Source organism: Leptolyngbya sp. BC1307 (assembly GCF_002286735.1).
Lineage (GTDB): Bacteria > Cyanobacteriota > Cyanobacteriia > Phormidesmidales > Phormidesmidaceae > Phormidesmis.
Map to the genome: position 1 here is coordinate 1 of NZ_NRTA01000029.1, position 54930 is coordinate 54930.

The following is a 54930-nucleotide window of genomic DNA, read 5'->3' on the forward strand; positions in this document are numbered from 1 at the left end:
TGATTGCGGCCCTCTACAATCATGAACGCACGATAGCCGCTTGGTAGTCTCAGCGAGGCGCGTTAGTCTATCACATAATCATTTCTGCAAGAGGTCTATTGAACCGTAAAACAAGAATAATTGATAATAGGGAGATCTATCTTGCGGGAGAGCGATCGCCTTTTTCCTGTGGTTAGTATCGTCGGCAAGTGGGCAAGTTAATACAAGGTCTGCAAGAAGGTCTGCAAGGCAAAGCGCGGTGGACTGTTTCTCTAGCTGAGACCCGCCGAAGAATCTGCGTACTTAAGCCGATTTCCCCTAATGCTCAGGTCTACCTGTGTAGAAACTCATAGCAGGGTTCCATCAAACTTAAAAGTTAAAACATTGTTTTGGAGACAGAACTAGCATGGCTATCAATAACCACCCGTCTGATGAAGATTTGAGCGGCGTGCGCGGCAGAGAAGCTACGCCAGAAGAAATTGCTCAGCGTGACGGCTACGTCAAAGGTCGGACTGATGAGAACTATGTGCAGCAAAACTTGAGAGGGCAGGAAGGGGCGATCGCTCAGTCCCGAGCCGATGACAATGCTGCTAGCGGTCTGTTGATAGGACTCTTCATTGCTTTACTAGCCGCTGGCGTGGGCGCTGCCCTGTACTTTTTGAGTGGCGATCGCACCGCCCCTGTGGCAGTGCCTCAAATTCAAAAGGAAACCACAACTGAAAGAGAAACCACCGTCATCGAGAGAGACAATCCTCAGCCAGCTCTACAGCTGCCCGATGTTCAAGTTGACGTGCCTGCTGTTAGCGTACCCGATGTCAACATTACCAACGAAGCTCCTGCTCAACCTCAGGCCGCACCGGCTGAGCCCGCAGCCGAAGCCCCACCGGTTGAACAGCCAGCTGAACCTGTTAACTAAGCTTTAGACTAAGCTTTTCAGAACGCGGTTTCTACAGTCTGCGTGATCGTAAATCGCTGCGTATTATAGCTAGCGAATGTACGCAGCTAAGTGGCCAAAGCTACAGCTCCCCCCCTCCGACTAAAGCTGCTTGGGCTTGGTTGGGGGGTTTTTACTAGGGCAGGCGAGGCAAGTAACCAAATCACTAGCGACTCAGCCAGGCGATCGCCTCTCGAATCCAGGCTTCAGTATCGTCGTTTTTACTTAAAGCAGTACTGCTGCCGACCGCAGCCAGTGCCTTGCCAATCTCACTGTTGGTATAGCCCAGGGCCATCAGCATCATCTCCACGTCTTCCTGCACAGCCGAAACTGGGCCGCCAGTAGGGGCGACAATACCCGAGTGCTGCCGCCACTCACTGAGCTTGGTTTTGAGTTCTAAAATAATTCTCTCGGCGGTTTTATTGCCGACGCCTGGCGTCCGAGAGAGCACCCGCGTATTGCCACTCACTACCGACTGGATCAGCTCATTCAGCCCTAGAGTATCGAGCAGTGCCATCCCCATTTGCGGGCCGATTCCACTAACAGAAGTCAGCAGCCGAAACACGTCGCGCTCCGCTCTGCTGCTAAAGCCAAACAGCACCTGCAAATCTTCGCGGCTCTGCAAATGGGTAAAAACTTGCACTCGCTCGCCAGTCGCCGGTAGCTCGCTCAGCGCGCGCGGGTTGATCTGCATGTCGTAGCCAACGCCGCTGGCCTCTACCGTCACGATTACTCGGCCATTAGGCAGCTTTTGGCTCTCGGCCAAGGTACCTCTGACATAGCCAATCACGAACGAGAACGAGGATTACGCAAAGGTAGGCGCTGCTCAGCGATAGGCGGACGGGGCGGAGCCTCCCGACGGCTGGGCCGAATGTTGCCCGTGGTCGGGTTGATTTGTGGGGTTTGGGCGGCGCTCTCAATATCTAGAGACTGACCGCCCTGAATCTTTTGGCGACCGTTACGCAAGACATGAAGCATTTCCATAAACTGTCGCTCCATATTTTCTAGTACCTGGTCGGCATAGGTATCGGCGTCTTCTTGAATGGTTTTGGCTTCGGTAACGGTGCGCGTGCGGGTTTCTTCCCACTCTTGACGCGCCTGATTTTGGAGCTGCTCAATTTCGCTGATGGTCTGCGATCGCAGCGCTTCGCAGTCTTGTTCGGTCTGCGATCGCAGCTGCGCCGCATTCGCCTCCGCCTGCCGAATAATTGACATCTCACTGAGAATAGCCGCTGCCTGCTTTTCTGCTGAGGTGATAATTTCCTGAGCGTACTGCTCAGCTTCCATCAAAATTTCTTCTCGCTGCTGAACGATCTGTACCGACTCTTGGACCGCCGCTGGCAGATTGACCCGCACCACGTCTAACTGGTCGAGCAACTCGTCTTCTGAAACCATGGTCTTGCCCGAAAGCGGTACCCTGGGGCTTTCTAGCACGATTTCTTCAATCCGATCCAGCTCTTGCTGAAGACTGAAGCGCTCGGGGGCCGAATCTTTGTAATAATCGCCGTTTGCAGGAGTATTCACAAATTTTTTTGATGAGAGATTTCCAGAAGGCTGACTGTTTAGCTAAGCGTTCAACAGAGGCGTTCAACAGAGGCGTTAAGTGCACCGTTAAAGCAGCCATTGATAGTTGGCTTGGCTACTGACTGACCTCAGGCAGCTATATCATATATTATTCAACGAAGAGTATTGCCATAACATTTCTCGACGTCAAGCGCAATATGCTCAGGCACCAGATGATTGATCGGGCCCCCAAATCTAGCAATTTCTTTAACGAGGCTGCTGCTCAAAAAGCCATACTCGGTAGAAGTTGCTAAAAAGACAGTCTCAATGTCACTGGCTAAAGTTTTATTAGTATGCGCCATCTGCAGCTCTTTCTCAAAGTCTGAGAGGACTCGCAAACCCCGCAGTAAAACCTTGGCCTGACGGTCTCGGGCATAAGTAATCGTCAGCCCCTCAAAACTATCTACCTCAACATTATCTAAATGTTGAGTCGTTTTCCGAATTTGCGCAATCCTTTCTTCGACAGTAAACAGCGGATTTTTATTGGGGTTGCGAGAAATTACCACAATCACCCGCCGATAAAGCTGACTGCTGCGGGTAATGATGTCGAGATGCCCCAGGGTAATGGGATCAAAGCTGCCAGGATAGATTGCAATCATCTCAGGTCAGGAAACGGGCATAAGGGGGCGCTATTGATAGCCACACTATACAGGCCATTTGCAACTCTGCAGATTCAGCATCGGGTTGCACTGGTTTTCAAGGCGATTGAGGGCAGGCCGCTTTAGCATCCCTGACTCCTTTATGATGGAAAAGTTCTCCAGACAACGATGGTCTATGCCCCGAGCTGTTCTCAAGTTCTCATCTGAAGATTGCGGTATTTGTCACAAAATGGCTTTTTATGACGAAAAGGTAGCCAAAGAGCTAAATTTAGACTTCGTCAATATAAAAATGCAGGACACAGCTACCTACCGTAAGTACCGGCAGATATTGCTGAGCCGGTATCCTGACAAGGCTGAGATGGGCTGGCCTACCTACTTGATCTGCGATGAGCCCGAGGGCGATTTTGCGGTTATTGGCGAAGTTAGAGGGGGGCATCCCAAGGGAGAATTCCGCCGCCGGTTGCAGGCAGTGATCGATAGCTAGGCTGGGAAAACCAAGCCGAAAAGCCTGAAGCTGCCTGCAAAGTCTGTAGATCTTCAGCGATCGCCAAAGATCTACAGACTCAGCTCTAACAGATTCAGGCAGATTCAGGCAGTTTCAGGCTAGGAGCACAGCTAAAATTGAATGTGCTGAAAACCCAGAAGGACTTACAAAACGCCCAGGTTAGCCAGGCCCAAAATTGCGCCAGCACCGAGCAAATGTCCCAGGCTGGTCGTCGCTATCAGTGCAGGCAACCCCAGACCGAGAAAGACACCTGAGGCCGGGCCAGCATCTGGGACTTGAATGACCTGCTTGCCAATGAAAAATGCCAGCACGTTACAGACGATCATGACAATGGCAACACTAGGGCCCCAACTGGCAGTGTGGGGAACCGGTCCAAAAGCAGCTAGTACAGGCAACATATATGCTCTCTCCAAGAAAAATATGATCGGTAGGTTCCCTCAGGCAGGGCTCCTTCAGGGAAGGCTCCTTCAGGGAAGGCTCCTTCGGACAAAGCCAAGGCACTGCAAAGGCAACTACTGGCCTTTATCTTTCATGAATATGGAGAAGCCTATCGCGAAAGGCTGAGAATTCGTTGTAAGAGTTAACATTGAACAGGGTTTGATCGGTGAAGCTTATGGTCCGTGGTTTGCTGTGGTTACCGCTACTGTTTTTGTTTATTGGGTTGACCTGGGCTGGCTGGAACGAGTACCGCAAAGTCGAGTTTTACAAAGGGTGGGCACAGCAGTTTGAGCGAGCAAAATACGATATTTACGCGGCCCTTGGTCAGCAAGGCGATGTGCTGACTTGGGGAGTGCCGACTCGCAAGGGCGTGATCGACGCGGCTACGCTAGATCTCACTGAGGTAAAGCGGGTTGACATCGAGGTTAACGACAGGCCGGTTGACCCCGATCAGCTACCGAATAAGGGGCGATTTGCGTTGGGCTTCACGCTTAGAAACGGACAGCATCTGAGCGTTCCCTTTACAGAAGGGGCGATCGCCCGGCAGTGGTTTGACTTTTTACGCCAGAAATGGAGCCTGCCGCTGTAGCGACACAGAGTATGCAACCCCCTAAAAGGGTGCCGTCAGTCAGTAAAAATACATAGTTGCAATCAAATGCGTAAGTGGTTAAATACGTAAACGACGAATCTATCGTGCTGGCTAACGACATGGCTTCTCCTCCCAAATCGCCTTCGACGCAGGATCTGGCCCGACGCAGACAGCATCTGCGGGCACAGCGGCGATTTAAGTTTTATAAGACGGTCTGGCGATCGCTGGCGATGGTTGCCCTAGCGACTGGCACCGTCTGGCTAGCAACGTCCCCCGTGTGGCTCATTCGCAGTAGCGAGCAGCTAGAGATCAGCGGCAACCAGCTGCTGTCTGACAAAAACATTCAAGACCTGCTGCCGCTGCCCTACCCTCAGTCGCTGCTGAAGGTAAAGCCTGAATTTTTAGCAGAAAGCGTGACAGCTCACGAACCGATTGAAAAAGCCGCCGTCAGCCGTCGCCTGATTCCGCCGGGTCTGCATATCCGCATCCAAGAGCGGGTGCCCGTAGCGGTGGCCATTCCAGATACGGCTCGTCCGGTTAAGGCCATTCCTACTCAGCCGGTGCCCTTTCGGGAGCCCGGCCTGATCGATGCCGCTGGGGGCTGGATGCCTTACAACAGCTTTCGTAAGCTAGGCGCAACGGCTAGCCCACCCGCGCTGATTGTCAAAGGGATGCGCGCTGAGTACAGATTAGACTGGCAGCAGATCTATCAGAGCGTTAGCCGCAGCCCGGTCACCATCACCGCTATCGATTGGACTCGCCCTAGCAATCTGATCTTGCAGACGGAGCTGGGCGCGGTGTATTTAGGCCCTTACGGCCAAAACTTTGAGGCTCAGCTCGCAGCGCTCGATCAAATGCGATCGCTGGGCAGCGCCATCAACCCCGAAAAGGTCGCCTTTATCGATCTGCACGACCCTGATCATCCCGTTGTCGAAATTTTGCAGGCCAACAACAACCCGGCAGGTTCACCCTAACGGACAGCCCTCACCAGAGCGGTACGGAATACTGGTCAAAATACTGAGCAAAAAGGGTAACCCTCTACGACCGCAGAGTTTGGCTTTTTTAGCAAGTTCCCCTATAGTTGACTCAATCCGCATCAGGCGCAGTTGAAGTAGGCTACAGCGCTATTTAAACTGCACCAGTTTCAAGATTTTTTATATTGTCTATTGTCAAGTTAAGTATATTTCTGCTTTAGACTCTATAATTCTTTACTGAATGAAGACCCGGGTGTTTTCAACCAGGGCTTGGTAGGCTGAAGCTTTCCCTACCCTGGGCTCTTTGCAAATATTTCATCCCTATTGCCCGCATTCATACCTCCCCTATTCATATAGTCAGCTCGCACTATGAACAAAGCATTCCCTCACAAAAATTCTTATGCGAACGATGGGTCAGGTGTAAAATCATCTACTTCAGGTAATAATGGCAATGCACTGTCAGCAGAAGGGCCGATGAGCGCAGAGATTATACCGAGCAGCGTCGCCAGGATTAAGGTTATTGGGGTTGGAGGTGGCGGCTGCAACGCGGTCAACCGCATGATCGACAGTGGGCTGGCTGGCATTGAGTTTTGGACGGTGAATACCGACGCTCAGGCGTTAACCTATTCGGCCACCACCAACGCTATGCAGCTCGGTCAAAAGCTGACCCGGGGCTTAGGCGCAGGGGGTAACCCGTCAATTGGGCAAAAAGCTGCCGAAGAATCACGAGACGAAATTTTTCAGGCATTAGAAGGAGCCGATCTGGTCTTTATCACTGCCGGTATGGGCGGTGGTACGGGTACTGGCGCAGCGCCAGTGGTGGCTGAAGCAGCGAAAGAAGCAGGCGCGCTTACCGTCGGAGTGGTCACCCGGCCCTTTACCTTTGAAGGTCGCCGCCGGACAGCTCAAGCAGAAAGCGGTATCGCGGCTTTGCAGGCCAGTGTAGACACGCTAATTATCATTCCCAACGACAAGCTGCTCTCAGTGATCTCTGAGCAAACCCCTGTGCAAGAAGCCTTCCGCGTGGCTGACGATATTCTCCGTCAGGGTGTGCAGGGTATCTCGGACATCATCACAATTTCGGGCCTGGTCAACGTAGACTTTGCCGATGTTAGGGCGGTGATGGCTGACGCGGGCTCAGCGCTGATGGGTATTGGTGTGGGCTCTGGTAAATCGCGAGCAAGAGAAGCGGCGATCGCGGCTACCTCTTCCCCCCTACTCGAAACCTCTATCGATGGAGCCGGTGGGGTCGTCTTTAATATCACAGGCGGCAGCGATCTGACGCTGCATGAAGTCAACCAGGCCGCTGAAATCATCTACGAAGCGGTTGATCCCAATGCCAACATTATCTTTGGCGCAGTCATTGACGATCGCTTGCAGGGCGAGATTCGCATTACTGTTATTGCCACCGGCTTTAGCGCTGACACCCGCAGCATTCCTTCAATGAACAGCAGCCGCGTGACCCCGATGACGCGCACGCCTAGCAGCCTGTTTGATTCACCCGGCGCAGCTCCCAGCGAAGGGGGAAGCGACCCTTCCAATCAGCCAGTGATTTCACCTAACCTGGATATCCCTGAATTTCTACAGCGTCGGCGTAACCGTTAGGATTCACTATGCCTGAGGTTAGATCGGCGGCTGTGCCAGTGGCGCTCACCATTGCTGGCTCTGACAGCGGGGGGGGAGCGGGTATTCAGGCAGATCTGCGCACCTTTGCCTTTCATCAGGTGCACGGTACCTGCGCACTCACCTGCGTCACCGCTCAAAATACACTGGGCGTCACTCGGGTAGATCCGCTGCCCCCGGCGGCAGTGATCGCTCAAATTGAGGCGGTTACTAGCGATATCGGCGTGCAGGCGGCGAAGACGGGGATGCTGCTCAACCAACCGATTATTGAAGCCGTTGCCAGTTATCTAAAGGCGCAGCCGATTACCGGGCTAGTGGTAGATCCGGTGATGGTGTCTCGCACGGGCGACAAGCTAATTGATGATGGCGCGATTTTGGCGCTGCGTGATCGCCTGCTGCCCCTAGCCACCATACTCACGCCTAACCGCCACGAGGCTGAGATCTTGGCCGAGATGAAAATTACTTCGCTAGCCGATATGCAGACAGCGGCCAAAGCAATCTGGGCGCTCGGCCCGGCGGCAGTAGTGGTTAAAGGCGGTGGATTTCGCGGCGAACTGCGCGGCGTCGATGTTTGGTTTGATGGCGAACAGATCGCGGTGCTGACCACTGAGCAGGTAGATACGCCCAATACGCATGGGACGGGCTGCACGCTGTCGAGTGCGATCGCCGCAAACCTAGCCAAAGAGATCAGCCCCCTAGCCGCCGTGAAAGCAGCTAAAAACTACGTGACGCAGGCACTCCACCACTCTCTCTCTATTGGCCAAGGACAAGGACCGGTAGGCCATTTTTACTCATTGCTTAAAAGCTAAGCTTGAAAGCTAACTGTTAGCCAGCTAAGAGACAGCCCAGCTAGTCAAGCCTCGTCTGAGTCAGTCGGCCATACCGACTCCCAGTCGGGGCAGGTCTCATCGTCAGGGCCGTAGGGGTGCATACCACATACCAGCATCTCCTCCCCATACTCAGCGCCGTGGTAGTTACGGCAGCCTACGCAGGTCGGGTGGTTTTGCAACCAGGGGGTAACGGTTTGCGTCAGCGGCGCTGCGGTCTCTTCTACCCAGGATGCGACATGCTCATCAAAGAAGAGTAAGCCGCTGTCTAGCGCGCTGTCTATTTGATCGCCGAGTCTGGCCAGGTTAGGGGCGATCGCCTGATCAATTTCTTGGGCTACTTCTAAAGAGCTATCTACCCATTCCTCAATTGCCTGGTCGGCCTTTTGAGAAACTTCGACTAACCACTCGCTAGAGTTTTGAGCGGCTAAATCGAGCGTTGTTTGCAGCTGCTTCAACCATTCATCCATGGCTGTCATTCCTATGAACTGTACGTATGTGAAAAGGGCTGTCAGAGAAACCCTGAGCGGTTATTGAAGCTTCTTCAGTTCCCCGCGCAGCGCCTCTACTTCCTGTCGCATGGCTTCGGCCTGGCGTTCCTCTGCAGTTAGCGGCTCACTGTCATCTAAAATCTGAATTTGACGCGGGCCTTCCGGCTGAGGAGACGATGAAGCGGTCGTCTGAGAGGCTGTATTCATTTCGGCTTCAGCAGTTGCCTGGGCCCGCTCTACCATGTCATTCATCATCTTTTGGGCTTCTTCGGCGGTAATTTCGCCCCGCTCTACCAGTTCGTCAACTAGCTTTTGAGCCTGACCGCGCAGGTCACCTAGCACGCCGCCTGCTTTCTCACCCGCGTAAGAAGCAATACCCACTCCCAAATAGAACGCCTTTTGGACTAAGTTACCGAAGCCTGCCATGGGTACCTTCCCTCTGCATAATCAATGTCTATAGGATAGGTAGAACCCAGCTAAAACGACCACTCACAATAACCGCCCTAAAAAGTGGACAAACCCCTAAAGGTCCTCCCCTAAAGGTTCTTAGAAGACAAGATCCTTAAAAGACCCGACAAAACTGCGAAAGATCTTAAAAAGGCCCGGATTTCACGCCTATTACAAGCATCCCGTATTGCTGCTACCTTCCGGTCCTGACAAGATTTGGGCGTTGTAACTGCATGAGTCCGAGCCATTTATACCATAGCACTACTGCGAGCCAGAATGGTACAGATCAGCACCGAGCCTGCGCAGTTTCTTTCTCGCGGATGATGCTCTCATGCCCTCTACTGGCCACAGTAAATATGGACAGTAGTGTTTGGAATACTCTCGCTTATGACTATTACCGATGTCATCGATGCGTCACAGCTCAATGTGATTGCCAACAAGCTAGCTGACATGTACAAGCTGCAAACCTTGATGATCTCAAACGAAGAGAAGCTCATGCAGGCATCTGTCGGCGACACGGAGGTGACCAGTCGCCTGAACACTATGCTCAGCGACGACCGAGCTAATTTGCAGACTTTGCAATCAGCAATGAACAAGCTAGGCGTGCCTGGTGAAGCCAGTGACAAAGTGCAAGCAGTCAGCAGCACAATAGAAGAAATAATGGCTGGCAGCGACCTGTTGCTATATGAGAAGTTCATGCAGCAAGAGGCGCTGAAGCATCAGCTGGTGATGCTGGGAATTTTGATTCACAAGTCTGCGCAGGCGGCAGGCGACGACCTGGAAAAGGTGATCGATCCGATCAATAAGGCTAACTTTTTGAATCGGAAGCACCAGGAGATGCTCAAGAGTATCTTAATCAAGACAGGCACCCGCGAGCTGGTTGGCAAAGAGCCTAAAGAAGATATCTGGGCCCAGGCCGAAGATGGGATGGCCGCGCTCAAGGGTGTGTTTAGTGGCCTGATGGAATAACACCTGAAGCCAGCTAGCTATGGAGCGATCGCCTCTAACCCCGTAGCGGCAAAGACCTGCCTGGAGAGAAAAGGAATCAGATCTTCGTTTTGCTGCTGCGCTGCGCCTTCGGTGAAGACTACCAGCAGATACGGCAGGTGTCCTGCTGCTTCTACATAGGCAGCGTCATGGCTAACCTGGCTGGATACGCCCGCCTTTGACCAGAGTCTGACCGTCTGCGGTAGCCCTGCGCCAATAAAACCCGCTATCTGATCGGCTCGGGTAGGGACTGCTGTCGGATCGAGCGATCGCCGCATCAAATCCATCATGCCAACCGATCTAACGCTGCTGACCGAGACCCCGCCCACAATGCTATGAAGCAGTCTGGCAGTAGCTTCAGTCGTGAGCTGATTGCGGTTTTCAAAAGCGTCACCTAAAAAATCTCGTTCCCGTCCATAGGGGCCATTGTGCCAGGTCTTTTGGTTCAGGTTTACTGACCTTAGCTCTGGCCAGCCTAGCTGCTGAAAATAGCGATTGACGATATTGCGCTGCGATCGCCAGGTTTCCAACGGGCCTGGCGGTAGCGATGGGCCGCTAGTCGTGCCGCTGAGCACATCTACAAGGTAGCTCGCCGCATCATCGCTGCTATCCTTCACCATGTCTGTCAGCGCCCGCGATATTTCTGGAGACGGCTGTACCATCCCCTGCTCTAGCCAAACCTGTATAGCCACCAAGTAAAACAGCTGCACTAAAGCCGCTGGCTCTATGGGCTCTATGCCCCTGTAGCTGGCCCCTTGCGGTCGGTACTGCCAAAAGGCTTCAGCGCTGAGTGCGCCGCCGGTATTCACCTGATAGGGCGGCTCATAGACTATCCAGGTGAGGGCTATCTGATTTTGGGCGAGCTGCGGAAAAGTAGCCCAGGTGGCTTCCAAAATCCGCTCCAGGCTAGCGCGCAGGTCAGCGTTCGTTAGAAAGAATTTGGCAGTCATAGACGCAGCGACTTTCTACAATGGCTTTCTACAATGGCTTTTTGCAATGGCTTTTTTTGCAATGGCTTTTTAAGATAGCTTTTGAATAGGGCGTTCAAAGTAAGACTAAACAAACCCCAGATTTTTGCCTTTCCCCGCGTGAACCAGCGCGAGCTGCTCATATTTTTTGGCATGTTCAATCAGGTCTTCGGCCTCTTGCTCTGATAGGGGGCGAAAGATTTTGCCCGGTACGCCAACGACTAGCGATCGCGGCGGCACATCTTTATTCACGACAGCGCCAGCGCCGACCATGCTGCCGGCCCCCACGCGCACACCGTTGAGAATAATCGCCCCAATTCCAATCAGACAGCCCGACTCAATATGGGCGCTGTGGATCACAGCCCGATGGCCGATAGTCACATAGTCTTCTAAAACAGTAGGCAAATGCGGATCGCCATGCAGCACCGCGCCATCTTGCACATTGCTACCGGTGCCAATGCGAACCACATCAACATCGCCCCGCACTACCGCCCCGTACCAAATGCTGGCCCCTGGCCCTACCTCCACCTGGCCGATAACGGTCGCATTCGGCGCAATGAAAGCGGCCTGTGAAAGATCGGGGGCGGGCCAAAACTGACCGGGCGCGACGACTAACGGACCGGGCATAGAAGCTGAGGCAGGGTTAGCTAAACTCATCGGGACACCTCGCAAGCGCTAATAACGTAAACCTGAGCGACTATTAAATCTAACCGATGAGGCGTAGAGGCTCGAAAGTTATAATAGTTTTGTTAAAAAGCAATCGTTGGTTCAGCGGGCGTGTTCGTGGGTTGCTTTCAGCAGGTGACTGGTGAGAACACTGCGGAAACATTGTGAAAACATTGTGAAAACACTAGGTAATAGATACTCTTAATGCTTGGCTCTGCCTCTCAATATCCCATATACGGCCCCGAAGTACAGTGCCCGCACTGTCGGCAAACGATCCCGGCGCTTTTGCTAACCGATAGCTATTTGTGCTCGCGTCACGGTGCCTTTGAAGCCAACCCCGAGACTCAGGAACTGGTGCATGTGCAGTCGGGCCGCCACTGGCGACGGTGGCAAGACCAATGGTACCGTCAGCATACTCACCCAGACGGCATTCGGTTTGAAATTCATGAAGAACTTGACCGGCTCTACACAAAAGGCTTTCGGGCGACTCGGGTAATTATTGCGAGCCGCTACGAGCCGTTGATGACGCCTTATCTAGAGCATGGTGCCCCCTGGCAAAGTCGAGGCGACGAAAAGGTGCCGAAGCTCTATGGTCTACCGGTGGCGTTTAGCGAGAGCGCAGCGGTTGATCCCCGCTGGGAAATTATCAACTTTGATCTTGAAAAAGAACCGGGTGTGCCGACCCAATACCGGTATCTCAAAATTTTTGAGTGAAGTACGATCACAGACTTGTGCAAGCTGGTGAGAACATCAGACGGTTGCCAAAATTCGGTATAAAGTTTTACACGAGCTTGAAGTTTTTGCTTAGGGTGAGTCAGTCAGACCTGAGTGATCGCTCAGTCGTCTTTAAATTGATTATCGTCACGATTTGCTATGCACCACGCCTCGATTAAGACTGCGGATATTCACCGGGCGATCGCCTTTTATGAGCAGCTTGGGTTTGTTATGCAAACGCGCTTTACAGCGGGCATTACCCTGGCCTGCTGGATGGAGGGCTTAGGCGGACGCATTGAGCTGATGCAGGTACCCGAGCCGAGGCCGACTGCCGATGCCTTTGCCGATGAGCACTATACCGGCTACTATCACCTGTCGTTTGACCTGAGTGAGCAAGCGGAGAGTTTGCCTGCCTGGCTCGCCGATTTGCGGCAGCGCGTGGATCAATCGGGCGGGAGTCTCAGCGTTTTACTGGAGCCACAGCAGCAGCAAATTGGCGATGATGTATATGAAGTGGCTTTTTTAGCCGATACCGACGGTCTACCTTTGGAATTCATTCGGCGGATGGAGCATGGGCGCTGACTTAATGCCGTTTGCAGACAATTGGGCCTACCTGAAAACTGAGCTGAGCTGGCTAGACCGGCTGCTGATGTTGGCGATCGCCCGTCAGCGAAAAGAAACCAAAGCGATTAATAAAATTGCCCAAACCAGCGCCGATAGAGTGAGCAGCCACTGGTGGAAAGGGGTGATTTCGGTCAGCAAGCCCGCCTATGACGACTGCCGGGTGCCGGCTCAGACGAAGCGATCGCCCGCAAGCTACCAGCAGCAGCTAGAGAGCCGGATCGCCGTCAGCGCGAAAGGTGAGGTTGTCTTAGCTTTGCCGTCGCTGCGCCACTACCTGAACCTGACGCTGTTTGAGAAAAATCTGATTTTGTTAGCGCTTGCGCCCGAAGTAAACCGGCGCTACGGACGGCTCTATCACTATCTGCAAACTGGCGAAGACAAGGCCACTGTTTCAGATCTGCCGACGGTCGATCTGGCCTTGCGACTGCTGTGCCGTAATGACCTAGAGCGGCGACGAGCGCGGGCGAGTTTGGCCACCTCAGAGTCTTTAGTCGAGCGGCGGATTTTACGCTATGTGAGTCCGCGCCCCAGCACCCGGCTGAGCAGCTACTTACAGCTGACTGATGACTGGGTGAACTATCTGCTGGCTGAGCAGCCCGATCAGCGGGTGCTGTTTGAACGGCTGGCAACGGTTTCACCAGAGCCTGTGCTGGCCTTACCTGCGCCGACTGCTGCTACTCGTGCCGTAAAGATCTGTCAGCCTGAGGTGTCTTGGGATCAGCTCATTTTGCCAGCGCCGCTGCTCACTCAGCTGCAAACTTTGGGCCAGCGAGCCTCGGTAGGGCTGACCCGTTCTGCTGCTGTGACGGCACCACCGCCGTCAAAAAGCCAGGTCGCGCTGCTGATTGGGGCGGCGGGCACAGGTAAAACGATGGCGGCGGGGGCGATCGCCACTTCTCTGCGTCAACCGCTTGGCGTGGTCGATCTCAAACAGGTTCACCCTGACGACTGGCCAGCGGTGTTAGCAGCGCTAGATTCGGAGCGCTACCCGGTGCTGCTCATCAAGTCGGCGTTTGTTTGGTTTGGTCGCAATAGTCCGTTCTCTAGTGATTTTTCTGAAGCTCATTTGACTCAGTGGCTACAGCAGCGACAGGCGAATCCAGGGCTGACGCTGCTCAGCGCCCACTACCTACATACGGTTAAGGCGCGCTGGCGGCAGCAGATGGACGCTGTGCTGACGCTGCCAATGCCTAATCGGGCTGAGCGCAAAATCTTATGGCGACAGGCGTTTGCCGGTATTATTTGCAGTCCTGAAATTGATTGGATTGGACTAGCGAAACAACTTAAGATTTCGGGCGGGGAGATTCGAGTATTGGCTCAGGCGGCGGTGGCGATCGCTCAGTCGAAAAATGCTGAAACTGTGACGCTGGGACATATTCAACAGGTCATAGAGCAGCGCAGCAAGTAGCCCTTTGACCAAGTCTGCATACGGTGACTTTGGGTTTTAGTCAAAAAAAAGCCCACGGGAAATTCCTCATGGGCTCCAGACAATGATTAGAGTAATCAAGCGGTGAGCTAGTGTGCGGGCTCAGGCACTCCGACGACGAGGACGCTTGTACTCAGACTTCTTTTTGTAGCCAACTGATTGAGCTTCGTCGCTGTTGGAACCAAATTGCCCGCGCACAGACTCTTTCATCGCCAATACCGCACTGTGAAACTCTACTTCGGCCTGGCGAGCGGCATCGGTAGCCGCTTTGAGCAGGGCGGCGATTTCTGTTTCTTTTTTCTGTTTGGTTAGCATGGCTTCGTAAACAGCTTGCAAGGCTGTTGGCGTGGCTTCATCGCGAGTGGGGATGTAGTTAGCGATGGTGGTAAGGCCATGATAGGCAACAATATCTGCGCTGATGGTTTTTGAAGAGACGCGGCGGGAAAAGTCAACGGTATTCATGGTAGATGGCCTCTTATTGGGCGTGAAATTCGGGTGTGAGCTTGAAACTGAGTGAGGTGAAAGGGCTATTATCTTTTTGTCTCACCTGAAGAGAGATTGCCCCGTGGGAAAAGCGGAGTGATCGGCAAATTTGAAAGATTGTGAGTAGAAAGGAGAGTTTTGTATGAAGAAAGGATGAATCGAAGGAGGGGCAAAAAAGGGTAGTGCGATCGCACCTTTCGTGCGCGGTCTGCATCCTTTAGGTTTATCAATGATAGGGTTGCTGTGCATTGAGCGAAGAAGCTATTAGCTTGTAAAACCAGTCCTTTGCTCTATGACACAAAAGGTTTGCATTGATGAATAAAAGGGATTTGTTTGCAAACTAAAGGTTTTAAGGCGCGAAGGCTTTGATCGCGCCATCGAACCAAAAGTTTCAGCGTGCGAACAAAGCCTTTTATCACTCAGATGAAAGGTTACGGTGGCAGGAGGAAGCGATCGCGCCCCCAAACAAAAGCTCCAGCGGCGCAATCACAGCCAACAGACTTCTGATCTAAAGGTGCGGGTATGGAAACAATCCTAAGCCGCCCGCACCCGCTTGGTGAGTATTGCCATCACTTCATTGGGCCGACCCGTCGGCAAGAGCTGGCTCCAATCATTGGGCTCAGCGTAGCCCAGCCTGTGTAATTGCTGAATGGTCACCTGCACCACGCCAGGACTGCCAAACAGCATGTGCCGTACAGGTTCAGCCGGTGAGCCAGCCGCAGCAGAAGCAGTGGACGCCATAGCGCCCGCAGTAGAAGGAACAAACATGAGATCTGGTCTCCGCAAGTAGGGTTAGCGAGAAAACCAGAACTCAAGATCCTTAGCCACCCCGCAAAAGCTAGTGCAAACCAGGGCAGCTAAGGTACAGTGTCCTCAGCTCTCCAGACTGCGTGTTCAGTTTGGCGAGTTAGCCGTCGGTTAGGTGGTGGTACACCTGCCGATGGCGCTAAGTCAATTGAGTTCTGATGAGAGAGATTGCGATAGGCATCACAACCAATAGCTACAGAGCATAGGCTGATTTTTAGCTTTCGTCAAGCCATATGAGCATTGAGCTTCTTAGAAAGCATCATCCAGCAGACTACAAACCTCCTGCTCTCCCCGATTGAGCACATGGGTATAGATTAGGGTCGTTTTGACATCTGACAGACCAAAGTGCTTGAGCCTGACTGCTTCTCGAACCCGATTTAGCAGACGAGGTAAATGAGACAACGGCATACTGACTGCTATATAAGCTGGAAATTTGGGTACTTATGCAGCAGTTACGCCTGATAAGCACCTCGTACCCATACTTAGTATTGCAAAAGTGCTAGATAACACCCTGCTTCTACGGACTTATACCGCAGAAATATCAGATAACTTCTGTAAACGGGGGCGTTACCCCGCAAAAGTGTCAGGTAAGCTAAAAATTTAGGGTGTTATTCAGTAGATCTGACGTTGAATATATAGTTAGCCCCCATAGACCTATGTGCCGTAAGCGCCGCTGAACACAACCTTTAGCCTGTGAGTATCTCACCGTGACAAGCCTAGACGACATGCGCGATCGGATCCGTATCGCAGTGGCTAAGGCGCTTCGGCCTAGCCCGGATGTGCTCGCTGGATGGGAGGGGGGTAGCGCCGCCTTTGGAGTTGTCGACGCCTATTCGGACATCGACCTCTCCTTTCTCGTCATCGATGCCGCTTCGTTAGACGCCTTGTACGCGATCTCGGAAGAAGCGCTGCGCGAAATATCTCCGATATTGGCTAGCCATAACGCCCCGCCTGGACGCTACTACAAGCTCAGAGATGCTGGGGATTTTCTCCTGCTAGACCTTTGTTTTTTTCGGGTAAGTGACTCCGACTACCAGCTTGATGTCGACCGCCATGGTCAAGCGGTACCTCTGTTCGACAAGGCTGACTGGTTACACGCATCGGATACGAGCGACCCCGCTAAGGCGACTGCGCGACAGCACCGGTATACTGAGTTGCAGGGATGGTTCCTGGTAAGCCAAGACTTTGTTCGAAAGGAGTTGTTGCGGGGCCGCTCTGCTGACGCCATGGCGGCTTTCTGGGGCTATACACTCCGACCTCTTGCTGAATTGTTGCGCATGCGCTATTGCCCGGCCCGTTGGGACTTTGGAATGAGGTACCTCGACCGCGACCTGCCTCCATCGGTGCATGCGCAGTTCTGCGAATTGCTCTTCGTTCGAGACCTTAAGGACTTGGAGTACCGATTCGCCGCAGCCCAGGCCTGGGGCACCGAGCTGCTCAACGAATTGGCTGAGCGAGTGGGCTCCGAAAGCAGTGAGCCGAAGAATGGCGGCTAACACTGCGCTGTAACGGACGGAATAAAGTTCTCGGTTATGATACAAAAGTTGTCTGCCGCCGTTGAGCTTCACCGTTAGCTAGCTTCGTTTAGTCGGTTGGGGCGCATTTGAAAGTTATCGGTCGTCCGAAGAAGTGGCAGAGGCTTTCAAAGCAAAGTATCCGCAACTTGCTAGTAGAGATAGGCTAGAGAAGTTTTAGACCGCAGGTTAAAATTAAAAGAGTATGGGTTCGACGACTTCAATTTACGGTTACTCCTATGAAATTCACTCTTAATCTTGATGAAGCACTTCTCAACGAAGCTCTTCAACTGACAAAGTTGACCACTCAAGAAGAGCTATTGAATCTAGCATTGCACGAACTTATCAAATCGCGCCGCAAGAAAAACCTTCTCGACCTCGCGGGAAAAATTCAATTTATCTCAGATTTCGACTACAAAGCCCTACGCGAAACTCGCCATGCTGCTGATTGATACATCAGTTTGGATTAGTGTGTTTCGCGATCGCAATGGTCAAGTACGCCAGCAACTTGAAGTATTCATTGCTGAGCGTGATGTATTACTCACTCGCTTCACCGAGCTTGAATTGCTTCAAGGCAGTCTAAACGAACGAGAATGGACGCTTCTTTCCACTTATCTTGAGGCACAAGATTATGTTGAACTCAAGCCCTCTTCCTGGCAAGCAGCCGCACGGATTTACTATGACTTACGCCGCCGGGGATTAACTGTTCGTAGCCCAATCGACTGCTGTATTGCTCAAGCTGCATTGGAGAATGATTTACTTTTGGTCCATAATGATCGAGATTTCGAAACTATAGCCCAAATCCGCTCTCTCCGAAATCTTCGCTTTCAGCCAGAAATCTCTGAGCGCACTTGAACGTTACCAAGAGGATAATCGGTTTGGCAGATGGGCAGCTTAGTTTCAATTTGCATGAGAATTCGGACATCCCTTTTTCACCACAGATTGCTGCTGCAGTCAAAGACCTATCTGAAGCCGCTGGAACTGAATCACGCGGGGCCGTTTTTACCCGCTCAGAAGTCGTTGACTTTATCCTCGACTTAGCGGGCTATACCGAAGATCAACCCCTTTACGAAAAGCGGCTTTTGGAGCCCTCGTTTGGCGCTGGTAATTTCTTACTGCCTATCGTGAGCCGACTGATGTCTGCATGGCGAAACGCGAAAGGAAAACTCGAAGATCTGGGCAATGCCGTCTACGCTGTCGAACTACACCACAAGACGTATCACAAAACATATACGGCGGTGGTCTCTTTGCTTCAGCAAGAAGGTCTTACCAGTCAAACAGCTATAGAACTAGCGGGTCGTTGGCTGTTTCAAGGAGACTTTTTGTTAGCGCCCTTAAACAGAAAATTCGACTTTGTGATCGGCAACCCTCCCTACGTCCGACAGGAGATGATACCGGCTCCACTGCTTGCCGAGTATCGGCGTCGCTACCAGACAATCTATGACCGGGCCGACCTCTATATCCCATTCATCGAACGGTCATTGTCTCATTTAGCGCCAGGCGGCAGCTTAGGCTTTATATGCGCCGATCGCTGGATGAAGAACCGCTATGGAGGCCCCCTACGTAGCCTTATAGCCAAGCAGTTCCATCTCAAGACCTATGTTGATATGGCCGGTACCTCAGCGTTTTATTCTGAAGTAAGCGCTTATCCGGCGATTACTATCATCAGCCGAGAGCCACCGGCAGCTACCCGCATTGCTCACTGCAGCGACATCAGCCGAACCACCCTCGCCGCATTAGCCAAAGCGATGCAGAAGCAAACACTGCCTCAAGAACCCGGAACTGTGCGAGAACTCGTTCAAGTTACAAACGGCGCAGCGCCCTGGCTATTAGAATCATCGGCTCAAATAGCTTTGATTCGCCGTCTTGAGCAGCAATTTCCAAAACTGGAAGAGATCGGCTGCAAAGTCGGCATCGGAGTCGCAACAGGCGCGGACAAAGTATTTATCGATGATTACGAAACCCTAGACGTAGAGCCCGATCGCAAGCTTCCATTAGTGACCGTAAAAGATATCAGATCAGGTGAGGTAAAATGGCACGGAAAGGGGGTCATCAACCCGTTTTCGGAAGGTAATGGCCTCGTAAATTTGCACGACTATCCGCGTCTAAGCCGCTACCTGAATATCCACCGAGAAGTCATTGCCAGTCGTCACTGTGCAAAAAAGAATCCCGTTAACTGGTATCGCACCATTGACCGTATTACGCCTGCCCTGGCCTCCAAGCCAAAGCTTTTAATCCCCGATATTAAAGGCGAGGCGCACATCGTTTTTGAAGAGGGGAAACTATACCCCCACCACAATCTTTACTACCTGACATCTGAACAGTGGCACCTAAGGGCACTGCAAGCTGTAATGCTCTCCTCCCTCACCCGTCTTTTCATAGCGACCTACTCAACAAAACTTCGGGGTGGATTTCTCCGGTTTCAGGCGCAATACCTGCGCCGTATCCGCATTCCACACTGGGCAGACGTGCCCGAAACGCTACAGCTAGAGCTAGTAGATGCGGGCACCAAAAGAGACTTACACCTGTGCAACCTTGCCGCTTTTAAGCTTTACAGGCTAACTGATGAAGAAAGATCTGCCTTGGGAGGAAATAAACAGTAAATGGCGCTTGATCTTGTCGATTATGAACAGAAAGCACGCGAGGCTGTGAAGGCTTTTTGGGGCAACCGCGAGGCCGCGAGGCAAAAGCAAATCGAGACGGGTAAGGCTGACCAGGGCGATCGCGCTGGCGTCACAGCAGGCAAAAATATGGATGGATTCTTGGCCTTGATCATCGGCCTTGTTCAAGCCAATGGGCTAGCTGACGCCGAGATTCATCAGAACCGGGCAATGTTGGCTTTACCAGGCTACTTCCGGCCAACCAAGCTGTGGGATCTGCTGGTTATCTATAAAAGTGAGCTGATTGCGGCCATTGAGCTAAAGAGCCAGGTTGGGTCTTTTGGAAATAATTTTAACAACCGTACTGAAGAAGCGATTGGCACTGCCCATGATTTTTGGACTGCTTACCGCGAAGGGGCCTTAGGCAAACAGCCGCGCCCCTTCGTGGGCTGGCTGATGATGGTTGAGGATGCCCCTGAATCCAGAAGAGAAATCAGAAATGCATCACCGCACTTTCCTGTTTTTGAGGAGTTTCAGGCAGCATCGTATCTCAGACGATATGACTTGCTTTGTCAGAAATTAGTACAGGAGCAGCTTTACACTACCGCCGCCCTGATTACGTCATCGCGCAGCGCTGTAGAGAATGGCGAGTTTACAGAAATGTCAACAATGACGGGGCTAAGGACATTTGTCACTACCCTGGCGGGTCACGTTGCCGCAGAGTCCGCCAGGCTTGAGTAAAGCGGAGCGCCCAAACCAACGCCCAAATTAATGACAGTGGTCATTAAAGTTACGCCTGATAGCTAGCCAACCAGAGTATAGCGGGTCCTAATGGTACGGGCTGGCAGCAGACGGTCAACAGCGACTATTGGGTTGCCATGTCTATCTACCGTTGCCCGGTTGACTGTTAGCCGATCAGCCCGAAGTATATCGCGAGCGGTAGACCGATGAAGCCGATGGCGATCGCTCCCCCCAACACCGCACTCGCCGCATACACAGCAGGCCGAGTCTCTACACCAACTGACTGCAACGCGCTCCAGATGCCGTGCCGCAAATGCAGCCCGAGAATGCTCAAGACCAGTACATAGCCAGCGGTGTAGCCCGGCTTGTGAAAGGTTTCAAAGACCAGGCGGGCCAGGTCGCGCTCAGAGGAACCGGGCAGTCGGTAGTAGGTACCGAATTTGAAGGTTGCCAAATGCACCACCAGGAATGCGCCGAGCACCAGACCCGAGATAAGCATGGTGCGAGAGCTGAGCGTTTGGCGGCTAGGTTCACCGGCTGAGGCGTACTCTGCGTAGTCAACCGGGCGGGCCTGACGTTTGCCTATGTAGATCTTGATGCCGATAGCGGCATGGATGAGGGCGATCGCACTCAGCCCAAACTCCACCGTATAGGTCAGTGGCCCCAGCGCTTCAATGGTGTGGGCCAGCTGGTTGTAAGCAGACGCACTAACAAGCAGCGTCAGATTACCCAGCAAATGCCCCACCACGAAAGTCACTAGCGCCAGGCCCGTCACCCCTGTCAGCAGCTTCCTGCCAACCGACGACTGATAGAGGCCGACGATTCCAGTTGACTGGTTGGCTAGGACTTGAGTGGCGGGGGCTTGAATGGCTGAGGCTTGAGTAGATTGAGATTGAGAAGCCATCAGTCTTCAATCTTGACTGACACAATCTCATCTCCTTTCTCAATCTTATTGACCACATCCATGTCTTCGGTCTTACCAAAAACGGTGTGAATGCCGTCTAAGTGAGACTGAGGCTCGTGGCAGATGAAAAACTGACTGCCGCCAGTGTCTTTACCTGCGTGGGCCATAGAAAGGGTACCAGCTTCGTGCTTGTTGGGGTTGATTTCGCATTTGATCTGATAGCCAGGGCCGCCGGTACCGACGCCGTCTGGGCAGCCTCCCTGAACCATAAAGTTAGGAATTACCCGGTGAAAATTCAGCCCGTCGTAAAAGCCATCTTTAGAGAGCTTCACGAAATTGGCTACGGTATTCGGCGCGTCTTGGTCAAACAAGTTCAGGTTGATCGTTCCTTTACTGGTCTCCATAATTGCACGGGTCATAAAACGATCCTTATTTTTTCAAACGATGGGCAGCAGTCTGTCACTAGGCGAGTCTCTAGGCCAGCCGCACGTTCAGGTTCACATTCAGGTTCACAGCTAAACGGGGAGGATGGCTTGAGCGATCGCCATCCGTCATTCTATCGCGTCAGACTCAGCCTTTGCCTTTAAGAAGTCTGTATAGGGGTGTCTAATTCGCGGTTGTAGGCAGCTTCGATCACTTCAAGGCGGGTTTCAAAATCTAGCTTCATCAGCTCGGTATGCCGCATGTGATTGTCTTGGTAGTGCTCTATGTTTTTGGTCAAATGCTGCTCATGGTCGGCCTGCATCCGGGCAGTTGCCGCCTGTAGCTGATTTTCATAATCGCCAGCGAGCTGCTGGAGATGTAGCTGGTTATTTTTGAGTGCGCTGAGCAATCGTTTCACTCGCTGCATCAATAGCCAATAGACGAGGGCCGCTACCACTACGCCAACACTCAGTCCGATGAAGAGCCCGATTAGCACCGATCCACGGCTCCATTTGCGAGGGTTATCTAGTGAGGATTATGCCTTACAGTTGGGCCGGGCGACTAACCCGACTGTGAGGAAATATTACAACCGCAACCGATTGTATCAATGCCTATCACGAAACGTAGCGATAAAAGATAGGGTTTTCAGTAAGATAGAAGGTATTGATCCTAGATCGCACAATGATAATAGATTACAAACATCGTGAAGAGGAAATGAGCTTTTGAGTGATCCCTATAGAGTAATGGCTGAAAAGATGGTTGGTATTTCTCCGGAGACGGCAGCACCCGATTTGCTAGCGCCTGATGGCCAGCTAGAGATGCGGCCCAGAGCAGATGACCACCCCAGGGCCCCTATAGATGAAGCAGCAAAAGCCTTGGCTATGACCATCGCTGAAGCGGCTGACGACCGTAAAGCAGGCGATATCACCATCCTGCAAACAGGTGATGTTTCCTACCTGGCTGATTACTTTGTCATTGCCACGGGCTTTTCTAGGGTTCAGGTGCGGGCGATCGCCAACAGCATCAGTACGATGGTCGCCGATCAGCTTGGCCGTCAGCCGCTGCGCACAGAGGGCATGAGCGAGGGGCGCTGGGTGCTGCAAGACTATGGCGAAGTGATTGCCCATGTCTTTATGCCCGACGACCGCGAGTTTTACGATTTAGAAGCCTTTTGGGGTCATGCAGAGCGCGTTGAGTTTGTGCCTGCGCCGCCGGTTTCGTTGGCCAATCCAAGCAGCTCTCATCCAGACAGCTCCGATCCAGACAGCCCCCATCTAAATAGCTACTAACTAGCCCTAAAAAATGTGATGAACGGCGATGTAAAAAGCTCTCTCAGTGCCCCCTGCCCGGTACCGGCAGAGCAAATTCCGATCAAAGAATACGAGGGCATGAGCGCGTCCTGGTTTTATAGCTGGGGGGCGCGGCCTCTACAGGGATATCTGGTACCCATTATCAGCCTGTGGCTGCTGAGCTGGCTGGTGGTTGGCCCGATGGCGGCGGTCAGCTTTGAACCAGCCCGGTTTTTTCTTCAGTTTTCGCTGAGTGCGGCTCTAGGGGCTTTGCTGCTGCCCGCTTTGGCCCTTACCCAGCTCTATGTGGGCTGGCGACATGTGAGCGATCGCCTCCTACAGCGGTCGGTCTTTTACGAAGAGTCGGGCTGGTACGACGGCCAGGTGTGGGAAAAGCCTGAAGATGTGTTTAATCGCGATCGCCTGATTGCCGACTATCAGGTTCAACCAATTTTGCAACGTCTGCAAAAAACCTTTGCCATTCTTTTCGGATTAGTTGCTTTGAGTCTTGTCAGTTGGCAGTTTGTGTAAGAAGCTGAATCTTTGGAAAGCTAAATCTTTGGAAAGCTAAATCTTTGGAAGGCTAAGTCTTTGGGCATGGGGTCTTGAAGAGTAGGCATTTCTGAGCCCTTTACCTATCACTACGGAATCTATGTATGAATAGAGCGAGCCGTCATTCTTCGTCACTGCTTGAGGTTCAGCTACTCAGAGAAGGCATCGTTGAATCGACTCACAAGGTTCACGCGGTCGCCTGTGATAATCGGGGGCGCGTATTGGCCAGCGCGGGCGATGCTGAGTTTGGTAGCTTTATCCGCTCTGCGCTTAAGCCTTTTCAAGCACTGTCAGTCACCACGACTGGCACCATAGAAGCGTTCAACCTGACCGATAAAGATCTCGCCATCATCTGTAGCTCGCATCAGGGCAATTTAGAGCAGGTGCGGCAGGCGTTTAATATTCTCTGGCGCTGCGACGTAGAGCCCTTGGCTTTGCAGTGCCCGACGCCTAGCCATAAAAGCACGCCGCTGGCGCACAATTGCTCAGGCAAACACGCGGGTATGCTGGCGGTCTGCAAGCAGCGCGGCTGGTCGTTGGATGGGTATTTGCAGCGATCGCATCCGGTGCAAAAGCTGATCATCGACAAAGTGGCCGAGCTGTTGGGCATGCCGCCGGATGAATTCATCTGCGCTCACGACAACTGCGGCGCACCGACTTACTTTATGCAAATCAACCAGATGGCGACCCTGTTCGCTAAGCTTGCCTCGGGGGAAAGCCTTGACATGGAGCGCATTGCCAGGGCGATGACCAGCTACCCGATGATGATTTCTGGCCCTGAGGGGTTTGACAGTCAGCTGATGTCGCTCAGCGAAGGTGCGCTGGTGAGCAAGTCTGGCGCAGAAGGCATTCAGTGTATTGGTCGGGTGGGCGAAGGCATGGGAATTGCTATCAAAGTGGTGGATGGCTCTAAGCGGGCCAAATATGCCACTGCCGTCTATCTACTCAAGCAGCTTGGGTGGATTACGCCTGATGTCTCAGAAGAGCTGGCTGAGCAGTTTATGATGCCAGGCAAATACACCCGCCTGGATGTAGTGGGTGAGCTACCGCTGATTTAGCAGGCTGCTCAAAAAAGTTTGCCGACATTCCCCACAAACGAGCTTTAACCGGCTATACTTGTTAAGCGTTAAATAAAAAATAAACGCACGCATCGCGGGGTAGAGCAGTCTGGTAGCTCGTCGGGCTCATAACCCGAAGGTCCATGGTTCAAATCCATGCCCCGCCACCAAATAACATCAAAATCCCGGTTACTCAGTCAATGAGTGCCGGGATTTTGTCTTTGTTCCCCTGTTTTTATTCCCCTGAGTGCCATCACGCCCCATCAAGAACGCCTCCCGTTCTAACGTTCTAAAGAGGCACAGACTAAAGAGGCACAGAAAACGGATCCTACAGGATTCGAACCTGTGACCGACCGCTTAGAAGGCGGTTGCTCTATCCAACTGAGCTAAGGATCCTTGAGGCGGCGATCGCCTAAGACTGATAGCGAATATACCGCATTGGCCAACCCGCCGTTAAGGGCAGCGACAGAAAACGTCCTATTTTTAGCAGCTCCATAATTTTATATCTAATTGAGTTTATGCCACTTCGCTGAAGTGGCTGTTTTGGGTACGCTAACTTCGCAACCACGATCCAGGTGCTCGCTGGTCTCTGGCAAAACGCTGGCTACGCGACCGGTTGATAAGGTCAAACCTTTGCAGGCGTAGGGTTGCGCTGAGTCAGCTGGCATTATCAAATAGCTCAGCCAGTTCAAGCCCCAGCCAATAATCAGGCTTGTCCGCCTGGTTTTGATCTCTGCCCAAGATAGCTAGTACCACCATGTTTCTGCTGACGCCTGAAGATGTCGAAATCACCAGCATTCAGCATCCCAGACGAGACCAGAAAGTACCTATCCTGTCCTACCAGAACAAGACCTTTCGGCTTTTGAGCGTATTTGGCGCACACCAGCAGGCCGAAGCCCATACCTCATGGCAAACCTTCGGCGAAAACCAGAGCAAGGTATGCGTCTTGCTAGAAGAGCCCCATCGCTACAGCGTTTGGCGGCTAGTCCAGATAGATAAGGGGTTGCTAGAGTCAGCCGCGCCCGCCAGCTACATCAAAGCCTGTCTCTTAATGACCCAGTCGCTCTATAGCGACATTGAGCAGCTTTTGGGCAGCGACCAGGCCAAGCAGTTTGGAGTGGCCCTAGCAACCAGTACGACCCGGCAAATGAGCGCTGTTGGCGGATTTGAAGCAATGCTACGCATAGCCCCTTTAACAGAAGCGTTACCTCAGTGGGACGATGCCGATATCAGCACGCTGCTGCTCGCCCTCCATCGGTTAGGCACTCAGTTTTTTGGTCGCTCCCGGTTCACTAAACAGACGCTGTCTGCCCTGAAGGCGTTACCCAGCAAAGACAATGCGGCGTTTACAGACTGGCTACAGCGTTCTTTAATTAGCAATCTTTGGCTATCTCGGCGGGTTTGATTGGCAGATGGATCAGTGAATTCTCCATCGGGAACCCCAAAAACTGCCATACTGGAAGCGGCAACTGTGACGGAATACTGGCAGCATGGCTCCGCGAAAACTGTCTGACTCGGATAAAAGCGACATCATTGAGCTGTACAGGCAGCCCGGCCAAACGACCTCGACGTTGGCTGAGCAATATGGTGTCAGTAATAGCACAATTAGCCGAATTTTAAAGACGACGTTGCCCCCCGATGAGTACAGCGCACTGATTTCGCAGAAGCGCATGGCCGGGACGGATAAAAAGATAGAGACGCCCGCCGCGACTAAAGTAGAAGCTGCTCAGAGCCAGGACAGCCAGCCAGCGGCGGATGACACCGCAGAGCCGTCACGAGTTGAGCCGCCCAAGCTCAAAACCACTGCTGAAAAAGAGGACAAAGAAAAGGAAGTCAAAGAAAAAGAAATCAAAGAAAAAGGGGTCAAAGAAAAGTCAACCGCTTCTCGGCGACGACGCCAGACCAGCAAACAGGCAGATGACGACGAACAGCTGCACCTGCTATCTCCCGATGCTACCGATGACGCTGATGACACTGATAGCCCTGTCGATAGCCGCCCTCAGTCGCCGCCTGCGCCCATCCTCGTCAGTGCTACTGCCGACAGCGACGAGGATGATGATGACGATGACCTGCTGGGGTTAGATGAAACTCTGGGAGACGACTTTGGCGATGATGACATAGATGATGAAGACGACGACGAAGACGAAGATAGCGATGACGCCACCCCTCAGCCTAAGTTTCACTCAGGAATCGCGGTAGAAATTATGCCGCTAGGGACGGCGGTGCTGCCCAAGCCCTGTTATCTGGTCGTAGATATGCGATCTGAGCTGATCACCCGGCCCCTGAGCGAATTTGCCGACTTGGGCCAGATTCCGACTTCAGAAGAAAAGGCCCAAACGCTGCCAGTCTTTGACAATCACCGGGTGGCAAGGCGGTTTTCTCGCAATAAGCAGCGGGTGATAAAAGTGCCCGATGGCAATATCATTACGCGCACCAGTCCGTATCTGCAGGCGAAGGGAATTACCCGGCTGCTGGTGGATGGGCAGGTGTACGATCTGGCTGGGAAGGATTAGAAAAGGGCTGGGCAGGAGACAGAAGACAGTAAGCAGGAGACAGTAAACGGGAGACGGGAGGGTTAGCGATCGCGCTTGTCGTGCATTTGCTCGGCATCGGGGCAGTCGTTAGTCAGCGGCAGCTCGATGTGGCCTTTCGGAACGCTGGCTAGCTTTTGGCTGACTGCGCCAATGCTCTCAATGCGAACCATCTCTTCCCAGGCACAGATCTCGTCTTCGTCTTCAGTTTCGTAGCGCAGAGTCACCAGATCGCCCTCTATACCCGAGATGGTGGCCGACTCAATCCAGCGCTGCTGGTCGCGCAAAAAGATTTGCACTTCGCGGCCCTCGCAGGAGAGTTGATAGATCTTACGTTGCAGCATGGTTTTGCAGGTCTGGATATGGCTGACAAACGCCTTAAATAAGGTGCTTGCAGTAACTTCTATTTTAGCAGAGCACCCAGAAGTGATAAAAAAGCCGGTAGCCACTCAATGAAGCGACCATACGCTACTTTTAAAGCGCTCTGTCAAACCGCCAAAACAGATCAGACCAGACTGAGCATAAAATTGTCTCTCCTGCCTCCTGCCTCCTGTCTCCCCTAGAAAAACCCCATGCAGCTACACCTATCCACCTGGCCAGAAGTAGAAGACTACCTAACGCGATCGCGCGGCATCATTTTCCCTATCGGCTCTACCGAACAGCACGGCCCGACGGGTCTGATCGGCACGGATGCTATCTGCGCCGAAGTGGTCGCCAAAGGCGTCGGCGAAGCGACTGGAGCACTGGTTGGCCCGACGATCAATGTGGGCATGGCGCTGCACCATCTGGCCTTTCCTGGCAGCGTCAGTTTGCGGCCCAGCACGCTGATTGCTCTGATTCAAGACTATGTGAAGCCGCTAGCACGAAACGGCTTTGAGCGCTTTTACTTTATCAACGGGCACGGCGGCAATGTGGCCTCTATGAAGGCGGCTTTTTCGGAGACCTATGCAGCGATCGCCGATGCCAACCTCGCCAATGCCGGTCAGGTGCGCTGTAAGCTCGCGAACTGGTACCAGAGTAATGCTGTCGGTGAGCTGGCCCAACAGCTCTATGGCGATCAAGAAGGGTCTCATGCAACCCCGAGCGAGGTCGCGCTGACACAATTTATCTATCCTGAGACGATTAAGCGATCGCCGCTCTCTCCAGCGATCGCCCCCACTGGTCGCTCTATCTACAGCGCCACTGATTTTCGTCAGTTCTATGCTGACGGGCGCATGGGCTCCAATCCAGCTCTGGCCACGCCGGAGCACGGTCAGCAGTTTTATGAGCTAGCGGTCAAAGAGCTGAGCAATCGTTATTTGGCCTTCTTGCAGGAGGCGTAGTCATGCTGGTACCGCCCGAATTTGTTGTACCCGCAGGCTTAGTCACTGACGAATTTCGGCTGCGGATGCTCACGATTAACGATGTCGTCAAAGACTACGAGGCGGTCATGACCAGCCGCGACCATCTGCGCGGCGTCTTTGGGCCACAAAGCCCCTGGCCCGCCGCCGATCTCAGCCTTGAGCAAGACTTAATTGATCTAGGCTGGCACCAAAAAGAATTTCAAAACCGCACTTCTTTTGCATACACCGTAGCCAGTTTGGGTGAAACGCGCACTCTGGGCTGTGTGTACATCTACCCAGCAGTGCCAGCAAACTATGACGCTCAGGTGATCTTATGGGTTCGGCAGAGTGAGCTAGCTAGTGGCTTAGAAGATCGGCTGCTAGCAGCCGTGAAGACATGGATCGCTGAGGACTGGCCATTTAAGCAGGTAGGTTTTCCAGGCAAAGAGATTTCGTGGGCTGAGTGGCAGACAATGCAATAGCCCTCAACCATCTGTCAGCTCGCCGCTAGCGTCAGTAATTACCTTGGTCACCTCATCACACCAGGTCAGCCAGGATGTTTCATAGGCAATTCCCCGTTTTAGGGTGAGGTACATAAACTGCATTTCAGCGTCGTTTTTGCCGCTAGAGAAATGGGCTGACTCTATCTCTCGGTAGCGAGCGAGTTTATCGCTGTGTATCTGCTGTCTATGATGCAACTCTTGAGCCAGAAGCTGCCGGGGCATTTTGTGGCCAATCAATACCTTTACCAGCAGATCTTCGCGAATTGGCGTGGGTTCTGTTGGCTCTGCATACCAGCGGGTCAGTTCTTTCCAGCCCAGATCAGTAATGTGATACAGCTTTTTGTCAGGTTTGCCTGCCTGAGGCACCGTTTCATAGCTAGCCCACCCTTGCTTCTCTAGCTTGCCCAGCTCCCGGTATACCTGCTGCTGAGTCGCCTTCCAGTAGCAGCTTAGCTCTTCGTCAAAGTGCTTGCTGATCTCGTATCCGCTGTCTGGATGCTTGGCGAGCAGGGCCAAGATGGTGTGCGCTAGAGCCATTAAAATTCTAAATTGACATATCCAACATGTTGAGTATACTTTGAAAGAGCAGTAGGCAACATGTTGAATATCAACTAATTGAGTATGGCCACAACGTCATCCCAGTCGGATTTGTCAGAGTCAGCTTCGCGGTATAGAGGTCGGTTTAATTTCACTGTCGGTTGGCGTAAGTGGATGCTGTTGCTGCCGCTGGCTTTGCTACCAGTGATTTGGGTAGTCAGAAACGGCGGCGAAACGGCTGAGGTGGCGGAGGCACAGCAAGCGCTGCCGGTGGAGACAATGCGCTTGCAGTCCGAAGATAGCTACGTAGTAGAGCGGGTTTACACCGGGGAGATTGTGGCGCGGCGCAGCAGTGAGCTGGGGTTTGAGCGGGCGGGGACGGTGATGGCGCTGCTGGCAGATGAAGGCGATGTTGTGGCGGCAGGCGGGCTCTTAGCAAGGCTAGATATGCGCGATTTGGAGGCGCAACGGCAGCAGTTAGAGGCGCAAAAGAGGCAGGTTTTAGCGCAGCTACAGGAGTTGGAAACGGGGCCGCGTCGGGAAGATATTTCGGCGGCGCAAGCAGCGGTGAGCGACCTGGACAATCAGCTAGAGCTGGCGCAGTTGCAGGCAAATCGGCGGGCTGAGCTGTACGCGCAGGGGGCAATTTCTAAAGAAGAACTGGATGAAAAGCAGTTTGGGGCAAATGCGATCGCCGAGCGACTTCAACAGGCCCAAAGCCAGCTAGACAAACTGCGCAACGGCACCCGGCAGGAACAGGTTTCCGCGCAGGTGGCCGAGGTTGACCAAATCGACGCCCGCATTCGCGCCCTTGATATTTCACTCGATAAAAGCGTTTTAACCGCGCCCTTTAGCGGCAAAGTGTCATCGCGAGCAGTGGATGAGGGCACGGTGGTCGGCAGTGGTCAGCAGGTAGTGACGCTGGTGGAAAATGGCACGGTGGAAGCGCGGGTGGGAGTGCCCGCAGCGGTGTCGCAGAGATTGGCCACCGGCAGTCGGCAGAGCGTGCAGGTCGGCGGACGAACATATTTGGCAGTGGTGACAGCGCGATTGCCTATAGTCGATGAAGCCAGTCAAACGGTGACGGTCGTTTTAGAGCTGGCAGACGATGCGGAGGTGACGATTGGGGCTACGGCTCGGCTGCTGACCGATGAACAGCAGACTGCTGCGGGCTACTGGCTACCGAGTACGGCGCTGGTTGCGGGCGATCGCGGTCTCTGGTCAGTCTATGTACTGTCTCCTGATGACTCCGATACGTATCGGGTAGCGCGGCGAGATGTAGCGGTGCTGCACACCGAGGGCGATCGCTCGTTTGTCAGAGGGCTGGTGGAGGGGGGCGATCGCATTATCACCAGCGGGACTCATCGCGTTGTTGCCGATCAGCTAGTCACCCCTCGCGAGGAATAACCATGAATCTGTTCTATCGCAATCGTCAGCTTCTCTTTTTAACCCTGACACTGATTGTTGTCTGGGGTGCTTCATCTTTTTTTACGCTGCCTCGCTTGGAAGATCCTGAAATTGTTCAGCGAAACTCAACCATCACCACGATATTTCCGGGAGCGAGTGCCGAGCGGGTCGAATCTTTGATCACCGATAAAATCGAAGATGAGTTTTCAGATGTTAAAGAAATAGACAATATTGAATCGAAATCTGGCCCCAATATTTCGGTGGTGACTATAGCGCTGAAAGATACGGTGGCAGATGTAGCCCCCGTATGGGCCAAGATTCGCAGCAAGCTAGAAGATGTGACGCCAGAACTCCCGCCTAGTGCGCTGGAGCCCGCGTACGAAGATGCCGATGTGAAAGCCAATGCGCTGATCGCGGGATTGACTTGGGATCTCGACTCGCCGGTAAATTCTGCAATTTTGCAGCGGGTGGCTGAAGACTTAAAAGACGATCTGGAGGCGATTCCAGGCACTGAAAAAGTCGAGCTATTTGGTCTGGCAGAGGAAGAGATTCAGGTCAATATCGATCAGTTTGCGGCGGCTAAATTGGGGCTGACCGCGCAAATGGTGGCGCAGCAGGTGCAGGCGAGCGATGCCAAAGTCTCAGCAGGTAAACTGCAGGGGACAACCAATGAGCTGTTGTTGGAGGTGAACAGTGCGCTGGAATCTTTAGAGAGAGTGCGACAGATTCCGATTCAGATAGGAGAGTCGGGACAGGTTAGCTTGCTGGGTGATATTGCCAGCGTCGATAAAGCCGTGAGAGAACCGGCGGATGAGCTGGCGCTGATTGGCGGTAAGCCCGCTGTCGTGCTGTCGGCGCAGGTAGAATCTAGCTTTCGGGTGGATGACTGGGCTGAGAATGCCAAGCAGGTGCTGGCAAACTTTGAGGGCAATCTTTCCGATGGCCTGAGTTTGACGGTGGTACTCGATCAGAGTGAGTACGTGCAGCAGCGGCTGAATGGCGTCATTGGCAACCTGTTGATGAGTTCGGTGCTGGTGATAGTGGTGTCACTGTTTTTGCTGGGCTGGCGGTCGGCGCTGACGGTGGGACTGGCCCTACCGCTGACGACGCTGATGGTGTTTGGCTGTATGAAGTCGCTAGGGATTCCGCTGCACCAAATGTCGGTAACCGGGCTGATTATTGCGCTGGGCCTGCTGATCGACAACGCCATTGTGGTCGTCGATGAGGTGCAGATTCGGCTGGGAGAGGGCATGCACCCGTCAACAGCAGTCGGCGACACCGTAAAGCATTTGACTGTACCGCTGCTGGCTTCTACGCTGACAACGGTGCTGGCCTTTGTACCGATTGCCACCTCACCTGGTGGCACAGGCGAGTTTATCGGCACGATTGGCACTACCGTCATTCTGGCTTTGCTCAGTTCTCTGGCGCTCTCTCTCACAGTGGTTGCCGCGATTATCGGCCTGATTTACCGACGCTGGCCCGCTCGTTCGGCGGCGTCGAGCTGGTGGGAAGGCGGATTTGCCAATCGGTCGCTGAGCAGTTTTTACACTCGTAGCCTGGGCGTGATGTTTCGCCGTCCGGTGCTGGGGATCGGACTGGCAATGATTTTACCGGTGGTGGGGTTTGTCCAGTTTGCGAGCTTACCGCAGCAGTTTTTTCCGCCGACCAATCGCGACCAGTTTCAAATTGAGTTTGAGCTACCGGCGCAAAGTGCAATGGCCTTGACCCGGTCGCAAGTCCTCTCCGCCCGCAATCTCATTCAACAACACCCCGCCGTCTCAGACGTGCACTGGTTCCTGGGCAAAAGCGCGCCTTCTTTTTTCTATAACGTGGTCGCAAACAAAGAGAACGCCCCCGACTATGCGCAAGGGCTTGTACAGCTCAACAACACCGAGAATTTGCGAGAGACAATCACCACCTTACAGCAGCAGCTAGACGAGGCGTTTCCGGAAGCGCAGATACTGGTCAGGCAGCTAGAACAAGGCCCGCCTTTCGACGCGCCGATTGAGCTACGGCTATATGGTTCTGAGCTGTCGGGACTGAGATCGCTGGGCAATCAGCTTCGCGGCGAACTATCACAAATTCCGGACGTCATCCACACGCGAGCCGGACTCACCGAAGCGCAGCCCAAGCTGGCCCTGAGTGTAGATGAAGTAGCGGCGCGGCGAACGGGGTTGGATAATGGCGCGATCGCTTCTCAACTCAACAGCACGCTAGAAGGCACCGTCGGCGGCTCCTTGCGAGAAGACACCGAAGATATTCCGGTGCGCGTGCGGGTAGGAGACGATGTGCGAGGTGATTTGGGCGCGATCGCCTCCACCGATCTCCTTTCTCCTCAAGCTGGCTCCACCACTGTCCCCCTATCAGCCGTCGCCGACATCAGCCTGGTACCCGACATCGCTACCATCGCCCACTACGACGGTCAGCGAGTGAACACCGTGCAGGCTTTTCTCAAAGCGGGAGCCTTACCTGACGCGGCCCTCACAAGCTTTCGTCAGCAGCTAGAAGAGAGCAACTTTGAGCTGCCAACGGGCTATCGTATTGAGTATGGCGGCGAGGCCGATGCGAGAGGTAGCGCGGTCGGTAACCTGCTGGCTTCGGTTGGCGTCCTGATGATTTTGATGACGGCGACGCTGGTGCTGTCGTTTAATTCATTTGCGATCGCTGGTCTCCTGGCAGTGGTCGCCATCTGCGCAGTGGGCTTAGCCGCTATGGCCCTGTGGCTATTCGACTCTATCTTTGGCTTCACTGCAATTTTAGGCACACTGGGTCTGATTGGTCTGGCAATTAACGATTCGATTGTGGTGCTAGCGGCGCTGCGAGAAGATCCGCAGGCTCGAATAGGCGATGTCAAGGCGACTGTCCATGTGGTGCGCAAAGCGACCCGGCACGTGATCGCGACCACGGTGACGACAATTGTTGGCTTTGTACCGCTGATGCTAGATACAACCGGGTTTTGGCCACCGCTGGCAATTGCGATCGCAGGCGGTCTCGGCGGCGCAACTCTGCTAGCCCTTTACTTCATCCCAGCTGCTTACATCTTAAGCTTCAGGCAAAACCCCAAAGCAGCCCCAACCCTGAAAGTCCAGACATAATCTCCCCCTCCCCTGGAAGGTCTCCCATGCTGAAACTCTACTATCACCCCCTGTCTCCTATCGCTCGCCGGGTCTGGTGGGCGCTATTGGAAAAAGAGATTCCCTTCAATCCTGTCATTGTCGATTTGCGGGGCAAGCAATTTGAACCCAACTTTCTAGCCATCAGTCCGTTTCATCACGTGCCGGTTTTAGTCCACGACGACGTTCACCTGATTGAATCGCTGGCTATCCTCGACTATCTCGACCACCAGTTTCCGCAAAATTCTCTTTCGCCTATTGCGCCTGCTGGCCTGGCAAAAATGCGTATGGTGCAAATGGTGGTGACCAACGAGGTGATTACTCAGCTAGTGGCTATTGTGAACGCTGAGAACCAGTCTTTATCGACAGAAAAGAAAGATCATCTGGAGACCTGCTTTCGATTTTTAGACGAGCAGTTGGGAGAAGGTGATTATTTTGGGGGCGATCGCCTGAACTTAGCCGACATTATCACCGGCTCGACTGTCCCTCTCTTCAGCCGATTAGGCATATCCTTACAAACTTATGAGTCGCTCTCCCGCTGGCAGGCTCGCATTATGGAGCGCCCTAGCTGGCAGCAAACTAATCCTAACGATGACGACTTTCAGCAGTGGAAACGATGGATACAGCTTCAGGTGAAGCGACGACAGCGGCAGCGTACTCGTGCCTGACTACCATAAGGGGAGTAAAATTCAGTACAGATCACTTAGTAGATTTGATAATGGCTCCTGCAAAGAAAGCGCCTACTCAAACGGTTTATCAGCTCAAAATTACTCTGAGTGGCGCGCGCCCACCGATTTGGCGACGGGTACAGGTCGCCAGCAACATCACGCTGGGCAAGCTGCACAAAATTATCCAGGTGGCGATGGGCTGGTATAGCTGCCATATGCACGAGTTTGAGATTTTGGGCGAAGCTTACGGGGAGCCCATGCCAGAGTACGATCTCGATATTCGCAGTGAGCGCAACGTGCGCCTGAATACGTTTGTCACCGGAGAAAAGTTTAAATTTGCCTACGTTTACGACATGGGCGATAGTTGGGATCATCAGATCCTGGTCGAAAAGGTGTTACCCGCTGACCCTGAGGTGCGCTACCCCATTTGCATCAAGGGCAAACGCGCCTGCCCGCCCGAAGATTGTGGCGGCGTTTGGGGATATGCCGAGCTTTTAGAAACCCTTAGCGATCCTGAAAATCCAGAGCACGAGGAGATGCTGGAATGGGTGGGCGGCGACTTTGACGCCGAGGCGTTTGATCTGGCGAGCACCAATCAGCAATTGAAACAGATCAGGTAGGGAGCGATCGCGCCTAATCGCGCCCATTAGGTAGAATTCATAAGATCGTTTTTCGGCTTCTGACTTGCATATAGCGGTTCCCAGATGCATTCAGGAACCGCGAGTCACTTTACCCGTTGCAACATAAGGCTTTTAGCCGGGGTGATATACCTCAGCAAAGTGACCAACACTATATTAGGCCCCAGCCATCGCCAGGATCTTCGCCGTCTTCTGCATCTCCGCCAAAATCGCCGACACATTCGCCTTGGCATCGCCAAAGAGCATTTGCGAATTGTCTTTGTAAAACAGCGGATTGTCTACACCCGCATAGCCCACAGAAAGACTGCGCTTCATCACGATCACATTCGCCGCCTTCCACACTTCCAGCACGGGCATTCCCGCAATCGGGCTAGCCGGATCGTCCAATGCGCTCGGATTCACCGTATCGTTAGCGCCAATTACTAGCACCACGTCGGTATCGGCAAAGTCTTCATTGATTTCGTCCATTTCGAGCACGATATCGTAAGGGACGTTGGCTTCTGCAAGGAGGACGTTCATATGACCCGGTAACCGACCGGCAACCGGATGAATACCGAAGCGAACGGTTGTGCCGCGATCGCGCAAAATTTTCGTAATATCAGCCACTGCGTGCTGCGCCTGCGCCACCGCCATGCCATAGCCCGGCGTAATGATCACGCTGCTCGCATCGTTCAGCAGCTCAACGGTTTCTTCCACCGTAATAGAAGTCGCACTGCCCCCCGGCGCTGTACTGCCACCGCTCGACTTTGCGCCCTGGCCAAAGCCGCCCAAAATCACACTGATAAAAGAGCGATTCATTGCCTGACACATAATGATGCTCAAAATCGCCCCGCTGCTGCCGACCAGCGCCCCGGTCACAATCAGCAGATCGTTCGAGAGCATAAAGCCCGCCGCCGCTGCTGCCCAGCCCGAGTAGCTATTCAGCATAGAAATCACGACGGGCATATCGGCCCCACCGATGGCAGCGACCAGGTGCATCCCGAGTAAACCTGCCAAGCCGCACATCCCGAGCAAGGCAGGAAGCCCAGCGTTGCCTTCTGCGCCCATAAAGACGAAGCCCAGGGCTACCGTCCCAATCAGTAGACCCATATTCAGCAGATGCCGTCCCGGCAGCGTCAGGGGCTTGCTGCTGATAATCGCCTTCAGCTTGCCGAAGGCAACGACCGAGCCAGTAAAGGTCACTGCCCCAATAAACACACCCACATAAATTTCAATCATGTGAATGGTTTCTTCTGCGCCGACCAGACCAGACTCAGGCTGCAAATAGTTGCCAATGCCGACTAGCACCGCCGCGAGACCGACGAAGCTGTGCAGCACCGCCACCAGCTCGGGCATTTCGGTCATCTCTACCCGCGAAGCCAAAAATGCGCCGATTACTACACCGGGCACAATCACTGCGATCAGCGCCGTGTAGTTGCTCACCCCGGCGCTAAAGGCCGTTGCACCAATCGCTAGCGCCATGCCGATAATGCCGTAGAGATTACCGCGCTTAGCCGTCTCCTGGTTGGACAGTCCGCCCAAGCTCAAAATGAACAGGACGATGGCCGCGATGTAAGCGACCGTCACTAAATTATTGGACATGAGGTTGATTCCTTGAATTTCTGTAGCGGTCAGATTTTCGATAGACAGGGGATGAATTACTTACGGAACATCTTCAGCATTCGCTGAGTAACTAGAAATCCGCCTGAGATATTGATAGTGCCAACCAGGATGGCGATCGCTCCCAATACAGTCGTCGTCGTCCATTCGCCCGAAAGCTGTAAAAGCCCGCCAATAACAATGATCCCACTAATCGCATTGGTCACACTCATCAGTGGCGTGTGCAGCGACGGGCTGACATTCCAAATCACCTGCCAGCCCACAAAGCAGGCCAAAATAAACACCGTAAAGTGCGATAGGAAAGAAGGTGGCGCGATCAGGCCAATCGCGATAATGCCGCTGGCCAGCGCAGTTAGCCCAACCCATTTGACCAGGGGTGAAGCCTTCTTCTCAGCGACAAGCGGCTGCACGACTGCTGCCGGTTTTGCTATGGGGGCAGGCGGTTTCTCCGGTTTGGGTGCTGGCCAGGTAACTTCGCCCTCGTAAGTGATCAGCGCGCCGCGAACGGCCTCATCTTCCAGGTCAATTTTGTAATCGTCTGAACCGCCCATGTCGCTGAGCAGGTGATACAAGTTGGTGCCGTATAGCTGGCTCGACTGGCTGGCCATGCGGCTAGGAAAATCGGTAATGCCCACAATCGTCACATCTTGATAGCTGTAAATTTCACCTGGCTGGGTCACCGCGCAGTTACCGCCCTGCTCAGCGGCCATATCGACTATGACCGAGCCTGGCTTCATACTCTCAACCATTTCCTGAGTCACCAGTAGCGGCGCACGCTTACCCGGGATCAGCGCTGTGGTGATGATAATGTCAACCTCTTTGGCCTGCTCTGCAAACAGCGCCATCTCCGCCGCGATAAATTCTGGGCTCATCGTCTTGGCGTAGCCGCCCTCGCCCGAGCCGTCTTCTGCGAAGCTCAGCTCCAAAAATTCTGCCCCAAGGCTCTCTACCTGCTCTTTCGCCACCAGCCGCGTATCAAAGGCGCGTACAATTGCGCCCAGGCTTTTCGCCGCGCCAATGGCCGCGAGCCCGGCCACACCTGCGCCAATCACCATGACCTTGCAGGGCGGCACCTTGCCTGCCGCCGTAATCTGCCCGGTAAAAAAGCGGCCAAACTGATTAGCAGCCTCAATCACGGCCCGGTAGCCCGCAATGTTGGCCATTGAGCTGAGCGCGTCCATCTTTTGGGCGCGGCTGATCCGGGGAATGGCGTCCATCGCCAGCACTATGGCCTGACGGCTAGAGAGATGGTTGACCAAATCTTGATTTTGAGCGGGCCAGATAAAGCTAATCAGCGATTGATCGGCGCTGAGCAGATCCGCTTCATGCTGGCCGTTGGGGTGATCTTGAGGGGGCTGCACCTTTAAGATGATGTCGGCTCGCTCCCACAGTTCGGTAGCCGTATTGATGATCTCGCAACCTGCCGCTTGGTAGGCCCTGTCGCTAAACTTTGCAGTCTCTCCAGCGGTGCGCTCTACTAATACTTCAAAACCGAGCTTTTGCAGCTTTTTCACCGTGTCGGGAGTAGCCGCCACCCGCCGCTCACCAGCGGCAATTTCTTTAGGGATACCAATCCTTTTGGCAGTTCTTTCTGTCGCTTCTGGGATCTGCTTAGGATCGGGAATGTTCTCCCGAGCAGCGTCCTTTTCAATTGAAAGGGTCATGGCATTTCCACTATGGCTGTGCAATCAGCATTTGAGTTAAATACTGGCAGAATAGAAATGCGATGCGAAAGGGGCAATTACAAAGGTTGATGTCTGTTTGCAAAAGTTTTTGAAGGGCCTAATCCCGCTTCTGTCTGGAATTCATCTAAGCTTTATCTGGAATTCGTTCGAGGTTTATTCAAGGTTAACTGGTCTCACTAGCCAATTCACTTGAGAAACCGTCCACCTGGATAAGCGCGTGTTCTTCAGGCAGTGTTAAACGTAATATAAGGAGAGCGCTGCACCTGTCTAGTCAAGTTGAACGGCTGCGCTTAACTTCATTAAGTCAACTCACCCCCTGTTTTGAGGAGTTCTCGCGAATGTCTGCTAAGCGTTCTATGTATCGTTTTTTATCAGGAGTGGCCCTGTCCGGCGCAGCGATCGCCACTACCCTGACGGCTCTACCAGTTCAGCCTGGAGTCGCTCAAACCAACCAGGGGATCACGCTGTTTGGCGGCGTAGATTCAGAGTTTCGCCTGCCTTATACCCTGCGTAACAACCAGCCTCGCAGCACCCGAGCAGCTTATTACCTGCGCGTGCCAGGTACTCGCATCGAGAGCGCAGCTTCCCAGCTGCGCATCAGCTATCCTGAAGCCTTTACCAACCGCAGCGGCGCTTTTGACATTGACCAGATCACGGTACGCCGGGGGCGAGGCTCAGGCGGGCGTGAAATTCCGGTCGATGAAGTAGTTTGGACGCCCGAATCGAGTCAGTTAGACATTTATCTCACTGAAGACATTCCTGCTGACACCAGCTTTGTGATTGCGATGGAAGGCATTCGCAACCCCAACCGCTTTGGCATGCACCGCTTTAACCTGCAGGCTGAATCGCGCGGTGATGTGCTCCCTCGCTACTTAGGCACCTGGGAACTGCTGGTTGCAGAAGATATGGGCAACCGGTAGAATAGTGGGTCTGTGCTTGCCCCACCCTACCGATTTCTCTAGGGCGGCAAGCACCCGATAGCTTTAAGTGCAAAGCCTGAAAAAGGTCGTATGTAAAGCTGTAGCAGTAGGATCTCACACTCAGGAATATTGAATCATGACAAAGCGTACTCTCGGGGGAACCTCCCGCAAGCGCAAGAGAGTTTCTGGCTTCAGAGCTAGAATGCGCACTAAAAATGGCCGCAATGTAATCAAGGCTCGTCGCAGCAAAGGCCGGGCTAGGCTCGCTGCTTAGATCAAGCTCAAATCGGCAATAAGACTGTATTCTCAGGCTTGCTTCCGTAGGATTTTACTGTGGCGCTACCCCAACAAAATCGGCTGAAATCGTCTCGTGATTTTGGTCGGGTGCATCGACGGGGGGCGCGGGCGGCGACCCATCACTTAGCTGCCCGCGCGCTAAAGCCTAAAATGTTGCCAACTGAGCGAGCAAGCGATAATCGCATCAGCGCAGATGGCCAGCCGTCTGCGCTGGTCTCGTCTTTTGGCATTTCTATCAGCCGCAAGGTAAGCAAACGAGCGGTCGTGCGCAACCGTATCAAGCGGCAGATCAGGGCAGTTCTCCAGCGATTTTTACCCGATGTTGCACCCGGCTGGCAGGTGGTTATCGTTGTGCGTTCGGCGGCAGTGGAGTGCGAATTTGACGACTTTTTGCGAGAATTAGAATATCTGCTGAAAAAGCTAGGAATATTTACGCAATCACGAGAGGGACGGCATGGCAATTAGCGAAGACGTATATTATGAGGGGGGTCCTCATGTGGGTGACCTGATTTTTAATATTGCGTTGGCCTTTACTATTATTTGCATTCCCTTGACGGTGGGCGCAGTGGTCAGAGCGCTCTGGTTGCGCTACCGGATCACCAGTCGGCGCATCTCGATTACTGGGGGGTGGATGGGGCGCGATCGCACTGACCTGATCTACTCAGAAGTTGCCAAAGTCGTCACCGTGCCAAGAGGGCTTGGGCTGTGGGGTGACATGGTGATTACGCTCAAAGACGGTAGCCGGTTTGAGCTGCGCGCTGTGCCCAAGTTCAGAGATATCTTTGACTACATCACCGATAAGATTTCTCCTCAGGCAAAAGTTGCTAGCGGCGCAATCGGCGTTTAGAGACTTGTATCTTCGATTACGATGGTCATGCTCATGGCTGGTCTCAGGGTTCGGTTAACCGAAAAATAGGCCAGTCGGCCACTGCGCAGAACGCATTACTTGCTAGATTGATCCCGCATTCGGTCGTCAATACCCCTAATATTCAGATAAATTAAAGTCAACAGCTTTCACATAAGAGCGCACGCATGGACTTCGGTATCGGCTTCCTTTCGAACAATATAATGCTGCCAATCCTGGATTTTTTCTACGGGGTTGTGCCTAGCTATGGGTTGGCAATTGTTGCCCTCACCTTAGTCATTCGCTTTGCGCTCTATCCGCTGAATGCGGGCTCTATTCGCAATATGCGAAAGATGAAGGTGGCCAACCCGATCATGCAAAAGCGCATGGCGGAAATTAAAGAGCGCTACAAAGACGATCCGGTCAAGCAGCAAGAAGAAATCAAAGGAATCTACGGTGAGTTTGGCAATCCGCTGGCGGGCTGCTTCCCGGTCATTCTGCAGATGCCGATTTTGTTTGCGCTGTTTGCGACGCTGCGAGGGTCACCGTTTGCGAATACCAACCTGCCGGTCAATCTGAAAATTGTGCCTCAAGAGGCGATAGAGCAAGTAGAGCAATCCCCTTTGGTTGCCAAGCCCAGCAACATCTTTGTAGCCGATGGTGAGCACTTTCGCGTGGGGGCGGTAGTGCCGACTGGCAGCGTCTTAGGCGTGGGTGACGCCACTAAAATTGAGCTGCGCTCCATAGACAACAAGTCTTTAGACGAGCTGAGAGCTGAGTATAGAGAAGAAGGTGTCGATATAGCGCCTGAATGGAAAATCACAAAAGGCGACGACATCGCAACGATCCAGCAGGACGGTACGCTCAAGGCGTTGGCTCCCGGTGATGTTACCGTTCAAGCTGAGGTGCCGGGTCTGGCGGCTGACAAGGGCTTTTTATTCATTGAGAAGCTGGGCCGCATTGGGGTCACTGGCGACAATGGAGAAATCCACTGGGACATTCTCGGGATGATCATTTTCTTTGGATTGAGCCTGTACGCCAGCCAGCAGATTACGGGGGCTCAAAGCGGTGGCGGCGACCAAAACGATCAGCAGCAGGCGATCGCTAAATTCACGCCGATTCTTTTCTCAGGCATGTTTCTCTTTTTCCCCCTACCGGCTGGGGTGCTGATGTACATGGTGATTGCCAACGTCTTTCAGACGGCACAGTCATTTATTCTCTCCAGAGAGCCCCTACCTGAAAATCTGCAAAAGCTGGTAGATGCCCAAGAAGCTAAACCGGCTGTTGCCTCAGGAGACGGGCGCGAGCAGCTCGCTTTTGAACCCGGCGCGGCTAAGCGGGCAGCAGCTAAAAGTGCCGACAGCAAGGATAAAGGCAGCAAATCGGGTAAATCTGGCTCTAAGAAGGTCTCTAAGAAGAAAACTTAGACTAGCGGGCACTGCCAAAAACTATTCAAAAACCCCATCCCAGCAAAATATTTTGAGCTGATGGCTCATCTGTCTCTAGGCGGGTGAGCCATTGCGCTTAAGAGTGCTAAGGGAGCGCTAGGGGAGCAGCGCAGGTAAAGCGGTTTCCCAGTCACAAATTCAGTTAAGGGGCATGTAGATTGATAGGATAGACCTTACGCATCAGCGCGGGAGCAATACAGACCTGTCAGGCAGGCAGGCAAAGGGAGGCTATACGGGAAAATGAGCACATCAACTGAAAAGAGCATTAGCTGGCTAGAGGAACTACTGAAGCTGCAGGGTCTTGAAACTCAGGTGAGCAGCAGCCAGACGACAGGAGAGTTGGGCGACGATAGCCATTGGCTCACAATTGATACTACGCCCCTAACTGAGGCCCAAATAGACGGGCTCATTGGCGATCGCGGCCAGGTTCTTGACGCTATCCAGTATTTGGCCAATACCGTCTTGAATATGGGCCGCGAACCGGATGAGCAGCGGGCCTATACGGTTGAAATTAATGGCTACCGGCAGCAGCGTCAGACTGAGCTGAAGGCCATTGGCGAAGCCGCCGCCGAAAAAGTCATTGCCGACGGCGAAGAATATGAAATCAAAGGACTCTCTGCGGCTGAGCGCCGTCAGATTCACGGCTTGCTGGGTGACTATGAGCAGCTAGAGACTTTCAGTCGAGGGCATGAGCCTAACCGCCATCTGGTCGTTAAGCTAGCAGGAGAGACTGACGATGACGAAGATGCGGGCACCGAGGAAGAATAAGCCCAGCTGACAGCCTCCAACCGCGCAGATATCATAGACAGACCCCAGAGACAGATCCCAGAGACGATGAGAGCCATTCATATTCCGCAGATTTTAACGGCCCCGAACCGCACTATCTCGCTCGATGTCGCAGAGCATTTGCCTGAGTTAGAAACGCTGACGCCGGTTATAGGGGAGATGAGCGTCACGCACGAGGGCACATATCTGAACGTGAGAGCCCAGGCCAATGCGATTATGACTTTGGAGTGCGATCGCTGCCTGAACAGCTACAACGCGCGTATCCAGGTAAACGCTTCAGAGCTGGTCTGGCTCGAAGAGGCTGCTCCCGAAGCTGGCAGCGTAGAAACCGAAGTTGAGCTAGAAGACCTGGTCGAGTCGCTGTCGCCGCAGGGATACTTTCATCCGGGGGAGTGGCTGTATGAGCAGATGTGTCTGGCCATTCCGCAAAAGCAGATTTGCCGCCCGGGCTGTCAGGGCATTGAAGTGAAAAATAATCCACCGCAGATAGAGATTGACCACCGCTGGGCGGCCCTGTCTTCGCTTAAGCAGCAGCTATCTGAGTAGGCACAGCAAAGAGCCTGATGCGAGAATTAGCTAGAGAGCTACCGCTGGAATCTTCTAAATCCGGACAGTTTTAACTGGAATCTGATTATCTTTTTGATTGGGTTCTATCGATATACATTTGAGTTGGCAATGTTTGCCATATCTCGATTGATCCGGATAGTAAGAAGCTACGAAATCAGGCAGTATGCTCTCATCTCAAGCTTGAGAAATTAATGGGTAAAATCCGTATTCTTTCGGTAGCTAGCTCCAGAGGGATCGTTCAATACCCTTTTGAGCCAGGGCATTCACAGATAAAAACGATTGCTTGGCGCAGTTTTTATCTATTCACAAACTTATAAAGTTGACATAACGCCTCAATGAGGTTTGAATGGGATGGGTTAATTCAAAGACATTGCTATGTCCGCTCGATCATCGTCACTGATTGAGTGCATCTGCCGAAGTTGTAATACTGAAGTTGTAATACTGAAGTTGTTTAAGCAAAGGACATTCTTTTCTATTCATTCTTGTCTCTATTTGCCCCAATAGATAGCTTCTTACTCTCTTTAACGACTGTCGGCAACCTTTATCTTTTAACAGCCTGAAAGCTTTCGTCGCAAACTTCAATAGGTTTGCGATCGCTCATCTTGCAGTTCTATCGCGCTTGACTTCTCGTTAGCAGCGTTTGGCGTGCGGTTCACTGTGCGGGTAGAGCAGGCTGTCATTTTTTTGAGGCTGCGTAACGGGTGCTTTTACCGATCACCGTTACCCAACTTTTTAAGGACAGGAATCATGGAAAATGCATCGATGGCATCCACTGGGATGGCACATAACGCTGGGCACAATCCTCATTCAATGGCAGATGATCCTAAAAGACATCAGGATCACGAGGCTTTTGCCAAGCTGATGGCGGCAGCGACGCCTACCCACACAGCAATCAAAAGCGGGGCTTGGTCTGATCCTCAAACCTGGCAAAATGGCCGGGTTCCGGACGCTAACGCCACAGCGCTGATCAAGCAGGGGACGACGGTTACCTACGATCAGGTCAGTGACGCTCGGCTCCGAACGATCATCAACCAGGGAAATCTCAAGTTTGCAGCTAACAAAGACACTCAGCTCCTGGTTGAGACGATACTCAACGGGCCAGAAGGGAAGCTGGATATCGGCGCTGAAAATCAGGCGGTCGCGGCTGACAAAAAAGCCAGAATTATCTTTACCAGCGATCGCACCATCAACACCCAGTGGGACCCGACTCAGCTCAGTAAAGGGCTAGTCAGCCACGGTGAAGTCAATATCTACGGCGCAGACAAGCTCGATAAAGTGGCCCTCGCCGGAGATGCGACCGCCAGCAGCAGCGTGTTGACCTTTAAGCAAGCGCCCACGGGCTGGCAGATTGGCGACAAAATTGTCTTAGGCGGTACCGGCTACGGCTGGAACGGCACCGACGCCGACAACTCCCGCCTGCAGGATGAGGTGCTCACGGTAACGGCTATCAACGGCAACCAAGTGAGCTTTGTCAATGACGATATTGAGTCGGGCGATCGCAACGTTCTCAGATTTGACCACACGCGCAGCGACATTACCGCCACCAATCAGCTCAGCCTCTACGCGGCTAACCTCACCCGCAACGTCAGCTTTGAAACTGAGAACGGTAAAAATGTGCCGATTGACCGTCGCGCCCATGTGATGCTGATGCACAGCCCCAAAGTCAACGTGCTCAACGCGGGCTTTTATGACTTGGGCCGCTCAGACAAGTCTAAGGTAGTTGACGATATCGGCAAAAATGTAGACGGCTCTAACGGCAACGGCTCTAATATTCGGGGCCGCTACTCGCTGCATCTTCACCGCACAGGCGCAGACAGTCTGGATGGTCAAGCGGCCCTGCTGCGCGGCAACGCGGTCGTCGGTAGCCCAGGCTGGGGAATTGTGCAGCACGACAGTCATGCCGGGCTCGAAGACAACATAGTCTTTGATGTGGTTGGCTCTGGTATTGTTGCCGAATCAGGCAACGAGATTGGCTGGTGGACTGACAATATGGTGATTAAAACAACTGGCGCGCAGGGGAAGGGTGACAGCCAGCGAGAGACCCGCGACAATCGCTTTGACTTTGGCTTTGAGGGCGACGGCTACTGGATTCAGGGAGCCGCTCAGGTCAAAAACAAAGACAACAAAGCAGTCAGCTCTAATCGCACCGGGATGACTCTCTTTGGTAGCGTTCTTGCGCCTAAAGGCCGCTTCCGCGATCAAGAGACTATCTTAGTCAAAAATCTACCGGCAGAGCTGCAAAAACTCTTTCCCAAAGACCAGACTGAGGTGGACGTTCGCGATGTGCCCATGGCCCGCATTAGTGGCTTTGAGAGCTACAACGCACATACGGGCTTCCAGGTTTGGGGGCACCAGACCAACTTCGACGGCGAGGGGGATTTTAGTAGCCAAGATGTTAAAACGGCTCATCAGGGGCGATCGCTCATCGACAACTTCAAACTCTGGGGCAATCGCTGGACAGGCGCGGTCGTTCAGTACAGCACCCATATCGATCTCAAAGATGGCTTAATCTTAGGTAGAGGCGCTGACAAAATCAGCGGCGGCCAGGGCTTATCCAACAACCACGCTAGCTTTGGGACTACCTATGACAACCTGACAATCGCTGGGTTTTCAGAAGGCGTACAGTTTGAATACCCCAACAACGACAAAGACTTTATCAGCCCCGAGCTAAAAAACAGCAAGCTGTTTAACAACACTTACCACCTCGCTAAAGTCGGTCATCGAGGCCCAATAGACGGACGGCCCTCTGACTTTGGTTCGTTTGTAAAGCTCAGCAATAACCAGTTTGCAGAGCAGCAGAACAATCGCGCGCCAGTCGCGAAGTTTAGCAATAAGGGCATTGGCGGGCTCGCTGTCCAGCTAGATGGCAGCGCTTCCTCTGATCTCGATCCGCTGCGTTCGGCTGATGGTTCGCCGCGATCGCTCGCCAGCAAAGGCATTGCTGCCTATGGCTGGGATCTTAACAACGACGGCAAAATTGACCGCTTTGGCCGCACTATCAGCCATGTTTTCGACCAGGCAGGTAGCCGCGATGTCAGCCTGACCGTGCTCGATAGCCAGGGAAAAGCCTCCACACTTACTCAAAAGATCGATGTAAAACCAACGGCCTACGCCAATGCCCTTAAAGACGGCGCTTTTAACAGCGGGACTAAACTGAGCGAAGGGTGGAAAAGCGGCAGCGGATCGTCCGACCAGGGCTGGTATGCCGACAAAGGCGTCAGCCTTGCCGATGGCGCTGCCAAGCTCTCAGCAGCCGGTGACTGGGGCAATTTCTTAGGCCAGGTGATCCGAGATCAGCAGGTTCGACGCGGGCAGCAAAAGCTCAGCTTTAAGCTCAAAAATCTGGAAGGTTCGACCGGAAAGCCCTGGGAAAGAAACGAAATTAAGGTCACGCTCTGGGGCGTGAACGGCCAGTTTAACAACAACCCCTGGGAGGGAACCGGCCCCACTCAGCCGGGGACTTTGCCCATGCAGCGCACCCAGCTAGTCAGCAAAGCGTTCGGCGGTGAAGCGGGTGAGTTCTTCGATTGGAAGAACTTCAATATGGATGTCAATTTGGGTAAAGGCTACGACTATCTCCTATTTCAGGTGAGTACGACTCGTACTAACAACCCTCAAGACTATGTCGCCATTGACAATATCTCTTTGACCGGGGCGGCAGATACCCTATCGAAGCCCAGCGGCGAGACGGCGGTACTGTCTAGTAACATCACCAGGCCCAGCAGCTCGCAGCCCCTGGTTTCAGCAGATGTGCAGAGCTTTACCAACGAAGTGCTGAGGCTCACTAATGAGTTCAGAGCAGAGAACGGATTAGCCCCACTGAAGGCTAACGCTGAACTAGCTCAGGCAGCGCAGGATTACTCAGAAACCATGGCTATTGGTGATTTCTTTAGTCACACGGGCAAAGATGGATCTAACCTGGGAGACCGGGCTGAGCGAGCCGGTTATGAAGCGTTGAGACTGGGTGAAAATATTGCGGCAGGGCAGCGATCGCCCGAATCAGTCGTCAATGGCTGGATCAACAGCCCTGGTCACCGGGCCAACTTACTCAACCCCAACTATACCGAGCTGGGCGCGGGCTACTTCAAGCTAGATAACGACACCGGCTCGGTAAATTACAACACCTACTGGACGCAGCTCTTTGGCAGCGGCGATCTCAAGCCCGATACAGCACCTGCACCTGCGCCTACCAAGCAACCGATCGCCAAACTGATGACGCCCCCCACGGTCAATCTAGACCCGGTCGCCAAACTCAGCTTTGATGAAGGCACTGGCAAGCTAGCAGTAGACACTGCTCCGGGCGTTAAAAACAACGGTCGGCTGCGCGGCGATGCGAGATGGACGCCGGGGAAAGCGGGTCAAGCTGTCGCCTTCGACGGCACAGGAGATGTCGTTACTTTGAACGACGCCAAAGAGATCAACCTGGGCACCCACGCCCAGCGCAGCGTTTCTCTGTGGTTTCGAGTAGACGAGGCAGCAGCTGGTCGCCAGCAGGTGATCTACGAAGAGGGCGGTACTACGCGCGGTCTCAACGCCTATGTGCAAGACGACCTGCTGTATGTGGGCGGCTGGAATACACCCGAGAGCAAATGGTCTGGCTCGTGGCTGAAAACGGGCAATGTCTCATCTGGCCAGTGGCACCATGCCGCCCTTGTCCTAGACGGTAAAGAAACGGTGCAAGCAGGCGCACTCACCGCTTATCTCGATGGCCAAAAGATCGGGCAGATGGACGGCTCTCAGCTATGGGCGCACGGCGATGGCATCGGCATTGGTAATGTCAACGGCAACACCAGGTTTGAAGATGGCAACAGTTCAGGCTCAGCCTACGGTCTAGCTGGGGCGGTAGACGAGGTGCAGATTTTCAATAGCGCCCTCAACAGCACTCAGGTGAAGCAGCTAGCAACGGCTTTTGGCTGAGGTTTGACCAGATAGCTGGTCAAAGGTGCTGCTGTCCCCCTGCTTGAATGCTTGGGTGAAATGGTTCCCAGTCTGACGGTCCAGGCGTTGTTGTGTTTGACAGACATCTGCCTGGACCGTTTCTTTTTATCGGTTTCGTCTTATCAAATCTTTGCTATTTCTATAAAGGCTTATGATCTACAAAGAGTAGTGATAGGCGGCTGAGATGAGTTTTCGCGAAGAGCTGAGTTTGTTGGTGCGATCGCGCTACCCCCTGATCTACATTCCCACTCGTGAAGAGGAGCGGGCGGAGGCGGCGATCGCGCAGTGCGCCAAAAGTATGGGCGGCGATCGCGCCGTCTACACCTGGGACTACGTCGATGGCTACCAGGGCAACCCCACTGACAATGGCTTTGGTCGGCGCAATCCGCTGCAAGCGCTAGAGCTGATTGAAAAAGTTCCGGCCTCAGCAGCGGCGATCTTTGTGCTCAGAGACTATCACCGCTTTTTAGAAGACATTGCCATTTCGCGGAAGCTGCGCAACCTGCTGCGCCTGCTGAAGGCCCAGCCTAAAAACATTGTGATTTTGTCTGCTCAGCTCAGCGTTCCGGACGAACTGAGCAGCAGTATTACCGTGCTGGAGTTTCCGCTACCCGATGTCACCGAAATTCGCACCGAGGTGGATCGGATACTGGGGGCAGCCGGTAGCCAACTCTCGGCTCGCGATACTGATGAGCTGGTGCGCTCCTGTCAGGGGCTGGCCTTAGAGCGCATTCGCCGGGTGCTCTCTCGCGGCATCGCAGCCCACGGCACCTTTGAGCCGGGCGATATCGATCTGATTTTAGAAGAAAAGCGGCAGACCATTCGCCAGACCCAAATTCTGGAGTTTTATCCGGCCAGCCAGAAAATTTCCGACATCGGTGGGCTCGATAGCCTCAAAGACTGGCTGCTAACGCGAGGCGGCGCTTTTTCTGAAAAAGCCCGTCAGTATGGCCTGCCCCATCCGCGCGGGCTGATGCTGGTGGGCATTCAGGGCACAGGTAAATCTTTGACGGCTAAGGCGATCGCCCATCACTGGCACCTGCCCCTACTGCGGCTAGATGTAGGCAGGCTATTCGGCGGTCTCGTGGGCGAATCCGAATCACGCACCCGGCAGATGATCCAGCTAGCTGAAGCCCTAGCTCCCTGCATTCTGTGGATTGACGAAATTGACAAAGCCTTTGCCGGATTTGACGGTCGCGGCGACTCCGGCACGACTAGCCGCGTGTTTGGCACTTTTATCACCTGGCTCGCCGAAAAATCCTCTCCTGTGTTTGTCGTCGCGACCGCCAATAATATTCAATCACTGCCGCCTGAAATGCTGCGCCGGGGCCGCTTCGATGAAATCTTCTTTGTCGGTTTGCCCAGTCAGGAAGAACGAGAGGCGATTTTTGCGGTGCATCTAGCTCGCTTGCGACCCCACAACCTCTCTATCTACGACCTCAAACGGCTGGCCTACGAGACCCCCGATTTTTCTGGCGCTGAAATTGAGCAGGCAATTATCGAAGCAATGCATATTGGCTTTAGTCAAAACCGCGACTTTACCCATGACGACCTGCTCACTGCCGTTAGCCAGATCATTCCGCTAGCGCGTACCGCCCAGCAGCAGATAGAGGCGCTGCAAAGCTGGGCCGCTGCCGGTAGAGCCCGCATGGCCTCACGCCAGAGCTCTCTGACAGAGCGGATTGAGCAGCAGCGCAAAAGTGATAGCACCAGTCCTGATTAAGAGGGCTACAGCTGCTTTACCAATCGCGCGCTTCACGCTATAACCATAAGACTCTTGCACGCATTTCTTCGTCATGGTGATGAAAAACTTTTTACTGGGCCTGAGTAAATTTGTCTTGGGCATTATTTTAGCCATGCTGGTGGTATCACTGGCGGGCCTGTCCATGGCCCGGTATTTTATGACGCGCCTGGCCGAGCCGCCTGAGCGCCCCACCTACGACAACGATCTGCCAGAGACACCGCCTGACGCAGCCGAGCCGCCTGCCGATAGTCCTGCTGCTACCGAAACACCTGAAACTGAGGCCGACGAAACTTTGGCAGAAGGCGCCTATCGAGCGGTCGTCACCCAGCCGGTGGGCCTGATTGTGCGCGCCGGACCGGGGCCAGACTATGAGCAAATCGGCGGCTTAGAGTACCAGGCCAGTGTAGTCATCCTCTCAGAAGACAGCGGCTGGCTAGAAGTACAGCTGAGCGGTGGCCAAGAGGGCTGGATTAAAGAGGGGAACGTAGCCGAAGAGTAGCCTATGCTTGTGCGATCAAAAGGATAAATGAGCCGATTGTTAAGAAAGCTGTCTCATTTCAACGGTTGATTACAGAACGGTGGCAATTGCCACCTCTGTCTAAAGGGGGATGGTAGCTTGGGAACACCCACAAGTCACAGACAACGGTTATGTATAACAACTCACAGAAAGATTGGCTGGGTTCGGTCGTCGTCGCCGCTTTAGGTGCAAGCGTGATCACCTCTTTTGCCATCAGCCAGGGACAAAATCCGCTGGTTGGCTTGGGCATTACCGCAACCGCCGCGCTAGCCGCTGTGACGTTAGACTTTTTGCTGTAGCGGCTGACTAAAGCTGCCGTCAAAGCTACAGCTAGATGCAGACATCTACAGGCGCAAGCAATACTGAGAAGCATTACAGCTTAGATCAGCTCTCCTGAAAACGGCAGGCAGCTAATGTAATCTCTCAAGCAGCCTGCTAAAACTAGCGGGCGATCGCTTCAAGAGAGTGAAACAAATATCTATGCTGTTTATCACCAACCGAGTATTAGAGCAGGGTCTGACGCCGCTGCCCGAATCAGGTTCAGACTTTCGCCTATCGCGCTCAATCAACTTCGTCTTAGACAATAACCAGGCCGAGCAGTCATTTTACTGCTGCCAGCGCATCGGCCCTGGCAACTATATAGAGATTGGCAGCGCTAACCTGTTCGACCGGCTAAAAGTGCTCGAAGCTGACCAACTGCTATTTTTCATTCACGGCTTTTCTACCCTGCCCGAACAGGCTCTTGAGCAAACAGAAAGACTGCAGCGGCTGATTGATGCACTGCGTCAGATTGGGCTGAGAGACTCCGTCAAAAATCCTAAAGTAGTCGTGGTGCCGCTGATCTGGCCCTGCGATAACAGCTTTGGCAAGGTAAAAGACTATTTTGACGATCAAAAATCTGCCGATGCTAGCGGTACGGCCTATATGCGGCTCCTGCAAAAGTTTCTCGCCTGGCGCGAGGAAAACAGCACGCTAGAAAATCCCTGCCTTAAACGGGTAAATATCCTGTCGTATTCTATGGGCAACCGGGTGCTGCGCAGCGCCCTCAATCTCTCAGTTAAATACTACCCGCAAAATAGTGTTGCACTGCTGTTTAGAAATGTCTTTATGGCCGCTGCTGATGTGGCCAATGAAAGCTTGGAGCCTGGGAATGAAGGGAGTATGATTCCGCCGATGAGCCGCAATGTGGTGGTGTATCATGCAGCAGATGATCTGGCACTGCGGGCCAGTAAGGTGGCCAATGTTAATGTCAGCAGTGCGGCAGGCTCGCGGCGACTGGGGCATACCGGCCCAGGGAAAATGGACAAAGTCCCACGAAATGTCTACGCCATTGACTGCGACGACTTTAACAATCAATACGACTCGCCCTTGGGCCATACTTACTTTCTCGAAGACCCACAGACGGGCGATGCGGGTCTATTGCTCCGCCATGCCTGGGCCTGTATGCGCACGGGCCGCGTCCCCGTTACCCCGAGCGCCTTTCCCACCAGCCGCATCGAAATTTTGAATGACCAGCAGCAGATCTAGAGGTCTGCGCCGATCATTCCATCTAGAAGTCCGACCATAGTGGGATGACCGGCTAGGTATTCGTGCCTACTCTTTTTGGGATGTTCGAGTGGGCTAGATGAAACGGTTAGCAAGAGTTGGGCGACTGAGGCTATTCAGGCAGGCGCTGCTATTTGCTATGGCCTGGCTGCTCGCCCTCGGCCTGTCTCATCCGCCTGCTGTCGCTCAGATTTCTATTGGGGGGGGTGGCGGCAGCCCTCAATCCGCCATCAGCTGGGTGCGTTTGGACGGCTACAAAGTTTTTCAGCTGGCGGCTCCTCAGGCGGCAATTGGCAGTCGCATTCGGCGGGTGGAGACGAACTTAGAGCAGATTCGCGATCGCTATGTGCAAGCAGACAGCGACGAACTGCGGTTTACGACCGAGCGCATCGGGCCAGACGAGCTACCGGCTATTTTTATCAATGGCCGCTATCTGCTGACGCTGACAAAGACTGACGCCAATATGCAAGGAACACTGCCCTGGTCGCTAGCTAAGGACCTACAGCAGACACTACCAGCCACGCTCAGACAGGCACGGCGTCAGCGTCAGCCAGAGTATTTGCGACAGCAGGGAATTGCGGCCGCTTTAATCGCGCTGGCGGCGGCTGTGGCTATTGGCGTGATTGAGTATAGGCAGCGGCGACTGCCAGACCGCTACGGACTCGCCGGCTGGCTGCTGCGAATTGACCCTTCTGGGCTAGAACCGCAGCAGCGAGAGCATTTGCAGGAGGCTCAGCGCCGCAGCCTACAGCTCGTACAGATGGTCATTACAGTCGGCACCACGCTGCTGATCTTATGGCTGTTTCCAATGACCCGGCCCTTTTGCCTGAGAGCGATCAACTGGCTGAAGATTCCCTTTGTAATTTTGGTGCTGCTGATTATCGCCTATGTCGGGGCACGCCTGAGCTTTGCGCTGATCGAGAGCCTCTCATCGGGATTGGTGAACGAGAGCCTGTCAGCGATAGAAAATTCCCGGCGTACTGAGCTGCGAGTTTCTACTATTACCAGCGTACTCAGAAATATCGCAACGTTTGCCTGGATCGTGATTGGTCTATTGGTGGCGCTGGCGCTAGCGGGCATTAATCTGGGCCTGCTGATTGCCAGTTTTAGCGTGGCTGGCCTGGCCCTGTCGCTAATCTTTCGCAATCTGGTTACAGGGGCGGTGAACAGCTTCTTTATTATTTTGGAAGATCAGTATGCCATCGGGGATGTGATTGTTTTGGAAGACGTTGCTGGCGGTCTAGGCGGCCTAGTCGAGAACCTTAACCTGCGGATTACCCAGCTGCGAGACACGGGCGGACGGCTGATTACCGTGCCGATGAGTCAGGTCTCTGCTGTGGCTAATTTCTCTCATCAGTGGGCCCGGGCAGACATGAAAATTCCTATTCCTTACCAGGCCGATGTCAATCAGGCGCTTGGCATTATTCGCACTACTGCTGAAGAGATGCACCATGACGACGACTGGCGATCGCTGATTTTAGAGCCCGTCGAGGTACTGGGCGTTGAGAACTTTGGCGATCGCGGCCCAGTCGTGCGCGTGTGGATAAAAACCCAGCCAATCAAGCAGTGGGATGTCTCTAGAGAATTTCACCGCCGCCTCAAGCTAGCGTTTGACGACGCTGAGATTACCATCCCCGCGCAGCAGCAAGAAGTCTGGTTTCAGACGGCTAACGATATGCGGCTACAGCTAGACGGACTAACAGACAACGGCACTTCAGATCACCGCTCGGGGAAGGGCACAGCCACTATCGGGGCGACCCCTGAGGCAGCCAATCAGAACGGTGACGGCGATGGCGATGGTGACGGCGACAGTGGTGAAGCGAGTGACGGAGAATGAGCGATCGCTGACGCACGGCGTGCGATCGCGCCAAGCTTCGCTACCATCTAGAGACCCATCATCCGCACCTTCCTAGCTCATGGAAAACTCCTCGCCGTCCGAATCGCTCATCAAAACTCAGTCTGAAGATGGCACTGTGCATCCAGGCAGAGACATTGGCGGCGGACTGCCCGTTATTGAGTACTGGGCAAAGCATACGCTGGCACCCGAGGGACCGCAGGTTTGGCAGACTTTGTTGCATAAGAGCGCTTGCCTCTCTTGCGCTTGGGGCACAGGCGGGCAAAAAGGGGGCTTCACGAACGAAGAAGGCGAGAAGTTGCAGCGCTGCGCGAAAAGCGTGGAATCTATCGTGGCTGAATTGCAGCCGCCGGTTGAGCCGCACTTTTTTGAAAAACATTCGATTGAAGGCTTGCAGCAGCTTAGCTCAATGGAGGCAGATAGACTGGGCCGTTTGAGCTTTCCAGCAATCTTGCGAGCGGGGTCGTCGCACTATGAGCGCCTTAGTTGGGATGAGGTCTATGACTTAGTAGAAGAAGCCTTTCGTCAGTCGCCTGAGCGGGTGGCTTCTTACAGTTCTGGGCGGTCTTCTAATGAGGCGGCTTATCTGCTGCAACTGATGATGCGATCGCTCGGCTCAAACAATCTAGCTGACTGCTCTGACCCTGATTGACTGACAAAAGATGCGATTACATGAGCGAATCGCTTATCAGCAGGCAATTGTAGGCATTGAAAAGTAGTCAAAGGGAGCCAGCGTTCTAA

Annotated in this window: 57 protein-coding genes, 2 tRNA genes, 1 other RNA gene and 1 pseudogene; 41 read left to right on the forward strand and 20 right to left on the reverse strand. The window is 53.4% G+C overall.

Features of this window, described 5'->3' with window-relative positions:
- Positions 1-385 precede the first annotated feature (385 nt).
- The gene (locus tag CKL79_RS14945; RefSeq protein ID WP_121970387.1) at positions 386-895 is read left to right on the forward strand and encodes a hypothetical protein; all 510 of its coding nucleotides are present in this window, start codon (positions 386-388) and stop codon (positions 893-895) included.
- 184 nt (positions 896-1079) lie between these two features.
- Here CKL79_RS14945 and ruvA read toward each other — a convergent pair whose 3' ends face one another.
- The 3 genes from ruvA to coaD form a co-directional block, all read right to left on the reverse strand.
- Positions 1080-1703, reverse strand: coding sequence for a Holliday junction branch migration protein RuvA (ruvA, locus tag CKL79_RS14950; RefSeq protein ID WP_121970388.1), 624 nt, complete (start codon positions 1701-1703; stop codon positions 1080-1082).
- Entirely contained in the window at positions 1700-2437 is a 738-nt protein-coding gene (locus tag CKL79_RS14955) for an ATP synthase F0 subunit B (protein ID WP_121970389.1), read from the reverse strand. The genes ruvA and CKL79_RS14955 overlap by 4 nt, the downstream gene beginning before the upstream one ends.
- A 152-nt stretch (positions 2438-2589) precedes the next feature.
- Positions 2590-3075 carry a pantetheine-phosphate adenylyltransferase gene (gene coaD / locus CKL79_RS14960; protein ID WP_121970390.1) on the reverse strand — a complete coding sequence of 162 codons (486 nt, stop codon included), beginning with the start codon at positions 3073-3075 and terminating at the stop codon, positions 2590-2592.
- Positions 3076-3250: 175 nt separating this feature from the next.
- Between coaD and CKL79_RS14965 the strand changes: the two genes are divergently transcribed.
- On the forward strand, positions 3251-3559 hold the full coding sequence (locus CKL79_RS14965; protein ID WP_121970391.1) for a thioredoxin family protein: 309 nt from the start codon (positions 3251-3253) through the stop codon (positions 3557-3559).
- 164 nt (positions 3560-3723) lie between these two features.
- Here CKL79_RS14965 and psaK read toward each other — a convergent pair whose 3' ends face one another.
- The gene (gene psaK / locus CKL79_RS14970; RefSeq protein WP_121970392.1) at positions 3724-3978 is read right to left on the reverse strand and encodes a photosystem I reaction center subunit PsaK; all 255 of its coding nucleotides are present in this window, start codon (positions 3976-3978) and stop codon (positions 3724-3726) included.
- A gap of 215 nt (positions 3979-4193) precedes the next feature.
- Here psaK and CKL79_RS14975 point away from each other — a divergent pair, with 215 nt between their 5' ends.
- The 4 genes from CKL79_RS14975 to thiD all read left to right on the forward strand — a co-directional run bounded on the left by CKL79_RS14975 (position 4194) and on the right by thiD (position 8013).
- Positions 4194-4607: a hypothetical protein gene (locus CKL79_RS14975; RefSeq protein WP_121970393.1), complete on the forward strand. Its 414-nt coding sequence runs from the start codon at positions 4194-4196 to the stop codon at positions 4605-4607.
- A 74-nt stretch (positions 4608-4681) separates the two neighbouring features.
- On the forward strand, positions 4682-5581 hold the full coding sequence (locus tag CKL79_RS14980; RefSeq protein ID WP_121970394.1) for an FtsQ-type POTRA domain-containing protein: 900 nt from the start codon (positions 4682-4684) through the stop codon (positions 5579-5581).
- A gap of 474 nt (positions 5582-6055) precedes the next feature.
- The gene (gene ftsZ / locus CKL79_RS14985; RefSeq protein WP_240518878.1) at positions 6056-7186 is read left to right on the forward strand and encodes a cell division protein FtsZ; all 1131 of its coding nucleotides are present in this window, start codon (positions 6056-6058) and stop codon (positions 7184-7186) included.
- A gap of 8 nt (positions 7187-7194) precedes the next feature.
- Positions 7195-8013 carry a bifunctional hydroxymethylpyrimidine kinase/phosphomethylpyrimidine kinase gene (thiD, locus tag CKL79_RS14990; RefSeq protein WP_121970396.1) on the forward strand — a complete coding sequence of 273 codons (819 nt, stop codon included), beginning with the start codon at positions 7195-7197 and terminating at the stop codon, positions 8011-8013.
- A gap of 44 nt (positions 8014-8057) precedes the next feature.
- On the opposite strand, the gene CKL79_RS14995 is transcribed toward thiD, so the two are convergent.
- The 3 genes from CKL79_RS14995 to ffs form a co-directional block, all read right to left on the reverse strand.
- A complete protein-coding gene (locus tag CKL79_RS14995) occupies positions 8058-8501 on the reverse strand; it encodes a hypothetical protein (RefSeq protein WP_141242216.1) in 444 nt (147 codons plus the stop codon).
- A gap of 60 nt (positions 8502-8561) precedes the next feature.
- Positions 8562-8948, reverse strand: a complete 387-nt coding sequence (locus CKL79_RS15000) for a hypothetical protein (protein WP_121970398.1) — start codon at positions 8946-8948, stop codon at positions 8562-8564.
- A 170-nt stretch (positions 8949-9118) separates the two neighbouring features.
- Positions 9119-9215, reverse strand: an RNA gene (ffs, locus tag CKL79_RS15005) — signal recognition particle sRNA small type.
- A 141-nt stretch (positions 9216-9356) separates the two neighbouring features.
- Here ffs and CKL79_RS15010 point away from each other — a divergent pair.
- On the forward strand, positions 9357-9938 hold the full coding sequence (locus tag CKL79_RS15010) for a hemerythrin HHE cation-binding protein (protein ID WP_121970399.1): 582 nt from the start codon (positions 9357-9359) through the stop codon (positions 9936-9938).
- Between the two features lie 17 nt (positions 9939-9955).
- Here the strand turns inward: CKL79_RS15010 and CKL79_RS15015 are convergent, their stop codons facing one another.
- Positions 9956-10906, reverse strand: a complete 951-nt coding sequence (locus CKL79_RS15015; protein ID WP_121970400.1) for a serine hydrolase — start codon at positions 10904-10906, stop codon at positions 9956-9958.
- Between the two features lie 105 nt (positions 10907-11011).
- On the reverse strand, positions 11012-11551 hold the full coding sequence (locus tag CKL79_RS15020; RefSeq protein WP_121970441.1) for a gamma carbonic anhydrase family protein: 540 nt from the start codon (positions 11549-11551) through the stop codon (positions 11012-11014).
- 243 nt (positions 11552-11794) lie between these two features.
- Here CKL79_RS15020 and CKL79_RS15025 point away from each other — a divergent pair, with 243 nt between their 5' ends.
- From CKL79_RS15025 to CKL79_RS15035, 3 genes are all read left to right on the forward strand, one after another.
- Positions 11795-12304, forward strand: coding sequence for a TIGR02652 family protein (locus CKL79_RS15025; protein WP_121970401.1), 510 nt, complete (start codon positions 11795-11797; stop codon positions 12302-12304).
- A gap of 159 nt (positions 12305-12463) precedes the next feature.
- Positions 12464-12886 (forward strand): VOC family protein, encoded by a 423-nt coding sequence (locus CKL79_RS15030; RefSeq protein ID WP_121970402.1) that lies wholly within the window; start codon positions 12464-12466, stop codon positions 12884-12886.
- A complete protein-coding gene (locus tag CKL79_RS15035; protein ID WP_121970403.1) occupies positions 12876-14336 on the forward strand; it encodes a hypothetical protein in 1461 nt (486 codons plus the stop codon). Before CKL79_RS15030 ends, CKL79_RS15035 begins: the two co-directional genes overlap by 11 nt.
- 120 nt (positions 14337-14456) lie before the next feature.
- On the opposite strand, the gene CKL79_RS15040 is transcribed toward CKL79_RS15035, so the two are convergent.
- The 3 genes from CKL79_RS15040 to CKL79_RS23195 all read right to left on the reverse strand — a co-directional run bounded on the left by CKL79_RS15040 (position 14457) and on the right by CKL79_RS23195 (position 16052).
- Entirely contained in the window at positions 14457-14816 is a 360-nt protein-coding gene (locus CKL79_RS15040; RefSeq protein ID WP_121970404.1) for a hypothetical protein, read from the reverse strand.
- A 555-nt stretch (positions 14817-15371) separates the two neighbouring features.
- Entirely contained in the window at positions 15372-15605 is a 234-nt protein-coding gene (locus CKL79_RS15045) for a hypothetical protein (protein WP_121970405.1), read from the reverse strand.
- A 288-nt stretch (positions 15606-15893) separates the two neighbouring features.
- Positions 15894-16052 carry a hypothetical protein gene (locus CKL79_RS23195; RefSeq protein WP_170944074.1) on the reverse strand — a complete coding sequence of 53 codons (159 nt, stop codon included), beginning with the start codon at positions 16050-16052 and terminating at the stop codon, positions 15894-15896.
- Between the two features lie 317 nt (positions 16053-16369).
- On the opposite strand from CKL79_RS23195, the gene CKL79_RS15050 reads away from it, so the two are divergent.
- The 5 genes from CKL79_RS15050 to CKL79_RS15070 all read left to right on the forward strand — a co-directional run bounded on the left by CKL79_RS15050 (position 16370) and on the right by CKL79_RS15070 (position 20499).
- Complete coding sequence (locus tag CKL79_RS15050; RefSeq protein ID WP_121970406.1) at positions 16370-17140, forward strand: hypothetical protein; 771 nt, start codon at positions 16370-16372, stop codon at positions 17138-17140.
- 257 nt (positions 17141-17397) lie between these two features.
- Positions 17398-17610 carry a type II toxin-antitoxin system VapB family antitoxin gene (locus CKL79_RS15055; RefSeq protein WP_121970407.1) on the forward strand — a complete coding sequence of 71 codons (213 nt, stop codon included), beginning with the start codon at positions 17398-17400 and terminating at the stop codon, positions 17608-17610.
- Positions 17597-18013: a PIN domain nuclease gene (locus tag CKL79_RS15060; protein WP_121970408.1), complete on the forward strand. Its 417-nt coding sequence runs from the start codon at positions 17597-17599 to the stop codon at positions 18011-18013. The genes CKL79_RS15055 and CKL79_RS15060 overlap by 14 nt, the downstream gene beginning before the upstream one ends.
- 68 nt (positions 18014-18081) lie before the next feature.
- Positions 18082-19761 (forward strand): Eco57I restriction-modification methylase domain-containing protein, encoded by a 1680-nt coding sequence (locus tag CKL79_RS15065; RefSeq protein ID WP_346427063.1) that lies wholly within the window; start codon positions 18082-18084, stop codon positions 19759-19761.
- A complete protein-coding gene (locus CKL79_RS15070; RefSeq protein WP_121970410.1) occupies positions 19762-20499 on the forward strand; it encodes a PaeR7I family type II restriction endonuclease in 738 nt (245 codons plus the stop codon).
- Positions 20500-20665: 166 nt separating this feature from the next.
- Here the strand turns inward: CKL79_RS15070 and CKL79_RS15075 are convergent, their stop codons facing one another.
- The 3 genes from CKL79_RS15075 to CKL79_RS15085 all read right to left on the reverse strand — a co-directional run bounded on the left by CKL79_RS15075 (position 20666) and on the right by CKL79_RS15085 (position 22322).
- On the reverse strand, positions 20666-21403 hold the full coding sequence (locus CKL79_RS15075) for a succinate dehydrogenase cytochrome b subunit (RefSeq protein WP_121970411.1): 738 nt from the start codon (positions 21401-21403) through the stop codon (positions 20666-20668).
- Positions 21403-21822, reverse strand: coding sequence for a peptidylprolyl isomerase (locus CKL79_RS15080; RefSeq protein ID WP_121970412.1), 420 nt, complete (start codon positions 21820-21822; stop codon positions 21403-21405). Before CKL79_RS15080 ends, CKL79_RS15075 begins: the two co-directional genes overlap by 1 nt.
- 164 nt (positions 21823-21986) lie before the next feature.
- On the reverse strand, positions 21987-22322 hold the full coding sequence (locus CKL79_RS15085; RefSeq protein WP_121970413.1) for a hypothetical protein: 336 nt from the start codon (positions 22320-22322) through the stop codon (positions 21987-21989).
- A gap of 322 nt (positions 22323-22644) precedes the next feature.
- Here CKL79_RS15085 and rsfS point away from each other — a divergent pair, with 322 nt between their 5' ends.
- The 4 genes from rsfS (at position 22645) to CKL79_RS15105 (ending at position 24895) form a co-directional block, all read left to right on the forward strand.
- Positions 22645-23115 (forward strand): ribosome silencing factor, encoded by a 471-nt coding sequence (gene rsfS / locus CKL79_RS15090; RefSeq protein ID WP_240518879.1) that lies wholly within the window; start codon positions 22645-22647, stop codon positions 23113-23115.
- A gap of 18 nt (positions 23116-23133) precedes the next feature.
- Positions 23134-23646 (forward strand): CGLD27 family protein, encoded by a 513-nt coding sequence (locus tag CKL79_RS15095; RefSeq protein ID WP_121970415.1) that lies wholly within the window; start codon positions 23134-23136, stop codon positions 23644-23646.
- Positions 23647-23771: 125 nt separating this feature from the next.
- Complete coding sequence (locus CKL79_RS15100) at positions 23772-24725, forward strand: asparaginase (RefSeq protein WP_121970416.1); 954 nt, start codon at positions 23772-23774, stop codon at positions 24723-24725.
- A 93-nt stretch (positions 24726-24818) separates the two neighbouring features.
- A tRNA-Met gene (locus tag CKL79_RS15105) sits at positions 24819-24895 on the forward strand.
- 152 nt (positions 24896-25047) lie between these two features.
- On the opposite strand, the gene CKL79_RS15110 is transcribed toward CKL79_RS15105, so the two are convergent.
- Positions 25048-25121: transfer RNA gene (locus tag CKL79_RS15110), tRNA-Arg, on the reverse strand.
- 361 nt (positions 25122-25482) lie between these two features.
- Here CKL79_RS15110 and CKL79_RS15115 point away from each other — a divergent pair.
- Complete coding sequence (locus tag CKL79_RS15115; RefSeq protein ID WP_121970417.1) at positions 25483-26130, forward strand: Npun_F0813 family protein; 648 nt, start codon at positions 25483-25485, stop codon at positions 26128-26130.
- A gap of 85 nt (positions 26131-26215) precedes the next feature.
- The gene (locus tag CKL79_RS23200) at positions 26216-27238 is read left to right on the forward strand and encodes a helix-turn-helix domain-containing protein (protein WP_170944075.1); all 1023 of its coding nucleotides are present in this window, start codon (positions 26216-26218) and stop codon (positions 27236-27238) included.
- 62 nt (positions 27239-27300) lie between these two features.
- On the opposite strand, the gene CKL79_RS15135 is transcribed toward CKL79_RS23200, so the two are convergent.
- On the reverse strand, positions 27301-27600 hold the full coding sequence (locus tag CKL79_RS15135; protein ID WP_121970442.1) for a DUF6679 family protein: 300 nt from the start codon (positions 27598-27600) through the stop codon (positions 27301-27303).
- A gap of 228 nt (positions 27601-27828) precedes the next feature.
- Here CKL79_RS15135 and CKL79_RS15140 point away from each other — a divergent pair, with 228 nt between their 5' ends.
- Together CKL79_RS15140 and CKL79_RS15145 are read left to right on the forward strand one after the other, a co-directional pair.
- On the forward strand, positions 27829-28578 hold the full coding sequence (locus CKL79_RS15140) for a creatininase family protein (RefSeq protein WP_121970420.1): 750 nt from the start codon (positions 27829-27831) through the stop codon (positions 28576-28578).
- 2 nt (positions 28579-28580) lie between these two features.
- Complete coding sequence (locus CKL79_RS15145; RefSeq protein WP_121970421.1) at positions 28581-29060, forward strand: GNAT family N-acetyltransferase; 480 nt, start codon at positions 28581-28583, stop codon at positions 29058-29060.
- Positions 29061-29063: 3 nt separating this feature from the next.
- On the opposite strand, the gene CKL79_RS15150 is transcribed toward CKL79_RS15145, so the two are convergent.
- Entirely contained in the window at positions 29064-29618 is a 555-nt protein-coding gene (locus CKL79_RS15150; protein WP_121970422.1) for a PadR family transcriptional regulator, read from the reverse strand.
- 84 nt (positions 29619-29702) lie between these two features.
- On the opposite strand from CKL79_RS15150, the gene CKL79_RS15155 reads away from it, so the two are divergent.
- The 4 genes from CKL79_RS15155 to CKL79_RS15170 are packed head-to-tail and all read left to right on the forward strand — an operon-like array spanning position 29703 to position 35426.
- Positions 29703-31025, forward strand: a complete 1323-nt coding sequence (locus CKL79_RS15155) for an HlyD family efflux transporter periplasmic adaptor subunit (protein WP_121970423.1) — start codon at positions 29703-29705, stop codon at positions 31023-31025.
- 2 nt (positions 31026-31027) lie between these two features.
- Positions 31028-34120: an efflux RND transporter permease subunit gene (locus CKL79_RS15160; protein ID WP_121970424.1), complete on the forward strand. Its 3093-nt coding sequence runs from the start codon at positions 31028-31030 to the stop codon at positions 34118-34120.
- Positions 34121-34146: 26 nt separating this feature from the next.
- Positions 34147-34806: a glutathione S-transferase family protein gene (locus tag CKL79_RS15165; RefSeq protein WP_121970425.1), complete on the forward strand. Its 660-nt coding sequence runs from the start codon at positions 34147-34149 to the stop codon at positions 34804-34806.
- A 50-nt stretch (positions 34807-34856) separates the two neighbouring features.
- Complete coding sequence (locus tag CKL79_RS15170; protein ID WP_121970426.1) at positions 34857-35426, forward strand: plasmid pRiA4b ORF-3 family protein; 570 nt, start codon at positions 34857-34859, stop codon at positions 35424-35426.
- 174 nt (positions 35427-35600) lie between these two features.
- Here the strand turns inward: CKL79_RS15170 and pntB are convergent, their stop codons facing one another.
- Both pntB and pntA read right to left on the reverse strand, forming a co-directional pair.
- Positions 35601-37025 (reverse strand): Re/Si-specific NAD(P)(+) transhydrogenase subunit beta, encoded by a 1425-nt coding sequence (gene pntB, locus CKL79_RS15175; protein ID WP_121970427.1) that lies wholly within the window; start codon positions 37023-37025, stop codon positions 35601-35603.
- 56 nt (positions 37026-37081) lie between these two features.
- Positions 37082-38707 carry a Re/Si-specific NAD(P)(+) transhydrogenase subunit alpha gene (pntA, locus tag CKL79_RS15180; protein ID WP_121970428.1) on the reverse strand — a complete coding sequence of 542 codons (1626 nt, stop codon included), beginning with the start codon at positions 38705-38707 and terminating at the stop codon, positions 37082-37084.
- 359 nt (positions 38708-39066) lie between these two features.
- On the opposite strand from pntA, the gene CKL79_RS15185 reads away from it, so the two are divergent.
- The 14 genes and pseudogenes from CKL79_RS15185 to CKL79_RS15245 all read left to right on the forward strand — a co-directional run.
- The gene (locus CKL79_RS15185; protein ID WP_121970429.1) at positions 39067-39648 is read left to right on the forward strand and encodes a DUF2808 domain-containing protein; all 582 of its coding nucleotides are present in this window, start codon (positions 39067-39069) and stop codon (positions 39646-39648) included.
- Positions 39649-39784: 136 nt separating this feature from the next.
- Complete coding sequence (gene rpmH, locus CKL79_RS15190) at positions 39785-39922, forward strand: 50S ribosomal protein L34 (protein WP_121970430.1); 138 nt, start codon at positions 39785-39787, stop codon at positions 39920-39922.
- Between the two features lie 59 nt (positions 39923-39981).
- Entirely contained in the window at positions 39982-40410 is a 429-nt protein-coding gene (gene rnpA / locus CKL79_RS15195; protein WP_121970431.1) for a ribonuclease P protein component, read from the forward strand.
- Positions 40400-40792 carry a PH domain-containing protein gene (locus CKL79_RS15200; RefSeq protein ID WP_121970432.1) on the forward strand — a complete coding sequence of 131 codons (393 nt, stop codon included), beginning with the start codon at positions 40400-40402 and terminating at the stop codon, positions 40790-40792. The genes rnpA and CKL79_RS15200 overlap by 11 nt, the downstream gene beginning before the upstream one ends.
- Before the next feature lie 185 nt (positions 40793-40977).
- Positions 40978-42216 (forward strand): membrane protein insertase YidC, encoded by a 1239-nt coding sequence (gene yidC / locus CKL79_RS15205; protein WP_121970433.1) that lies wholly within the window; start codon positions 40978-40980, stop codon positions 42214-42216.
- A 261-nt stretch (positions 42217-42477) separates the two neighbouring features.
- On the forward strand, positions 42478-43005 hold the full coding sequence (locus CKL79_RS15210) for a R3H domain-containing nucleic acid-binding protein (protein WP_121970434.1): 528 nt from the start codon (positions 42478-42480) through the stop codon (positions 43003-43005).
- Positions 43006-43071: 66 nt separating this feature from the next.
- Positions 43072-43569, forward strand: a complete 498-nt coding sequence (locus tag CKL79_RS15215) for a YceD family protein (protein ID WP_121970435.1) — start codon at positions 43072-43074, stop codon at positions 43567-43569.
- A gap of 768 nt (positions 43570-44337) precedes the next feature.
- Positions 44338-48507, forward strand: a complete 4170-nt coding sequence (locus tag CKL79_RS15220) for a CAP domain-containing protein (protein ID WP_121970436.1) — start codon at positions 44338-44340, stop codon at positions 48505-48507.
- A gap of 205 nt (positions 48508-48712) precedes the next feature.
- Complete coding sequence (locus CKL79_RS15225; protein ID WP_121970437.1) at positions 48713-50251, forward strand: AAA family ATPase; 1539 nt, start codon at positions 48713-48715, stop codon at positions 50249-50251.
- 73 nt (positions 50252-50324) lie between these two features.
- Complete coding sequence (locus CKL79_RS15230; RefSeq protein ID WP_121970438.1) at positions 50325-50771, forward strand: SH3 domain-containing protein; 447 nt, start codon at positions 50325-50327, stop codon at positions 50769-50771.
- 149 nt (positions 50772-50920) lie between these two features.
- On the forward strand, positions 50921-51088 hold the full coding sequence (locus CKL79_RS23205; RefSeq protein WP_170944076.1) for a hypothetical protein: 168 nt from the start codon (positions 50921-50923) through the stop codon (positions 51086-51088).
- A 166-nt stretch (positions 51089-51254) separates the two neighbouring features.
- The gene (locus tag CKL79_RS15235) at positions 51255-52316 is read left to right on the forward strand and encodes an alpha/beta hydrolase (RefSeq protein ID WP_141242217.1); all 1062 of its coding nucleotides are present in this window, start codon (positions 51255-51257) and stop codon (positions 52314-52316) included.
- A gap of 157 nt (positions 52317-52473) precedes the next feature.
- Positions 52474-54171 carry a mechanosensitive ion channel family protein gene (locus CKL79_RS15240; RefSeq protein WP_170944077.1) on the forward strand — a complete coding sequence of 566 codons (1698 nt, stop codon included), beginning with the start codon at positions 52474-52476 and terminating at the stop codon, positions 54169-54171.
- 79 nt (positions 54172-54250) lie between these two features.
- Positions 54251-54832, forward strand: a pseudogene (locus tag CKL79_RS15245) (molybdopterin-dependent oxidoreductase); the annotation flags it as partial.
- Positions 54833-54930 lie beyond the last annotated feature (98 nt).

What these genes read in the sequence shown, in the direction of transcription:
- coaD (WP_121970390.1), bottom strand. Translation starts at nt 3,075, where the DNA reads ATGATTGCAATCTATCCTGGCAGCTTTGATCCCATTACCCTGGGGCAT.
- CKL79_RS14945 (WP_121970387.1), top strand. Translation starts at nt 386, where the DNA reads ATGGCTATCAATAACCACCCGTCTGATGAAGATTTGAGCGGCGTGCGC.
- CKL79_RS15045 (WP_121970405.1), bottom strand. Translation starts at nt 15,605, where the DNA reads ATGTTTGTTCCTTCTACTGCGGGCGCTATGGCGTCCACTGCTTCTGCT.
- CKL79_RS14975 (WP_121970393.1), top strand. Translation starts at nt 4,194, where the DNA reads ATGGTCCGTGGTTTGCTGTGGTTACCGCTACTGTTTTTGTTTATTGGG.
- CKL79_RS15215 (WP_121970435.1), top strand. Translation starts at nt 43,072, where the DNA reads ATGAGAGCCATTCATATTCCGCAGATTTTAACGGCCCCGAACCGCACT.
- CKL79_RS15025 (WP_121970401.1), top strand. Translation starts at nt 11,795, where the DNA reads ATGCTTGGCTCTGCCTCTCAATATCCCATATACGGCCCCGAAGTACAG.
- yidC (WP_121970433.1), top strand. Translation starts at nt 40,978, where the DNA reads ATGGACTTCGGTATCGGCTTCCTTTCGAACAATATAATGCTGCCAATC.
- CKL79_RS15135 (WP_121970442.1), bottom strand. Translation starts at nt 27,600, where the DNA reads ATGCTGCAACGTAAGATCTATCAACTCTCCTGCGAGGGCCGCGAAGTG.
- CKL79_RS15140 (WP_121970420.1), top strand. Translation starts at nt 27,829, where the DNA reads ATGCAGCTACACCTATCCACCTGGCCAGAAGTAGAAGACTACCTAACG.
- CKL79_RS15165 (WP_121970425.1), top strand. Translation starts at nt 34,147, where the DNA reads ATGCTGAAACTCTACTATCACCCCCTGTCTCCTATCGCTCGCCGGGTC.
- CKL79_RS15070 (WP_121970410.1), top strand. Translation starts at nt 19,762, where the DNA reads ATGGCGCTTGATCTTGTCGATTATGAACAGAAAGCACGCGAGGCTGTG.
- pntB (WP_121970427.1), bottom strand. Translation starts at nt 37,025, where the DNA reads ATGTCCAATAATTTAGTGACGGTCGCTTACATCGCGGCCATCGTCCTG.
- CKL79_RS15050 (WP_121970406.1), top strand. Translation starts at nt 16,370, where the DNA reads ATGCGCGATCGGATCCGTATCGCAGTGGCTAAGGCGCTTCGGCCTAGC.
- CKL79_RS23200 (WP_170944075.1), top strand. Translation starts at nt 26,216, where the DNA reads ATGGCTCCGCGAAAACTGTCTGACTCGGATAAAAGCGACATCATTGAG.
- CKL79_RS15210 (WP_121970434.1), top strand. Translation starts at nt 42,478, where the DNA reads ATGAGCACATCAACTGAAAAGAGCATTAGCTGGCTAGAGGAACTACTG.
- thiD (WP_121970396.1), top strand. Translation starts at nt 7,195, where the DNA reads ATGCCTGAGGTTAGATCGGCGGCTGTGCCAGTGGCGCTCACCATTGCT.
- CKL79_RS15160 (WP_121970424.1), top strand. Translation starts at nt 31,028, where the DNA reads ATGAATCTGTTCTATCGCAATCGTCAGCTTCTCTTTTTAACCCTGACA.
- CKL79_RS15115 (WP_121970417.1), top strand. Translation starts at nt 25,483, where the DNA reads ATGTTTCTGCTGACGCCTGAAGATGTCGAAATCACCAGCATTCAGCAT.
- CKL79_RS14965 (WP_121970391.1), top strand. Translation starts at nt 3,251, where the DNA reads ATGCCCCGAGCTGTTCTCAAGTTCTCATCTGAAGATTGCGGTATTTGT.
- CKL79_RS15240 (WP_170944077.1), top strand. Translation starts at nt 52,474, where the DNA reads ATGGCCTGGCTGCTCGCCCTCGGCCTGTCTCATCCGCCTGCTGTCGCT.
- CKL79_RS23195 (WP_170944074.1), bottom strand. Translation starts at nt 16,052, where the DNA reads ATGCCGTTGTCTCATTTACCTCGTCTGCTAAATCGGGTTCGAGAAGCA.
- CKL79_RS15010 (WP_121970399.1), top strand. Translation starts at nt 9,357, where the DNA reads ATGACTATTACCGATGTCATCGATGCGTCACAGCTCAATGTGATTGCC.
- CKL79_RS15100 (WP_121970416.1), top strand. Translation starts at nt 23,772, where the DNA reads ATGAATAGAGCGAGCCGTCATTCTTCGTCACTGCTTGAGGTTCAGCTA.
- CKL79_RS15220 (WP_121970436.1), top strand. Translation starts at nt 44,338, where the DNA reads ATGGAAAATGCATCGATGGCATCCACTGGGATGGCACATAACGCTGGG.
- CKL79_RS15170 (WP_121970426.1), top strand. Translation starts at nt 34,857, where the DNA reads ATGGCTCCTGCAAAGAAAGCGCCTACTCAAACGGTTTATCAGCTCAAA.
- CKL79_RS15055 (WP_121970407.1), top strand. Translation starts at nt 17,398, where the DNA reads ATGAAATTCACTCTTAATCTTGATGAAGCACTTCTCAACGAAGCTCTT.
- rpmH (WP_121970430.1), top strand. Translation starts at nt 39,785, where the DNA reads ATGACAAAGCGTACTCTCGGGGGAACCTCCCGCAAGCGCAAGAGAGTT.
- CKL79_RS15075 (WP_121970411.1), bottom strand. Translation starts at nt 21,403, where the DNA reads ATGGCTTCTCAATCTCAATCTACTCAAGCCTCAGCCATTCAAGCCCCC.
- CKL79_RS15040 (WP_121970404.1), bottom strand. Translation starts at nt 14,816, where the DNA reads ATGAATACCGTTGACTTTTCCCGCCGCGTCTCTTCAAAAACCATCAGC.
- CKL79_RS23205 (WP_170944076.1), top strand. Translation starts at nt 50,921, where the DNA reads ATGTATAACAACTCACAGAAAGATTGGCTGGGTTCGGTCGTCGTCGCC.
- CKL79_RS15225 (WP_121970437.1), top strand. Translation starts at nt 48,713, where the DNA reads ATGAGTTTTCGCGAAGAGCTGAGTTTGTTGGTGCGATCGCGCTACCCC.
- pntA (WP_121970428.1), bottom strand. Translation starts at nt 38,707, where the DNA reads ATGACCCTTTCAATTGAAAAGGACGCTGCTCGGGAGAACATTCCCGAT.
- CKL79_RS15230 (WP_121970438.1), top strand. Translation starts at nt 50,325, where the DNA reads ATGGTGATGAAAAACTTTTTACTGGGCCTGAGTAAATTTGTCTTGGGC.
- psaK (WP_121970392.1), bottom strand. Translation starts at nt 3,978, where the DNA reads ATGTTGCCTGTACTAGCTGCTTTTGGACCGGTTCCCCACACTGCCAGT.
- CKL79_RS15145 (WP_121970421.1), top strand. Translation starts at nt 28,581, where the DNA reads ATGCTGGTACCGCCCGAATTTGTTGTACCCGCAGGCTTAGTCACTGAC.
- CKL79_RS14995 (WP_141242216.1), bottom strand. Translation starts at nt 8,501, where the DNA reads ATGGATGAATGGTTGAAGCAGCTGCAAACAACGCTCGATTTAGCCGCT.
- CKL79_RS15015 (WP_121970400.1), bottom strand. Translation starts at nt 10,906, where the DNA reads ATGACTGCCAAATTCTTTCTAACGAACGCTGACCTGCGCGCTAGCCTG.
- CKL79_RS15020 (WP_121970441.1), bottom strand. Translation starts at nt 11,551, where the DNA reads ATGCCCGGTCCGTTAGTCGTCGCGCCCGGTCAGTTTTGGCCCGCCCCC.
- CKL79_RS15060 (WP_121970408.1), top strand. Translation starts at nt 17,597, where the DNA reads ATGCTGCTGATTGATACATCAGTTTGGATTAGTGTGTTTCGCGATCGC.
- ftsZ (WP_240518878.1), top strand. Translation starts at nt 6,056, where the DNA reads ATGAGCGCAGAGATTATACCGAGCAGCGTCGCCAGGATTAAGGTTATT.
- CKL79_RS15200 (WP_121970432.1), top strand. Translation starts at nt 40,400, where the DNA reads ATGGCAATTAGCGAAGACGTATATTATGAGGGGGGTCCTCATGTGGGT.
- CKL79_RS15000 (WP_121970398.1), bottom strand. Translation starts at nt 8,948, where the DNA reads ATGGCAGGCTTCGGTAACTTAGTCCAAAAGGCGTTCTATTTGGGAGTG.
- CKL79_RS15080 (WP_121970412.1), bottom strand. Translation starts at nt 21,822, where the DNA reads ATGACCCGTGCAATTATGGAGACCAGTAAAGGAACGATCAACCTGAAC.
- CKL79_RS15155 (WP_121970423.1), top strand. Translation starts at nt 29,703, where the DNA reads ATGGCCACAACGTCATCCCAGTCGGATTTGTCAGAGTCAGCTTCGCGG.
- CKL79_RS15030 (WP_121970402.1), top strand. Translation starts at nt 12,464, where the DNA reads ATGCACCACGCCTCGATTAAGACTGCGGATATTCACCGGGCGATCGCC.
- rsfS (WP_240518879.1), top strand. Translation starts at nt 22,645, where the DNA reads ATGCGGCCCAGAGCAGATGACCACCCCAGGGCCCCTATAGATGAAGCA.
- CKL79_RS15185 (WP_121970429.1), top strand. Translation starts at nt 39,067, where the DNA reads ATGTCTGCTAAGCGTTCTATGTATCGTTTTTTATCAGGAGTGGCCCTG.
- CKL79_RS15035 (WP_121970403.1), top strand. Translation starts at nt 12,876, where the DNA reads ATGGGCGCTGACTTAATGCCGTTTGCAGACAATTGGGCCTACCTGAAA.
- CKL79_RS15150 (WP_121970422.1), bottom strand. Translation starts at nt 29,618, where the DNA reads ATGGCTCTAGCGCACACCATCTTGGCCCTGCTCGCCAAGCATCCAGAC.
- CKL79_RS15095 (WP_121970415.1), top strand. Translation starts at nt 23,134, where the DNA reads ATGAACGGCGATGTAAAAAGCTCTCTCAGTGCCCCCTGCCCGGTACCG.